This window comes from Saccharopolyspora mangrovi (genome assembly GCF_035320975.1).
Classification (GTDB): Bacteria; Actinomycetota; Actinomycetes; order Mycobacteriales; family Pseudonocardiaceae; genus Saccharopolyspora; species Saccharopolyspora mangrovi.
Map to the genome: position 1 here is coordinate 1 of NZ_JAWLNX010000025.1, position 41,604 is coordinate 41,604.

A 41,604-nucleotide genomic window follows, 5' to 3' on the forward strand; every position below is an offset into this window, starting at 1 on the left:
GAATCAACCCAGCAACGCAACGCCGCCCTGCCAGCCTGGATCCACTTCTACAATCACCACCGCCCCCACTCCGCCATCGGAGGCAAGCCACCAGCCACCCGACTGACCAACCTCCCCGGACATCACATCTAGCGCTCGCCGCGACCGGAGGTGCGCATGCTGCGTTGGATCGTGTTCGACTACGGCGAGGTCATCAGCCGCCGCATCACGGCGCTGCCCGACCTGGCGGCGCTGCTGGACACCGATCCCGCAGAGTTCGAGGCGGCCTACTGGCGCGAGCGCCGGGCCTACGACGCAGGCCTGTCCGACGCCGACTACTGGCGAGCCGTGGCCGCGCGCCTGGACCGCGAGGTCGACGACTCGCTGATCCACCGGCTGACCTGCATCGACGTCGACGGCTGGATGTCCACCGAGCCGGAGTCCCTGGCGCTGCTGGAGGACCTGCACCGCCGCGGAGTCCGGCTGGCGCTGCTGTCCAACGCGTCCACGACGTTCGCCCGCGCCGGGGAGAGCAAGCCGTGGGCGCGGTACTTCGAGCACCTGCTGTTCTCCGGTGACCTGCGGGTCGTCAAGCCCGAGCCGGAGATCTGGCGCACCCTGCTCGACACCCTCGGCGCGGAGGCCGGGGAGTGCCTGTTCTTCGACGACCGCGAGGAGAACGTCGCGGGCGCCCGCGAAGCAGGCCTCAACGCCGAGCTCTGGCGCTCAGCCACCCACGCCCGAACCCTCCTCGACGAACAACTGGCAGCCTGACCACCGACGCGCGAGGACCGGGACCAATGATCAACACCTAGGGCTTGATCTGCTTGCGGTCCTTGGCCCAGCCGATGGCGGCGGTGGCGACGAACAGGACTCCGCCGAGCACTGCGAGCCAGAACAGGCCCTTGATCAGCACTCCGGCGATGGAGAGCACGATCCAGAGCGCCAGCAGACCGCCGAGCACCTTCCACACCATCACGACCACCTCTTCACCGGGTATCTCCCGCACTCCCAGCCTGCCAGAGCGGACCGGCGAATTGGCAGGTCGAAAGCCCGAACCCGGGAAACATCAGGGTCGTCTCGGGGTCACCAGCGGGCGGTTCTCGCCAGAACGATCAGTTTCGGCAGAGAACCGCCTCACAGCCAAGCGCCGAGCCGCTGGACCGCTTCGGTGATGTCGCCGGGATCGCCGGCGAAGGAGAGGCGGAGGTAGTGGTGGCCGCGGTCCGGGTCGAAGTCGACGCCGGGGACGAGCGCGACGCCGGTGTCGTCGAGCATGCGGCGGCAGAACGACGCCGCGTCGTCGGTGTGATCGCTGATGTCCACCCACGCGTAGAAGGCGCCGTCGGCCGGGGCGACCTTGGTGATGCCCGCCGCCGCCAGGCCGTCGAGCAGCAGCGCCCGGTTCTCCCGGTAGCGCTCGACGTGGGCCTCGACCTCGTCGTAGGCCTCCGGGCTGAACGCCGCGACCGCGGCCTGCTGCGAGATCGCGGGCGGGCAGAGCGTGAAGTTGCCGGTCAGCGAGTCGACGGCGCGCAGCAGGCGCGGCGGCACCAGCATCCAGCCCAGCCGCCAGCCGGTCATCGACCAGAACTTGGAGAAGCTGTTGACCACGACGGCCTCGGCGGAGAACTCGCGCGCGGTGTGCAGCGGTTCTCCGTAGCTGAGCCCGTGGTAGATCTCGTCGCTGATCAGCTGCACCCCGTTGGCCTCGCACCAGCCCGCGAGCTCGGCGAGCTCGTCGCGGGAGAGCACCGTTCCGGTGGGGTTCGCCGGACTGGCCACGATCAGCCCGCGCACCGGCTCGTCGAGCGCTTCGAGCATCTCGACGGTCGGCTGGAAGCGGGTGGCGGCGTCGCAGGGCAGCTCCACGACCTCGCAGCCCAGCGCGGACAGGATGTTGCGGTAGGCCGGGTATCCGGGGCTGGCCAGCGCGACCCGGTCTCCGGCGTCGAAGGCGCTGAGGAACGCCAGCAGGAACGCGCCCGAGGCACCGGTGGTCACCACGACCTCGTCCACCGGGACCGAGCGGCCGTGGGCCCGCTCGTAGTGCCCGGCGATGGCTTCCCGCAGCTCCAGGACCCCCAGCTGCTCGGTGTAGCCCAGCGCGTTGCCCTCCAGCGCGCGAGCGGCGGCTTCGCGGACGGCCTTCGGCGCGGGCGTCGAGGGCTGTCCGGCGGCCAGCGACACGACGTCGCCGCGCTCCCGCTGCCGCTGGGCGGCGGCGGAGAGGACCTCCATGACCTGGAAGGGAGCTACATCGGCTCGCGCCGCGACGGCGAGCGCGGGGTGCTGACCACTCATGGCCTCAAGCCTGCCAGGGCGAACGCCCCGGGTCAGGAGCCGGGGACCGTGATGTCGCCGTCGACCGCGCGGCGGGCGATGTCAGTGCGCCAGTGGGCTCCGGGGAGGTGGACGCGCTCGACCCGCTTGTAGACCTCGTCGCGGGCGGCGGCGAGGTCGGCGCCCGTGCCCACGACCGAGAGGACCCGGCCACCGGCGGACAGCACCGCGCCGTCCTCCCGGCGGCGGGTGCCCGAGTGCAGCACTCCCTGCAGGTCGGAGCCCTGGATGACGTCGTCGACGCGCGGCCGGCCCGGGTAGCCCTCGGCTGCCAGCACGACCGTGACCGCCGAACCCCGCTCCCACTCCAGCTCCGGCTGGTCGGCGAGCTCACCGCGCGCCACGGCGTTGAACAGCTGCGCCAGCGGCGTGTGCAGCAGGGCCAGCACGGCCTGCGTCTCCGGGTCGCCGAAGCGGCAGTTGAACTCGATGACCTGCGGGCCGTTCGAGGTCAGCGCGAGCCCGGCGTAGAGCAGACCGGAGAACGGGGTGCCGCGGCGGTCGAGCTCGTCGACGGTGGGCTGCACGACCGTGCGGACCACGGTGTCGACCAGGTCGTCCGGGGCCCACGGCAGCGGCGCGTAGGCGCCCATGCCGCCGGTGTTCGGCCCGGCGTCGCCGTCACCGACGCGCTTGAAGTCCTGCACGGGCAGCAGCGGAACGACCGTGGTGCCGTCGACCAGGCAGAACAGCGAGGCCTCGGGGCCGTCGAGGAACGACTCCAGCAGCACCGGGTGACCGCCGTCGAGCAGCTTCATGGCGTGCGCGCGGGCGGCGTCGAAGTCGCTGGTGACCAGCACGCCCTTGCCCGCGGCCAGACCGTCGTCCTTGACCACCCAGGTCGGTCCGAAACCGGCCAGCGCGGCGTCCAGCTTGGCGGGGTTGTCCACGATCTCGCTGCGCGCGGTAGGCACGCCCGCGGAGACCATGACGTCCTTGGCGAAGGCCTTGGAACCCTCGATGCGGGCCGCCGCCTTGGACGGGCCGAAGCACGGGATGCCCGCGGCGCGCACGGCGTCGGAGGCCCCGGCGACCAGCGGCGTTTCCGGTCCGAAGACGACCAGGTCGGCCTTCCAGCGGGTGGCCAGCTCGGCCACTTCGTCGGGCTTGGCGACGTCGACGCCGTAGGACTCGGCGAGCGCTGCGGTACCGGCGTTGCCGGGCGCGCAGGCCAGTGCCGTCACGGACGGGTCACGGGACAGCGCCAACACGATCGCATGCTCCCGGCCGCCGCCGCCGATCACGAGGATTCGCACGAAACGCAGCGTAGAGCGTGCGGTGGGCCACTTGGCCGCTGCCCCCGGGAAGTGTTGCCGCCACTTGGCGCATCGCAGGTCGTGCGGCGTTCACCCGGAGGTCGGTTGCTCGTCGCACTGGTGTGCCCCTGGCGTCGGCTGGGCCGAGTTGGGTGAGGCCGCCACCATCGGAACAGGGAGAACGCATGACGATTCGGGGACGGTTGATCGCATTGTCCGTCGCGGGAGCTGCCGCACTCGGGGTGATCGCCTCGACCGGACCGGCCACCGCCGAGCCGGCCCCGGACACCCCGCAGATCGAGGTGTTCGGCCACCGCGGCGCCTCCGGCTACCGGCCGGAGCACACGCTCGCCTCCTACGAGTTGGCCGCCCGGATGGGCGCCGACTTCATCGAGCCGGACCTGGTGCCCACCAAGGACGGCGTGCTGGTCGCCCGGCACGAGCCGGAGATCGGCGGCACCACCGACGTCGCCGACCACCCGGAGTTCGCCGCCCGCAAGACCACCAAGGTCATCGACAGCACCGAGATGACCGGCTGGTTCACCGAGGACTTCACGCTCGCGGAGCTCAAGACGCTGCGCGCCAAGGAGCGCATCCCGGACATCCGCCGGAACAACACCGTCTACGACGGCCTCTACGAGGTGCCGACGTTCCAGGAGGTGCTGGACCTGCGGGAGCGGCTGTCCGAGGAGCTCGGCCGCGACATCGGCGTGGCGCCGGAGACCAAGCACCCCAGCTACTTCCGCGAGCTGGGTCTGCCGCTCGAGCCCGGCGTGGTCGAGGCGCTCGAGACCAGCAGCCTGAACAAGGAGGACTCGAAGGTCGTCGTGCAGTCCTTCGAGGTCGGCAACCTCAAGGAGCTGCGCGAACAGCTCCGGGTGCGGCTGGTGCAGCTGATCAGCAACAGCGGGGCGCCGCAGGACTTCATCGAAGCCGGTGACCCGCGCACCTACGCCGACCTGGTCAAGCCGGAGGGTCTGAAGGAGATCGCGACCTACGCGGACGTGATCGGCCCCGACACCAAGGTGATCCTCCCGGTCGACGACAGCAACCACCTCACCGAGCCGACCACCGTGGTCGCCGACGCGCACGCCGCCGGCCTGCAGGTCGTGCCTTACACGGTCCGCGCCGAGAACACCTTCCTGCCCGCGGACTTCCAGTCCTCGCAGGACCCGGCCCAGTGGGGCGACGTCCTCGGCCTCTTCCACGCCCTGTACGACCAGGGCGTCGACGGCATCTTCAGCGACATGCCGGACCTCGCCATCACCGCCCGAGACCAGCGCTGACCCACCCGTCCCACCCGCGTTGACCGGATTTCAAGTCGGGGACCTGATTTCAATGGAAATCGGAACCCCGAGTTCCATTGAATCGGGTTCCCCGCGGTGGGTGGTGGGTCGGGTGAGACCGTCCTCCCCTTTCGGGGGCGGCGGTTTCGTCGTTTCGGGTGATCGCCGGGGCGCGCACCTAAGGTGTCCATCGTGGACGGAGGTGCGAGTTGACCCAGCTGATTCTGGTCCTGATCGGGGCGTTGCTGGTCACGGCGCTGGCGCGGAGCCGGGAGATCGCGGCGCCGTTGCTGCTGGTGGCGGTCGGCATGGCGGTGTCGCTGGTGCCCGGGCTCGACGAGCTGCACATCGAGCCGGAGCTGCTGCTGACCGCGGTGCTCCCGCCCCTGCTGTACGCCGCCGCGCTGGAGAGCTCGTTCACCAACTTCCGGGCCAGGATCCGCCCGATCGTGCACCACGGGGTGCTGCAGGTGATCGTCACGTCGTTCGTGCTGGGCTGGGTCGCGTTCGTGCTGATCCCGGACCTGCCGCTGGCGTCGGCGATCGTGCTGGGCGCGGTGATCGCCCCGCCGGACGCGGTGACCGCGGCGGCGATCGGCCGCCAGCTGAAGCTGCCGCGCGGGGTGATGACGGTGCTCGGCGGCGAGAGCCTGATCAACGACGCCGCCGCGCTGACGATCTACCGGATGGCGATCACCGCGGCCGTGGGCACCACGCCGACGCTCGTCCAGGGCTTGTGGGTGTTCGCGCTGGCCGTGGTGGTCGGCGCCGTGCTGGGACTGGCCTTCGGGATGCTGGCGCAGCTGGCCCGCCAGCACATCCCGGACGTGCAGGTGGCGACGCTGCTGGGCGTGCTCGTGCCGTTCATCGCCTACCTGACCGCCGAGGAGCTGGGTGGTTCCGGCGTGCTGGCGGTGGTCACCGCCGGGCTGTACGTGGGCCACAACCTGCCCCGGGCGCGCGCCGCCGGGCGGCTGCAGGAGCACACCGTGTGGGGCTCGATCAACCTGCTGCTGGAGAGCCTGGTGTTCGCCTACATCGGCTTGCAGCTCAAGTCGGTGGTCACCGAGGTGCTGGAGTCCGGGCGCCCGGTGGGGAACATCGTGCTGGCCACGCTGCTGATCCTGCTGTCGTTGATGGCGTTCCGGGTGCTGTGGATGTTCGGCTCGAACTACCTGCCCGGCGTGTCGCACCTGATCAGGAGCGGGCGCCAACGCGGCGGCCGGTGGCGGCGGACGGCGGTGCTGTCCTGGGCCGGGATGCGCGGCGTGGTGACGCTGGCGGCGGCGGGCGCGATCCCGTTCACCACCGGCAGCGGTGATCCGCTGCCGGGCCGCGAGGTGATCCAGTTCGTCGCCGCCGTGGTCACGGTCGGCACGGTCCTGCTGCAGGGCACCACGTTGCCGCTGCTCATCCGCCGGTTGGGCGTCTCCGACCCGGAGGAGGCGCGCAGCGACGACCAGGCCGAGGCGGAGGCGCGGCGGATCGCCACGAACGCGGCGCTGGCCTACCTGGACGAGCTGACCCCGGCCGACGCGGGCTGCGAGAGCTCCGCGCTGAACCGGATGGTCTCCCGGATGCGGGGCCTGGTCGAGCACCAGGGCATGGCCGCGGCCGATCAGGTGGGGCGCACTCCGGCGGAGCGCGCCGACGCCTCGACCCGGACGTTCTCCGAGCTGCGGCGCAACATCATCGACGTGCAGCGCTCGGCGATCGCGGACGAACGCGACGCGGGCAACCTCGACGACGAGGTGCTGCGCCGCGTCCTCCGCGAACTCGACCTGCAGGAAGCGGCCGTGGAGAGCTCCTGGCGGAACCGCTGAGAGCGGATCAGGCCATCGTGTGTCGCACGATCGTCTGGTCCCGGCCGGGGCCGACGCCGATCGCCGACACGCGAGCGCCGGAGAGCTCCTCGATGCGCTCGATGTAGGCGCGGGCGTTGGCGGGCAGGTCCTCGAAGGTGCGGCAGTCGCTGAGGTCCTCCCACCAGCCCGGCATCTCCTCGTACACCGGAACCGCGTGGTGCACGCCGGTCTGGGTCATCGGCATCTCCTGGACCCGCTCGCCGTCGACGTCGTAGGCGACGCAGATCGGGATGGTCTCCAGGCCGGAGAGCACGTCGAGCTTGGTCAGGAAGTAGTCGGTGATGCCGTTGACGCGGGTCGCATAGCGGGCGATCACCGCGTCGAACCAGCCGGTGCGCCGCGAGCGGCCGGTGGTGACGCCGAACTCGCCGCCCTGCTTGCGCAGGTTCTCGCCGGCCTCGTCGGTCAGCTCGGTCGGGAACGGGCCCGCCCCGACGCGCGTGGTGTAGGCCTTGAGGATGCCGATCACCGCGCTGATCTTCGTCGGGCCGACGCCGGATCCGGCCGAGGCACCGCCGGAGGTCGGGTTCGACGAGGTCACGAACGGGTAGGTGCCGTGGTCGACGTCGAGCAGGGTGCCCTGCGAGCCCTCCAGCAGCACCGTCTCGCCGCGCTCCAGCGCCTGGTTGATCAGCAGCTTGGTGTCGGCGATGCGGTTGGCGAACTTCTCCGCCTGCCCGAGCACCGTGTCCACGACCTCTTCGGGGTCGATGGCCCGGCGGTTGTAGACCTTGACCAGGATCTGGTTCTTGATGTCGAGGGCGGCCTCGACCTTCTGGCGCAGGATCTTCTCGTCGAGCAGGTCCTGCATCCGCACGCCGACCCGGGCGATCTTGTCCTGGTAGCAGGGGCCGATGCCGCGGCCGGTGGTGCCGATCTGCTTCTTGCCCAGGTACCGCTCGGTGACGCGGTCGATGGCCACGTGGTACGGCATGATCAGGTGCGCGTCGGCGGACAGCAGCAGCCGCGAGGTGTCGACCCCGCGCTCCTCCAGCCCGGCGAGCTCCTCCAGCAGGACACCGGGGTCGACGACGACACCGTTGCCGATCACGTTCGTCACGCCGGGGGTGAGGATCCCCGACGGGATGAGGTGCAGCGCGAAGTCCTGCCCGTCCGGGAGCACGACGGTGTGTCCCGCGTTGTTGCCGCCCTGGTAACGCACGACCCACTGCGCCTGCTCGCCGAGCAGGTCGGTCGCCTTACCCTTGCCTTCGTCGCCCCACTGGGCGCCGATCAGCACGATCGCCGGCATGTGAAACTCCAACCTGGACTGGGTGGTCGCCAGCGTGACCGCACGCTTCGCCCGCTCCCACCACGGGGTATGCCGGTCGATCAGGGTAAACCAGGAGCGAAACGTGAGTACCACCGCATTGTCCTGCGGAAACGTTGGTGGCGCAGCGCGTCCGGACGGTGACGGTGTGCGATGGCACGAAGTGCCCGCCGCACCGGGTCGCAACGACGTCGATCCGCTGCTGGCAGATGCCACCGATCGTGTGGTGGTGCACGGCACGGACATGGACCTGGCGGCGGTCGTGCTGCGGCTGCTGCGCAAGGAGCGGCTGACCGAGCTGACCGTCGGCTACGTGCCGGTCGCCGACTCGCCGGTGGCGCGGTTGTGGGGGCTGGGCGTCGGCGACTTCGAGCGGGCGCTGACCGCCTCGCCCCGACCGGTGCCGCTGATCAGGGACGACTCGGGCGGGATCCTGCTGGGCGAGGGCGTGATCGAGCCGATCACCGGGCAGGCCTACTGCGACGACGAGCAGGTCCTCAACGGTCCCGCGCAGCGCCTGGTGGTGGCGCCGGACCCGGACGCCGAACCGCTCCCGGACCCGACGTCCGATCCGCTGAACCACACGATCGAGCCCCCGATGGACGGGCTGCGGGTCACCGTCACCCGGCGCGGGCTGCTGCGCCGCCGGGAGCGCGCGGCGCGGGGCCGGGCGTTCCAGGCGTCGTTCCGGTCGGCGACCGTGCGGCACGACGGCACCGATCACCCGCGGCCGATGCAGAAGTGGGTCTGGTACCGGCACACCGAGGACCTGAACCTGGCGCGCTGATTACGGGGTGTGTGGAATTCACATTTTCATCCCCCAATCAGTGGCGACTTCACGCCATGTCACCCTCCGGTCACTCCGCGGCATTGAATCGTCCACCCACGTGGGCAATCGTCATCCCTGAGCAGGCGATCAAGCCCATCGCGGAGGAAGCCATGACACGTTCGTTGCGCACCACCCTCGCCGCGCTGCCCCTGGCCGGTCTGATCGGGCTTGGGCTGGCCGTGCCGGCCGGCGCCGAGCCGCCGGGGATCCCGGACCCGGCGACCGCCCAGACCCAGCTCGGCGAGCTGACCGTCGCCCCCGAGGGCTCGATGGACGGCTACGACCGGGAGAAGTTCCCGCACTGGAACGAGGGCTCGGACGGCTGCAGCACCCGCGAGGCGGTGCTCAAGCGCGACGGTGACAACGTCGAGGTCGGATCCGACTGCTACCCGACCTCGGGCAGCTGGGCCAGCCCCTACGACGGCGAGACCTGGACCCAGCCGTCCGACCTGGACATCGACCACGTCGTGCCGCTGGCCGCCGCGTGGCGTTCCGGCGCCGCCGAGTGGACGCAGGAGCAGCGCCAGGCCTTCGCCAACGACCTGGAGGGCCCGCAGCTGATCGCGGTCACCGACAACGTCAACCAGGAGAAGGGCGACCAGACCCCGGACGTCTGGATGCCGCCCGCGACCGACTACCACTGCACCTACGCCTCGATGTGGGTCGGCACCAAGCACAACTACCAGCTGACCGTCACCGAGGCCGAGAAGGACGCGCTCAAGACCGCCCTGGACGGCTGCTGATCGTCTTCGAGAAGGCGGGCACCTCCGGCGCGGAGGTGCCCGCTCCTCGCTTCCGGGGAAGGCACACTGGCGGCCATGGCTGAGTTGCGCACGACGTTGACCGCACCCCCTGGCGGGGTGATGACCGACGAGGTCGGCGTGATCACCGGCGACCTGGAGCTGGCGACGGACTGCGAGGACGGCGCGGTGCGGGTGTGGATCCGCTACGACGGCGCCGAGGAGTGGTACCGCCTCTCAGCCGCCGACTGCCGGCTGCACGACGCCCGCGACCACGAACCCCTGCACGCCTCGCTCGCGGCAGTGCTGAACCGGCCCTAGTCGTCCGGGTGCAGCGGTGGGAGAGCTGCCATCGCCTCGTTCCGGGTGAGGCCGGAGGCCTGCAGCAGGTCGACGGCGATCGAGCGCACCTGCAGCACGACGACCTGCATCGAGAAGTCGCCCTCGCCCAGCAGTTCCACTGTGGACTTCTTGGCGACCGAGCGGGCGGATTCCCTGGCCTGCAAAGGATCCTTGCCGCTGGCGAGCTCGTCGCGCAGCAGCACCACGGTTCCCGCGAGCTCCTCCAGCATTCCCGGGAGCGGGCGCGGCACCGGCTCGCCGTCGCGCAGCGCGGCCAGCGCCCGCCTGGCCAGCACGCGGGTGTTGCGCAGCGCGCGATCGATGGGTGTGGCGGCGGTTTCGTAGCGTTCGAGGTCCCCGCGCCTGCGCCAGCGGATCGGCGCGAACCGCGCGATCTCGGCCCCCGCCTCCAGGGCGGCGCGGAACTCCTCGACGGACTTGTGGCTCTTGCGGGCCTTGGCGAGCACGTCGGCGGCCATCGACGCGTCCTGGCGCGCGACCGCGCTGGCGACTCCGCGCAGCGCGTCGGCCAGCGCACCCAGCACCACGCGGCCGTTGCGGTGCGCCACGGCGAGCGGGTTGGCCGGCAGCAGCGCGGCGACGGCGAAGCCGACCAGACCGCCGACCACGGCGTCGAGCATCCGCGTCAGACCACCGGACGTGGCGGGCGGCAGCAGGGTCGCGACCAGTACCGATGACGACGCGGCCTGCAGCACGATCACGCCGCCGCTGTCCAGCAGCACCGCCGTGGACATCGCCAGCGCCACGACCAGCGCGATCTGCCAGGGACCGGAGCCGATCACCGAGATCAGGACGTCGCCGACACCGATGCCGATGCTCACCCCGACGACGAGCTCCAGGGCCCGCCGCATCCGCTGTCCGAGCGAGACCCCGAGCGAGATCACCGCGGCGATCGGGGCGAAGAACGGCGCGGCGTGCCCGACGATGTCGTGCGCGAGGAACCACGCCACCCCCGCGGCCACCGCGCACTGCACGATCGGCACCCCGGTCCGCAACAACCGCCGGAGCCGCCGGCTCAACTCCTCACGCAAACGCCCCACGGCCCCATCCTCCGCCACCGAACATCGCCCCGACCAGCAACCCCGACAACCGCCGCAGTCACCCAACCCCGATCACCGCCGTGATCAGGTACCGGATCACGGCGGTGATCGGGAGGCAGGTGGTGGTCGGGACAGCTGGGTCCCGGTGATGCGATTTCAATGGAGATCAGAACCTGGAGTTCCACGGAACTCGGGATCCTGATTTCCATTGAAATCGCGTCGCCCCTGGTGGGAGCCCGAGTAGCACGCACCCGGCCACCTGCGGACGGAGTCCGGTGGTGGCCGGGTGCGTGTTCGTCAGGAAAGGCCGTTGGGTTCGAGGGAGGCCGGGTCGCTGTCCTCGAGGAGCTGGCGGCAGCGGTCGAACTCCTCGGTCTCACCGATGGCGCGGGCGGCCTTGGCCAGGGCCGCGATCGAGCGCAGGACACCGCGGTTGGGCTCGTGCCGCCACGGGACCGGGCCGAAGCCCTTCCAGCCCGAACGGCGCAGGGCGTCCAGGCCGCGGTGGTAACCGGTGCGCGCGTAGGCGTAGGCGGCGATGTTCTCGCCGCGCTGCAGGGCGTTGTCGGCGAGCGCGGCCCACGCGGCGCTGAACGCGGGGTGCTGCGCGGCGACCTCGGCGGGGTCGGTGCCGGCGTCCAGGGCGCCCTGCGCCTCCGGGCTCTCCGGCAGCAGCGTCTCCGGCGGCTCCAACAGATTCCTCGTCATGCCCCAATCCTCGCACTACCACCGGAACGACGACGGCCCGTCCACCCAGCGGGCGGACGGGCCGTTGCGATCGGGTCGAGGTCAGCCGGCGATCATGCGGCCGGCGGACTTGAGGACCTCGCAGCCCTGGGCGACACGAGCGGCCATCGCCTGCTCGGCCACCTTGAGGTAGCTGCGGGGGTCGTAGGTCTTCTTGTTGCCGACCTCGCCGTCGATCTTGAGCACACCGTCGTAGTTCTTCATCATGTGGTCCGCGATGGGCCGGGTGAAGGCGTACTGCGTGTCGGTGTCGATGTTCATCTTGATCACGCCGTAGGAGACCGCCTCGTGGATCTCCTCCAGCAGCGAACCGGAACCACCGTGGAAGACCAGGTCGAACGGCTTCGAGCCGGCGGCCAGGCCCAGCTTCTCCGACACGACGTCCTGACCCTGCTTGAGGATCTCCGGGCGCAGCTTGACGTTGCCCGGCTTGTAGACGCCGTGCACGTTGCCGAAGGTCGCGGCCAGCAGGTAGCGGCCCTTCTCGCCGGTGCCGAGGGCCTCGACGGTCTTGATGTAGTCGCCCGGAGCCGTGTAGAGCTTCTCGTTGATGTCGTTGGCGACGCCGTCCTCCTCGCCGCCGACCACGCCGACCTCGAGTTCCAGGACGATCTTGGCCTTGGCGGACAGCTCCAGGAGCTCCTGCGCGATCTGCAGGTTCTCCTCGAGGTCGATCGCCGAGCCGTCCCACATGTGCGACTGGAACAGCGGGTTCTCGCCGCGGTCGACGCGCTCCTGGCTGATCTGGATCAGCGGCTTGACGAAGCCGTCGAGCTTGTCCTTCGGGCAGTGGTCGGTGTGCAGCGCGATGTTCACCGGGTACTTGGCGGCGACGACGTGCGCGTACTCGGCGAGCGCGGTGGCACCCGTGACCATGTCCTTGACCTTGGTGCCGGAGGCGAACTCGGCGCCGCCGGTCGACACCTGGATGATGCCGTCACTCTCGGCCTCGGCGAACCCGCGCAGCGCCGCGTTGAGCGTCTCCGACGAGGTCACGTTGATCGCTGGATAGGCGAACTCACCGGTCTTCGCCCGGTCCAGCATCTCCGTGTAGACCTCGGGGGTCGCGATGGGCATCGGTCATCCTCCTCAGATGGAGTTCGGTCGTCAGTGACACGAGATCGCGCAGCATCCTAGGAACCCCTGCGCGTCCTTGACGGCGCATCGGGGCAGGTACCACTCTTTCGCGCGTCACAGTGCCCCAGCGGTGTTGTTTTGAAAAGTTGGTGCAAGGATTCAGAAAAGGATCCTGTGCACATACTCACACGCCAGGGCACCTGCCGCCTACAGCCAGGCTCCGGTGACGACTTCCCACTGCCGGATGGTGGTCGAGGCGATGACCCCGGCCTCGGTGTACGGGTCGGCGGCCAGCAGGTCCTGCAGCTCCGCCTCGTCGGCGGTCTCGTAGATCAGCTGCGCGCCCTTGCCGTCGGTGTAGGGCCCACCGGCCAGCAGCTTGCCCTGCTCGGCCAGGCCTCGCGAGTACTCGCGGTGGTCCGGCCGGACCGCCAGCCGCTTCTCCTCGTCCGGGCCGTAGACCAGCTCGACAACGAACCTCGCCATGTCTTCCTCCATCGCGGCGAATTCAACGATCGCGTCGACGCTATCCGACAACCCGCCCCGCGAACCCGCCCTCGCCCGGTAAGTTCTTCGATCATGGGCGGTGATTCGGAAGGCATCGAGCGCAGCGTCGAGAAGACCTTCGGCACGCTGCGCAAGTTGGACGGCGTCCACCGGGAGACCCAGCAACCGCTGTCCCTGGAGGACATCTACAAGCAGCAGCGGATGCGCATGGTCCGGCTGGCGATCCTGCTGGTCGACGACATCAGCAGCGCCGAGGACGTGGTCCAGGAGGCCTTCACCGGGCTGTACCGGAACTGGTCGGGGCTGCGCGACGCCAACGCCGCCGTCGGCTACCTGCGGACCGCCGTGGTCAACGGGTCCCGGTCGATGCTGCGCCGCCGCAAGACCGCCCGCGAGTACCAGCCGCCGCACCAGGCCAACGCGCGTTCCGCCGAGTCGCTGGCGATGCTCACCGCCGAGCACCAGGCCGTGGTGGACGCGTTGAGCAAGCTGCCGCGCCGCCAGCGCGAGGTGCTGGTGCTGCGCTACTACGGCAACCTGTCGGAGGCCGAGATCGCCGAGGCCACCGGAGTCTCCAAGGGCACGGTGAAGTCGACGGCCAGCCGGGCGCTGGAAGCGCTGCAGAAGCACATCGGCGGCTGAGGTTCCCCCGAACGGCCTATATTCGAACCAATCGGACACGTTCGGCCACGACCGGGCGTACGGCTCGCGGCGAGCTGCAAAACACCGATTTTGGTGTAGACCACTGCTCGTGTTTGGCGGAGGATCGTTGTTGTGAACACTGCCGAACTGATCCTCACCGGAGCGCAGGTCGTGACCCCGGGCGGAGTCGCACGACCGGGTTGGGTGCGGGTGTCCGCGGGCAAGATCGCCGCCGTGGGCGACGGAGCCGTTCCCGCCGGCCCGGCGATCGAGCTGTCCGGGCGCTGGCTGGTCCCCGGTTTCGTCGACGTCCACTGCCACGGCGGTGGCGGCGGTGCGTTCACCTCCCTGGAACCCGAGCAGACGCAGACCGCGGTGGCCCACCACCGCGCGCACGGCACCACGACGATGCTGGCCAGCCTCGTGTCCGCGCCGATCCCGGAGCTGGTCAAGCAGATCGCCACGCTGACCGAGCTGACCGCGGACGGGCTGCTCGCCGGGATTCACCTGGAAGGACCGTTCCTCTCGCACGCCCGCTGCGGCGCGCACGCGCCCGAGGTGCTGCGCGCACCGGAGGCCGACGACGTGCGGCAGCTGCTCGAGGCCGGTCGCGGCGCGGTCCGGATGGTCACCCTGGCCCCGGAGCTGCCCGGCTCGCGAGGAGCGGTCCGGCAGCTGGTCGACGGCGGCGCCATCGCGGCCGTCGGGCACACCGACGCGAACGCCGAGCAGGTGCTCGCGGCCGTGGACGCCGGGGCGACCGTGGCGACGCACCTGTTCAACGGCATGCGTCCGCTGCACCACCGCGAGCCCGGACCGGTCGGCGCGCTGCTGGACGACGAGCGGGTCAGCGTCGAGCTGATCTGCGACCTGGTGCACCTGCACCCGACCATCGCCCGGCTGACCGCCACCCACGCGGGCATCGACCGGACGATGCTGGTCACCGACGCCATCAGCGCCACCGGTGCCGGCGACGGCACCTACGAGCTGGGCGCGCTGCCGGTGACCGTGGTCGACGGCGAGCCCCGGCTGTCCGACGGGTCGCTGGCCGGCAGCACGCTGACGATGGACGCCGCGTTCCGCAACCTGGTCCGCAGCTGCGGCCTGCCGGTGCCGGCAGCGGTCGCGGCGACCGCCACCATCCCGGCCCGGCGGCTCGGCCTGACCGACGTCGGCGAGATCCGGCCCGGCGCGGACGCCGACCTGGTGGTGCTCGGCGACGACCTGGACCTGCAGGGCGTCATGCGGCGCGGTCAGTGGCTCACCGAGCCCGCCTGAACTGCGGTTTCACCGATTCGCACCGAATCCGGTCACCGGCTGGTTAAGGTCGGGGCATGACCGGCCGGAACACCGAGGACGCGCTGTCCGCCGCGCTGCGCGCGCGAGCGGCGGGCCGCTCCGGTCCGCAGCAGCGCACGAGGCGTCCGGGCCCGCGCGGGCTGCTGCTCTTCGTGATCGTCCTGGGCGTGTTGTCCGGACTGCTCGCGGCGGGCGTCACAGTCCTTTACCCCATCGGGTGATCGAGGGTGTGCGCTGCGTCGATGTCCGGTTGGTCGCCCGACGGCCGAGCAGCGCGGCGTCACGGTACCGTTGGCAAGCGTGACGACCGAATTCGCCGCCGCGGCACAGCCCGCGCTCGCTCTGCTTCCGGATTGGCTGAATCCGGAGAACATCGTCTCTGGTCTGGGCCCGTTCGCGCTGATCGGCGTCTGCCTGATCATCTTCGCCGAATGCGGCCTGCTCATCGGTTTCTTCCTGCCGGGTGACTCGCTGCTGTTCGTAACCGGCCTGTTCGTCGCCACCGGTTCGATCGACACGCCGATCTGGCTGGTCTGCGTGCTGCTGGCGTTGTGCGCCTTCGTCGGCAACGTGACCGGCTACTGGATCGGGCGCAAGGTCGGCCCGGCGATGTTCAACAAGCCGGACTCCAAGCTGTTCAAGCGCGAGCACGTGGACAAGACGCACGCGTTCTTCGAGAAGTACGGCGCCCGCGCGATCATCCTGGCCCGCTTCGTGCCGATCGTCCGCACGTTCATCACGGCCGTGGCCGGCATCGGGCAGATGGACCAGAAGAAGTTCTTCAGCTACTCGGCCATCGGCGGTGTGGCCTGGATCCTGAGCATGACGCTGCTCGGGTTCTTCCTGGGCAACATCCCGTGGATCCGCAACAACATCGAGTCGATGGCCATCGTCATCGTCGTGATCTCGATCATCCCGATCATCATCGAGTACATCAAGGGACGCCGCGAGAAGGCCCGCGAAGCGGCCTGACGCAGTCCTCGGAGAGGAGCCGGCACCCAACTCGGGTGCCGGCTCTTCTCATGCGCGGGGGTGGTTCCGACCGAGAGATCGGGCATCGACTGGCCGGGATCTCACCAGGCCCGGCTGAGGTCGGCGTGCTGCTGGACCCAGGTGTGCATGACGACGCCCGCGGCGACGCCCGCGTTGATCGAGCGGGTGGAGCCGAACTGGGCGATGGAGACCACCAGGTCGGCCTCGCGGCGGGACTCCTCGTGCAGGCCGGGGCCCTCCTGGCCGAACAGCAGGACGCAGCGGCGCGGCAGCTCCGCGCGCTCCACCGGCACCGCGCCCGGCGTGTTGTCCACCGCCACGATCGCCAGGTCCTCGGCGCGCGCCCACTCGGTCAGCGACGCGACGTCCGGGTGGTGGTGGACGTGCTGGTACCGGTCGGTGACCATCGCGCCGCGCCGGTTCCAGCGGCGGCGGCCCACGATGTGCACCGCCCGCGCCAGGAACGCGTTGGCCGTGCGCACCACGGTGCCGATGTTGTGGTCGTGCTGGAAGTTCTCGATGGCCACGTGGAAGTCGTGCCGCCGCCGGTCGAGGTCGGCGATGATCGCCTCCCGCCGCCAGTAGCGGTAGTGGTCGACGACGTTGCGCCGGTCGCCGTGCTCCAGCAGCTCCGGGTCGTAGCGCTCGTCATCCGGCCGCGGCCCCTCCCAGGGGCCGACGCCGACGCTGGTGCCCCACTCGGTGGGCCCGACGTCCTCGCTCACGCCAGTCCGAGGTCGGCCAGCCCCAGCAGCGTGCGGTAGGGCAGTCCCGCCTCCTCGATGGCCTCGCGCGCGCCGGTGTCCCGGTCGACCACGGTCGCCACGCCGACCACCTCGGCACCCACCTCGCGCAGCGCCTCGACGGCGGTGAGCACGCTGCCGCCGGTGGTCGAGGTGTCCTCCACGGCCAGCACCCGCTTGCCGACGACGTCCGGGCCCTCGATCTGGCGCTGCATGCCGTGGGCCTTGGTGGACTTGCGCACCACGAAGCTGTCCAGCGCGGGACCGTCGGCGTGCATCATGGCGGCCGCGACCGGGTCGGCGCCCAGGGTCAGCCCGCCCACGGCGGTGAAGTTCCAGTCAGCGGTGATCTGCCGCAGCAGACTCCCGATCAGCGGGGCCGCCTGGTGCTGCAGGGTCGCCCGGCGCAGGTCCACGTAGTAGTCGGCCTCCTTGCCCGAGGACAACGTCACCTTGCCGTGCACCACCGCGAGCTCCTTGACCAGCCGGGCCAGTTCGGAGCGCTGCTTCTCGTTCACCACGAGGACTGAGGATAGTTCTCAGGTCCGGCCGGGAACGGTGCGGGTGACCACCATGCGCTGCAGCTTCTTCGGGATCAGCCGGCCGACGGCGACCAGCGCCTTGTACTGGGCGCCCGGGATGGACACGGCCTTGCCGACGCGCAGGTCCGCCAGCGACTCGTGCACGACCTGGTCGGCCTGCAGCCAGAACGCGCGCGGCAGCCTGCTCATCTCCAGGCCCGCGCGCTCGTGGAACTCGGTCTGGGTGAAGCCGGGGCACAGCGCCATGACCCGCACACCGGTGCCCGCCAACGACGTCGCCAGCCCCTCGGAGAAGGCGATCACGTAGGCCTTGGTGGCCGCGTAGGTGGAGCCGGAGACGGTGAAGAAGCCCGCCACGCTGCCGACGTTGATCACGTCGCCGCGCCCGCGCTCGCGCATCACGCGCACGGCCGCGTGGGTGAGCTCCAGCACCGCCGCGACGTTGACGTCCAGCTGGCGCTGCAGCACGTCGGCGGACAGGTCCCAGAAGGCACCGCCGGTGCCGAACCCGGCGTTGTTGACCAGCACGTCGACCGGCTTGGCGGGGTCGCCGACGCGCTCGGCGACCACGGCGCGCTGCGAAGCGTCGGACAGGTCGGCGGTCAGGACCTCGACCCGCACGCTGTGCCTGGTCTGCAACCGGTCGGCGAGCTCTTCGAGCCGCTCGGTGTCGCGCGCGACCAGGACCATGTCGTGGCCTTCAGCGGCCAGCCGACGGGCGTAGGCGCGGCCGATCCCCGCAGTGGCTCCGGTGACGAGTGCGGTAGGCATATCCCGAACCTACCCGTCTCGTAATGAAGGCGGTGTTCTGGCCGCTCTGCTCGGCGGGACCTACTGGATGTGCTCGGAGTGCTCTTCGGCTTCGGCTTCGGCCGGGGTGCTGTTGGGGTCGCTGTCGAACGGGTCGACCAGGTCGGCGAGGTCCCCGAGGTCGCGCAGCAGGCGCTCCAGACGCGCCGGGTCGGCGTCGGCCGGGTGCATCGCGGCCAGCACCCAGTCGTTCTCCAGCCACACCACGGTGACGTCCTGGCCGATCTCCTCGGTGGCGTCCACCAGGTCCTCGGTCACCAGCGGGCGGGCTGCGGCGACCTCGGTGACGAAGGCGTAGCGCGAGCCGACCGGGCCCAGCAGGTCCAGGCCGGAGTCTTGCGGCACCGGCACGTCCGGCAACCACAGCTCGATGGTGGCCGGGGCGGTGCGGCGGCAGCGGATGCCGACCAGGACGGCGACGTTCTTGTTCCCGGCCTCCAGGTCCAGCACGTAGACCTGGCGGCGGCCGTCGGCGGTGAACGTCGAGCCCGCCACCACGTCGGTCGCGGTCGTCGCGCCGTACTGGGCGAGCACGCCGCGCTCCCACCGGCTCGGCAGGACGCGGTCGACCTCGGCGAACTGCCAACCGCGCAGCGCCGCCCAGCGACGCCGCTCCCGGTTGTTGGAGGTGCGCTGCGATCGGTCGGAGATCAGCAGCGCGACGCCGGCGACGATCGCGACGACGGCGACGAGGAACCAGAGCCACGCAGGTATGCCCACACCGGGCAGGGTAGTCCGAACATCGCAGATCTCGAAGATCACCTGGGCATCAAAGTTCGAACCGCTCGTTCGGTTGACCTTGACGTGCGAAAACCCGATCCAGGCACGTGTCCGGCCCTCAGCTGGCGCGGTTGTCGCACAGGGCGCGCCACTCGGCCGTGTCGGGAGCGGGGCCGCGCAGGGCTGAACCTTCCGAGCGCAGGCCCTCCAGGACCAGGCCGAGGTAGCGGGCGCGGAGTTCGGCGCGGCGCGACTCGCTGGTCGGCAGCGCCGGGTTGAGGTGCTTGAACAGCAGCAGGACGTCGGTCCAGTCGATGTCGGCGCGCAGCTCACCGGCGAGCTTGGCGTCCTCCACCAGCGCCTCGATCACCTCGGCGACCTGCTGCTGCAGGTTGCGGAACTCGGCCGAGAACGCGTGCTGCTCCGCCAGCTGCGGAAGCACCGTGCCGATGCCCGAGCCCTCGCGCAGGCAGCGGTGCATGAACCGGCTCAGCGCCCGCCACGGATCGGACTCCTCGGCGCGCGCCGCCTCCGCCTCGGCGATGACCAAGCGGAACGCCGCGATGCGCACCTGCTCGACGAGCTCGGTCTTGCTCGGGTACCGCCGGTAGATGCTGGCCACCCCGACCCCGGCGCGCTTGGCGACCTCCGACATCGGGGCGGCCATGCCGAGCTCGGCGAAGACCTCCCGGGCCGCGCGGATGACGGCGTCGTCGTGCCGTGCGGTCGCTGCTGTGGGCATGGACACAGCGTACGCCCGCGCGGAATGGTTCGTTCCGCTAAGAGGTTGTCGTTGCCGGATCTCCATCGGCACCGACCAGAGGAAGCGCATGACCACCGAACTGGTACGACCCCGCGTCCAGCGCGAGCGCGGGCTGTCGCGTTCCGGCTCGTTCTGGTTCATCGGCGGGATCTACGCCCTGTTCCTGATGGCCTCGACCGCCCCGTCCCCGATGTACTCGCTCTACCAGCAGCGGTGGGGCTTCACCAACACCGTGCTGACCGAGGTGTTCGCCTCCTACTCGGTGGCGATCCTGGTGGCCCTCCTGCTGTGCGGGTCGCTGTCGGACCACATCGGACGTCGGCCGGTGCTGGTCGGCGCGCTGGTGCTGGAGATCGCCGCCGTGCTGGTGCTGGCGCTGGCCTCCGGCGTCGGTTGGCTGTTCGCCGGCCGCGTGCTTCAAGGTCTGGCCACCGGTGCGGCGACGAGCGCGATCAGCGGTGCGCTGCTGGACTTCCAGCGGCCCGGGTCGAGCCAGGGTTCGCTGGTCAACGGGGTCGCCGCGGCCCTGGGCATGGCGGGCGGTTCGCTGCTGGCGGGCGCCCTGGTGCAGTTCCTGCCCGGCCCGACGGTGACCACCTACCTGCTGCTCGCGGCGGGTTTCGCGGCCGCGATCCCGGTCGTGCTGGCGATGCCCGAGCCGGTGGCGCAGATCAGCCCGCTGCGCGAGGCGCTGCGTCCCCGGCGACCGGTGGTGCCTGCCGGGCAGGGCGGCCGGTTCGCGCTGATGTCGACGATGGTGCTGGCCTCGTGGACCGTCGGCGGGATGTTCATGTCGCTGGCCCCGTCGGTGGTCAAGGGCATGGTGCACAGCTACCCGAACTTGATCAGCGGCCTGCCGGTGGCGGTGCTGGCCGGGCTCGGCGGGCTCACCCAGCTGCTGCTGGCCTCCTGGGCCGCGGCCCGGGCGGTGCGCGTCGGCGCGGTGCTGATGATCCTCGCGCTGGCCGGGGTCGCGGCAGCGGAGGTCTCGGCCGACGCCGCGGCGTTCTTCGCGGCCGCGGCGTTGCTCGGCATCGGGTGGGGCCTGATGTTCATGGGCGCCTTCCGGATGCTCACCGGCCTGGCCGCCCCGCACCAGCGCGCGGGCACGGCCGCGATGATCTACGTCGTCGCCTACCTCTCGGCCACCGTCCCGAGCGTCACGCTCGGCTACATCAGCACGCTCACCGACCTCAGCACGGCCACCCTCGTCTTCACGGCGGCCGCCGCCCTCTTCGCCGCGATCGCCTCCCTGTCCACCTACCGCCGCTGAGCCCCGGACGCGGGCAGGATTCGAATTTCGCGCGAAGTTCGACTCGGATCTTTCCGGCTCGAACTTCGCGCGAAATTCGAACTGCTCACCCGGCCGTGGTCACTCGGAGGCGACGACGGTGAGGGCTTCGTTGTCGTCGGTGACGTCGATGAGGACCTTGTCGCCTTCGCGGATGTCGCCGGCGAGGAGCTTGCGGGCGAGCTGGTCGCCGATGGCCGTCTGCACCAGGCGGCGCAGCGGCCGGGCACCGTAGACCGGGTCGAAACCGTTGAGCGCCAACCAGTCCCGGGCCGACGGCTGCACGTCGAGGGTGAGCCGCCGCTGCGCGAGCCGCTTGGCCAGCCGGTCCACCTGGATGTCCACGATGGACGTGAGCTCCTCGGTGTTGAGCTGGTGGAACACCACGACGTCGTCGAGCCGGTTGAGGAACTCGGGCTTGAAGTGCCCGCGCACCACCGACATCACGGCCTCGTCCCGGTCCCGCTCGCTGAGGTTCGGGTCGGCGATGGCCTGCGAGCCCAGGTTCGACGTCAGCACCAGGATGGTGTTGCGGAAGTCGACCGTGCGGCCCTGCCCGTCGGTGAGCCGCCCGTCGTCGAGCACCTGCAGCAGCACGTCGAAGACGTCGGAGTGGGCCTTCTCGACCTCGTCGAACAGCACCACCGAGTAGGGCCTGCGGCGCACCGACTCGGTGAGCTGACCGCCCTGTTCGTGGCCGACGTAGCCGGGCGGGGCGCCGACCAGGCGTGCCACCGAGTGCTTCTCGGAGTACTCGCTCATGTCGATGCGGATCATCGACCGCTCGTCGTCGAACAGGAACCCGGCCAGCGCCTTGGCCAGCTCGGTCTTGCCGACACCGGTCGGGCCCAAGAACAGGAACGACCCGGTGGGGCGGTCGGGGTCCGCCACGCCCGCGCGGGTGCGCCGGACGGCGTCGGAGACCGCGCGCACCGCCTCGTCCTGACCGACGACGTGCGCGGCGAGGGCGTCCTCCATGCGCAGCAGCTTGGCGGTCTCGCCCTCCATCAGGCGGCCCGCCGGGATGCCGGTCCAGGCGCTGACCACGTCGGCGACGTCGTCGGCGGTGACCTCCTCCTGCAGCATCGCCTTGCGCTCGGACTGCGCGTGGGTCGCCGTTTCGAGCTCCTTCTCCAGCGCGGGTATCCGTCCGTAGCGGAGCTCAGCGGCCTTGCCGAGGTCGCCGTCGCGCTCGGCGCGCTCGGACTCGCCGCGCAGCTGCTCCAGCTGGGTCTTGAGGTCGCGGACCTTGTCGATGGACTCCTTCTCCTGCTGCCAGCGCGCGGTGAGCTCGGAGAGCTTCTCGCGCCGGTCGGCGAGTTCGGCGCGCAGCGCGGCGAGCCGCTCGACCGAGGCCGGGTCGGATTCCTTGGCCAGCGCCATCTCCTCGATCTCCAGGCGGCGCACGGCGCGCTCGACCTCGTCGATCTCCACCGGCCGCGAGTCGATCTCCATGCGCAGCCGGGACGCGGCCTCGTCGACCAGGTCGATGGCCTTGTCCGGCAGGAACCGGGCGGTGATGTAGCGGTCGGACAGGGTCGCGGCGGCGACCAGGGCGCCGTCGGTGATCCGGACGCCGTGGTGGACCTCGTAGCGCTCCTTGAGCCCGCGCAGGATCGCCACCGCGTCCTCCGGGCTGGGTTCGCCGACGAGGACCTGCTGGAAGCGGCGTTCCAGGGCGGCGTCGGTCTCGATGTGCTCGCGGTACTCGTCGAGCGTGGTGGCGCCGACCATGCGCAGCTCTCCGCGCGCCAGCATCGGCTTGATCATGTTGCCCGCGTCCATCGCGCCCTCGCCGGAGGCCCCGGCGCCGACGATGGTGTGCAGCTCGTCGATGAAGGTGATCACCTGGCCGGCCGATTCGGTGATCTCCTTGAGCACGGCCTTGAGCCGCTCCTCGAACTCGCCCCGGTACTTGGCCCCGGCCACCATCGAGCCGAGGTCGAGCGCGACGACGCGCTTGCCGCGCAGCGATTCGGGCACGTCACCGGCGACGATGCGCTGGGCGAGGCCTTCGACGATGGCGGTCTTGCCGACGCCGGGTTCGCCGATGAGCACCGGGTTGTTCTTGGTCCGCCGGGACAGCACCTGCACGACGCGGCGGATCTCGGCGTCGCGGCCGATCACCGGGTCGAGCTCGCCCGCACGGGCGCGTTCGGTGAGGTCCTGGCCGTACTTCTGCAGCGCCTGGTAGGTGCCTTCGGGATCGGGGCTGGTCACCCGCGCCGAGCCGCGCACATCGGCGAAGGCCTCGCGCAGCGCGTCGGGGGTGGCGCCGTGCTTGCGCAGCAGGTCGGCGACGCGGCCGCCCTCGGCGGCCAGCCCGACCAGCAGGTGCTCGGTGGAGACGTACTCGTCCCCCATCTCGGTGGCGAGCCGCTGCGCGCGGGTGAGCACCTTGACGCCCTCACCGGACAGCTGCGGCGCGCCGACCGTGCTGCCGGTGGCTGCGGGCAGCGAGTTCATCAGGGATTCGAGTTCGCGGCGCACGTCGGCGACCTCGGCCCCGACCGCGGACAGCAGCGGCGCGGTCAGGCCGTCCCCCTGCGCGAGCAGGGCCCCGAGCAGGTGCGCGGGACCGACGTCCGGGTTGCCCGCCATCGTGGCGGCCTGGACCGCGGAGGAGATCGCCTGCTGGGTCTTGGTCGTCGGGTTGAACGCGTCCATTCCTCACCTCGTGCCGGTTCGTGCCTGGTCATCCCGCCGATCGGCGCCAGAGTCCACACGTCCAACATAACAAAAGTTGAGCGTGCTGCGCTCAAGGCAGCGTCACGACGATTTTTCCGTTTTCACAATGAGTAAATTTGAGGTCTGACCATTCGGGCGAACTTTCTGCAGATTGTTACGCACAGTGCTTGTGTTCAGGGGTTATGCCCGCTTTGCTCATGCGACATGAGACACACCTTGGAGACCGCCCCGCCGGACGGTGAACTCGTCCTCGCGACGGACGCCGGCCCACTCGCCGGTATCGAGGACACCATCAACAACGTCTTCACGCCGATCTCGGAGGCCTTCTCCGGGTTCGTGTTCGGTGAGATCACCGTCTTCGGCGTGACCTTCCCGTGGATCGTGGCCTGGCTGGTGATCGCCGCGACGGTGTTCACCCTGGTCTTCGGCTTCGTGCAGGTCCGCAACTTCAAGCTCGCGGTCGATCTGGTGCGCGGCAAGTACACCAGCTCCGACGAACCGGGCGAGATCAACCACTTCCAAGCACTGGCCTCGGCGCTGTCGGGGACCGTCGGCCTGGGCAACATCGCCGGTGTCGGTGTCGCGGTCACCGTCGGCGGCGCGGGCGCCACCTTCTGGATGATCCTCTGCGGCCTGCTCGGCATGGCCACCAAGTTCGTCGAGTGCACCCTCGGCGTGAAGTACCGCGAGATCGACGCGAACGGCAACGTGCACGGCGGCCCGATGCACTACCTGCGCAAGGGCCTCGCCGAGCGGATCCCGAACGCCTTCGGCCGCAGCCTCGGCAAGGTGCTCGCCGTGCTGGCCGCGATCATGATCCTGCTGTTCGGCGTCGGCGGCGGCAACATGTTCCAGGCCAACCAGACCTTCGCCCAGGTCCGCGACGTGACCGGCGGCGAGGAGGGCCTGCTCGGCTCCGACGGCGCCGCGCTGATCTTCGGCATCGTCCTGGCGATCGTCGTCGGCTCGGTGGTGGTCGGCGGGATCAAGTCCATCGGCGCGGTGACCAGCAAGCTCGTTCCGGCGATGGCGATCATCTACGTCCTGGCCTCGCTGACGGTCATCGGCGTCAACATCACCGCTGTGCCGGACGCGGTCGTCACGATCGTCCAGGGCGCGTTCACCCCGGAGGCCGGTTTCGGCGGTCTCATCGGCGTGCTGATCGTCGGCTTCCAGCGCGCGGCGTTCTCCAACGAGGCCGGCTTGGGCTCGGCCCCGATCGCGCACTCCGCCGTCCGGACCCAGCACCCCGCGACCGAGGGCCTCGTGGCGCTGCTGGAGCCGTTCATCGACACCGTCATCATCTGCACGATGACCGCGCTGACCATCGTCATCGCGCAGCCGCAGCTGTGGATCGAGGGGCAGAAGGCGGTGCTGGCCGGCGGTGAGGAGCCGGACGGCGTCACGGTGACCTCCGAGGCCTTCGCCAGCGTCCTGCCCTGGTTCCCGTACGTGCTGACCGTGGCGGTCGTGCTCTTCGCCGTCTCCACGATCATCACCTGGGGCTACTACGGCCAGCGGGCGTGGCTGTTCCTGTTCGGCAACAACTCGGTGAGCCGCAACATCTACAACGTGGTGTTCTGCCTGTTCGTGATCGTCGGTTCGGTGCTGAGCCTGAGCAGCGTCATGGACTTCACCGACGCGGTGCTGTTCCTGCTGGCCCTGTTCAACATCATCGGGCTCTACATCATGATCCCGGTGGTCAAGAAGGAGCTGGCCGACTACAAGGCCAAGATCCGCTCCGGCGAGGTCCACAAGATCGACAAGAAGACCAGCGTCTGATCCCAGGACCGAGGCCCGACCCGGATTACCGCCGTAATCAGGTCACCGATTACGGCGGTAATCGGGCCACGGATTACGGCGGTAATCGGGTCACCGGGACCACCTCCGTGATCCACGGCCCCGGATTACCGCCGTATTCCGGTCACGGATTACGGCGGTAATCCGGGTTGAGACGTGAAGAAGCCGTGCGCACCCCCGACGTGCGCACGGCTTCTCCTTCTGCGGAGCGGTCGAGCCAGCCACAGCAGACCGCTCCTGGCCTGCTACCCCTCTTCGTGCACCGCCTGGACGTCGATCTGCACGCGCAGGGTGGTGCCGACGGCGGCGATGCCGGAGGCCAGCGACTGGCTGAAGCGGACCGCGAAGTCGTCGCGGCGCAGCTGCGTGACCGCCGAGGCCGAGGCGCGGGTGCCGCCCCACTGGTCGGGGCCGACGCCGTCGAAGCGGGTGTCGAGCAGGACCGGCTTGCTCACCCCGAGCATGGTCAGCTCGCCCTCGATGTCCCACTTGTCGCCGCCGCGCGGGCGCAACCCGGTGGAGCGGAAGCTGATCTCCGGGTACTGGGCGACGTTGAGGAAGTCCTCGGCGCGCAGGTGCTCGTCGCGCATCTTGTTGCCGGTGTCGATGGTATCGGCCTTGATCCGGGCCTCGACCAGCGACTTCTCGATCGGGGTGCCGATGCGCACCTCGCCGGAGAACTCGTTGAACCGGCCGTGGATGCTGCTCAGGCCCAGGTGCTTGGCGGTGACCTGGATGGAGGAGTGCACCGGGTCGATCCGCCACAGCCCCGGGGCGGGCAGGTCAGCGCCGCCGATGCGGCGGACCTCCACGTCGCCGAGCGTGGCGGTGGCGCCCTCGTGCACCGGGGTCGTGCGCGCGACGGGCTCGTGGCCGATCGCGGTGACGATCGCGGTGTAGGCGCCCGCCGCGAGCCCGGTGATCAGCACCGATCCCTGCGCATCGCCCTGAGCTCGTGCGACCTGCGTGCCGCTCCCGTCGATGACGGTGAGCACCGCCTCCGGCACCGGCCACCCGTCGCTGCCGCGCACCGACGCGGTCACCGCTCCGGGACCCCGGGCGGCACCGGTCTGGCCGTTGTCCGCCGCGGCCTGCGGTTGGCCGAGATCCATCTGAAAACACTCCTTTGAAGCAGAGCTCGATCATGATCTTGCTCGGTGGGCGGGCCCGACGTCCAGCCGTTCCCGCCCGCCGCAGCACGACCGTGATCTGCGAGTGGTCTGGTGCGACCGGTCAGCCTTCGGGGTAGCCCAGGTCGACGTCGTGCGACGACTCCTGGCCCGTCAGCCGCAGCGAGCTGGCCACCGGGGGGTACCCGCTGGCGATGACCGTGTACTCGCCGTCGGGCAGGTCGGTGAAGTGGTAGTTGCCGTCGATGTCGGTGGTGCCCGCGGCGACCACCGCGCCCGAACCGTCGAGCAACGTCACCCGCGCGTCCGGCACCGGCACCCCGAGGTTGGCCGAGCGGATCACGCCGTGCAGCTGCGCGCCGGTCTGCAGCGCGACGTCGAGCCGCACCCGCTCCCCGTCGGTGACCACGATCGGGTGCGCCACCGGGCGGTAGCCGTCGGCCGTGACGGTCAGCGCGTAGGAACCGCCGACGAGGTCGGCGAAGCCGTAGTCGCCGTCGGCGTCGGTGGCGCTGGTGGCCACCACCTCGCCGCGCACGTCGGTGAGCACCACCATCGCGCCGGGGACGCCGACCCCGCCGACGTGCACCAGGCCGCTGAGCTCACCGGCGCCGAGCAGCTGCACGTCGTGCCGGACCGGGCGGTCGGAGACGACCACCATCGAGGCGGTCGGCTGGTAGCTGCCGCCGGAGGCGATCAGCACGTAGGTGCCGTCGTTGTCGACGTCGAAGTGGAACTGGCCGTCGTTGTCGGTGCGGGCCCGCTCCACCTGGCGCCCGTTGGCGTCGGTGAGGGTGAGCACCACGCCGGAGACCGGGGTCCCGATCGAGTCGTGGACGACGCCGTGCACGGAGCGGCGCTGCGGCTCGTGGCCGTCGATGAACCGGCCGGTCAGCGCCGCGCCGTTGGAGGCGAACGACGGGATCGACGGCTCGGTCCACGGGCTGGCCTGCTCGGAGTTCACGCGCGTGCCGTTGTTCCTGCCGTTGTCCGTGCCCTCTTCGTGTGCGGCCACTGAAGCCGTCTCCATTTCCTCGTTGCTTTCGATCGTGGTCCGCAACGGCTTCTCGCGGATGAACAGCACCGCGAGGCAGGTGACCACGGAGATGCACGCCGAGATGAGGAAGATGTCGCCGATGGCATCGCCGTAGGCCGCGCGGACGATGGTCTGGATCGGCCCGGGCAGGTGTCCCACGTCCAGCGATCCGGTACCGCCGCCGGAGGCCGCGGCCTGGGCCGCGCCGGGGATCTTCGCCAGGCCTTCCATGATGTAGTCCTGCACGCGGGTGGCCAGCACCGCGCCTAGCACCGACACGCCAGCCGAACCTCCCAGGGTGCGGAAGAAGGTGACGACGGAGGTCGTCGAGCCCATGTCCTTGGCGCTGGTGGCGTTCTGCACCGCCAGCACCAGGTTTTGCATGAGCATGCCCACTCCGGTGCCCATCAGGAAGAGGTAGACACCCATCAGCACGAGGTTCGTTTCGTGATCGACGGTGCTCAGTAGCCCCATCGCAATGATCATCACGATCGAGCCGACGATCAGGAACGGTTTGGTCTTGCCGGTGACCCGGGAGATGACCTGACCGCTGACCGTGGAGGAGATGAACAGCCCGCCGACCATCGGCAGCGTCATCAGGCCCGCGATGGTGGGGCTGAAGCTGCGCGCGATCTGGAAGTACTGGCCCAGGAACACCGCGCCGCCGAACATCGCGGTGCCGACCGCGACGGTGCCGAGCGTGGCCATCGTGACGGTGGGGTTGCGGAACATCCGCAGCGGCACGATCGGTTCGCTGTGCTTGGACTCGATGATCACGGCGATGATCAGCGCGAGCAGCCCGCCGCCGACGAAGTAGCCGGTCTCCGGGGAGAGCCAGTCGAAGTTCTTGCCGGCCAGCGAGACCCAGATCAGCAGCAGCGAGACACCGCCGACCAGGAACAGCGCGCCGAACCAGTCGATCTTGACCTCGCGCTTGATCACCGGCAGCTTGAGCACCCGGCCGAGCACGATGAAGGCGATGACGGCGATCGGCACGGTGACCCAGAAGCACCAGCGCCAGCCCAGCCACGGGGTGTCGACGATGACGCCGCCGACCAGCGGACCGCTGACGGTGGCCACCGCGAAGGTGGCGCCGATGTAGCCGCTGTAGCGACCGCGGTCGCGCGGCGGGACCATCGCGGCGATCACGACCTGGATCAGCGCCTGCAGACCGCCCATGCCGATGCCCTGCAGGGCGCGGAAACCGATCAGGGTCTCCATCGACTGCGCGAACCCGCCGGCCACCGAGCCGACGGTGAAGATGGTGATGGCGATCTGGTACAGCAGCTTCTTGCTGAACAGGTCGGAGAGCTTGCCCCACAGCGGCGTGGAGGCGGTGGAGGTCAGCAGCATCGCCGTGACGACCCAGGTGTACTGGCCCTGGGTGCCGTTCAGGTCGGCGATGATCCTCGGCAGCGCGTTCGACACGATGGTCGAGCTGAGGATGGCGACCAACAGCGCCAACATCAGGCCGGACATGGCCTCCAGGATCTGGCGGTGCGACATCGCCGATTCCTGGGTCGACTCGTGCGGCGCGCTCGGTTGAGCCGACACCCTCGGCGCCGTCTCCGTCGAGCTGGTCATCGAGTTCCTTCCCTCATCCCGGAGTCCGAGAGATCTCCGTTTTCGATCGTGTGGCGGCGGATGTCCGACATCGCGTCGCCCAGCAACCGGGCAAGTTCGCGGACCCTGGAGTCGTCCCAGTCGACCAGCGCTTCGCTGATCCACTCCTGCTTCTTGCGCTCGAGGTCGGTGACGACCTGCTCGCCGTCGGCGGTGGCCCGCAGCAGCGAGACCCGCTTGTCGGCGGGGTCGGGGCGGCGCGTGATCAGCCCGGCCTGTTCGAGCTGGTTCACCTGCCGGCTCACCACGGACGCATCGACGATGCGGTGGTGAGCGAGGTCGGAGACCCGGCATTCGCCGCGGTGCACGAGCTCGGTGAGCAGTCCCGCCGCCGCGTAGGGCACCTGGTCGGAGAGCTGCAACCCCCGTTGCATCACGACCTGTTTGAGGCCCATCAAGGCGCGGAGTGGGCGGAGCAGCTCACCGCAGGTCTCTGGTGTCGGTCCCATGTGAGCCCATCCTTTTAGTTGCTGAAGACAACAATAGGACCACTTGGTTGCAGCACGCAACTTAAATGAGGGTGACTCGCACCACCGACCGATTTGGCCGTTATGCCTGATGGGAGACGATTCAGCTGCTCTCGTTCAGCTTGCCCAGCAGCCTCGCGAGATCCGCGAGGTCCTGGGTGCTCCAGCTGGCGAACTGGCCGTGGAGGTGCTTGCGGCGCTCGGCGCGCACCCGGTCCAGGCGCTCCTGCCCCAGCTCAGAGAGCTGGATGCGGCGGGCGCGACCGTCGTCCGGGTCGGGCGCGCGCTCCAGCAGGTTCAGGTCGACGAGGGTGGCGATCTGCCGGGAGACGGTCGACTTGTCCAGGCCGGTGCGACCGGCCAGGTCCATGCCCCGCAGCGGGCCTTCGTGGGCGACCATCAGCAGCAGCGTGTAGGAAGCCGGGTCGAGGTCCGGGTGCACGAGCGCGGCGACGTGCGTGGAGAGGTTCCGCGCGTTGCGGAACATCATCACCAGTTCGCGCTCGACCTCCTCCGCGGCTTCCCGGCGCGCGGGGTCCTCAACGATCTCGTCGTCCTGCTCGCTCACTTCTCTCCCCGCGCCTTGCGACCGTTTCGCCCCACTCTAGGGAGCACGGCCGCGACGCGGAGCACCAGCCCGCGAACCCGTCAGGTCAGCTCCCGGCCGACACCTCGTGCCACGGGCGGGGCATTCCCTTGGCGCTGAAGTAGTCGCCGCCCTTGCGCTTGACGTCGTCGGTGCCCCAGGTGCGCTCCCGCAGGACGGGCATCATCCGGGGGATGTGCTTGCGGCAGTGGATGTAGGCCTCCTCGACCTGCACCACCACCCACCGCTCGGGCGTGCGGCCGCGGTCGAACTCCGAGGGCAGCGCGGGGTAGATGCCGCGCAGGTCGGCGTCCTCGACGATGCGGGCCTTGCCGTTGACGTGCAGGCCGATCAGGTCGGTGACGAAGTCCACCATCAGGATCCCGACGTGCGGGTTCTCGCTGATGTTGCCGAGGCTGGCCATCACGCCGTTGCCCCGGTACTCGGGGTAGCAGATGTGCTGGTCGTCGAGGACCTCGATGAAGCCGGGAGGTCCGGCCCGGAGGCTGGAGTCGCACTCGCCGCGGGCGTCGGAGGTGGCCACGAAGGCCATCTCCATGCGACCGACGAACTCCTTCATCTCCTCGTTGAGCCGGTCCAGCACCTGGTCGTCGTAGAAGCGGCGGGCCCGCTTCTCGGTACCGTAGGCGCACTGCAGGAGGTGCTCACCGGCTGATCCGGGCAGAGTCGGGGTTTCCTGCCGGAACGGGTCGGTGAGCTGCGGCTCCGCGAGCGGGCCGGGGATCGGGACAGGGGTCGTTCGGTTGTCGGATAACTCGAGGTCCAGCATGACCGCGGGGGCCACGCCGACCGGGTTGATGTGATCGGGGGTCACAGCGGGCCACAGTGTCACGTCGCCCCCTTCGGTAACAGGTTGCCTCCTAGCTTTCCCCCGACCGACTGATGGATTATCTACGTGAAGTAGTTAAAAAGCACTCAAAAGTGCCATCAAGGCAGACGTTCTTCCGATCAGGGGTTAGGGTCGCCCCTGATGTCGGGGGACGTTTGCAGGTAGCGGTTGCGCCCACCCCAGGTGCTTGCCGCCAACGTGGAGAAGACTGCGCCCGAAACGATGACGAACGCCGTACTGAGCCCCGGTCCGCCCCCGAACAACGAGCCGTCCAACTCCGGTGTGAGCAAGATGGTTCGACTCATCCGCGAGAGCTTCGCGGTCGTCGAACCGCACTCCGACGAGGTGGCGAAGTTCTTCTACGGCACCTTGTTCAGCATCGCGCCGCAAACCCGCGAGCTGTTCGCCGCCAACATGGAGGTGCAGCGCAGCCGCCTGCTTCGGGCGCTCGTGCACGTCATCCAGATGGTCGACAAGCCCGACGAGCTGCTGCCGTTCCTGCAGCAGCTGGGCCGCGACCACCGCAAGTTCGGTGTCGTCACGCAGCACTACGAGGCGGTCGGCACAGCACTGCTGGCAGCCATCAAGCGCTACGCCGGTGACGCCTGGACCGACCAGGTCGAACGCGCCTGGGCGGAGGCCTACACGGTCATGGCCTCGGCGATGACCGAAGCGGCCGCCGCCGACGACGGTCCCGCCTGGTACACCGGCCAGGTCCTGCACCACGAGCGGCTGAGCTGGGATCTCGCCGTGATCCGCGTGCAGACCGACCACCCGGTTCCCTACCTGCCCGGTCAGTACGTCAGCGTCGAGGTCCCGCAGCGGCCCCGCCTCTGGCGCTACCTGTCACCGGCCAACGCGCCCAGCGACGACGGTGTGATGGAGTTCCACGTCCGCTCCGTCGAGGGCGGCTGGGTCAGCCGCGCGCTGGTCGGGCACGCCCGGCCCGGCGACCAGTGGCGGATCGGCTCGCCGATGGGCCGGCTGACCGTGGACCGGGAGAACTCGCCGGACATCCTCATGGTGGCCGGCGGCACGGGCGTCACGCCGCTGCGGGCGATCATCGACGACCTCGCCCAGTACGGCGAGAACCCGCGCGTCCAGCTCTTCTACGGCGGACGCACCCGCGAGGACCTCTACGACCTGGACAACCTCCGCCGGATCGCGATGCAGAACCCGTGGCTGACGGTCACCGGCGTCCTGGAGAACGACCCGGACGTCGACGGGGTCGAGCACGGCACCATCGCCGACGTCGTCTCCCGCTACGGCGCCTGGGAGGACTGGGACGTCCTGGTCTCGGGCTCCCCGGCCATGATCCGAGCCACGGTCTCGAAGATGCTGGTCGCAGGCACCACCCTCGACCACATCCGCTACGACCCTTTCACGTTGGACTGATCCCGCTCGTCCTGCGTAGCGGTGCGGGTGGGGGAACCTGACCGGCTCCGTGGACTCCGCGCGCCACTCCTTGAGCATGTCGATACGCGGCGTCGCGGCGTGCTCGCCACGAAGCCGCTCAGAACCCCCGGCGGTGCCAGCTGCGAGGGTGGTGAAAGAGAAAGCGCCTTCGGTGCTTGCCTGACGAGAAGAGGGCACCTCCCCGGGTGGGGAGGTGCCCTCTTCGCGCTGAGGTCAGCGCTTGCGGTTGGGCTTCCAGACGACCAGCGCGGTTTCCTGCCGGACCGGGACGAGGTCCCGGCGGTAGGAGGCGTGGATCTGGGCCGCCGCCGACTCCGCTGCGGCGTAGGCCGCCGCGAGTTCCTCGGTGAGTTCGGCGACCTTCGACTGCAGCGCGTCGACCTGGTTCTCCAGGTCGATGATCCGCTTGATCCCCGCCAGGTTGACGCCCTCCTCCTGGGAGAGCCGCTGGACCTCGCGCAGCAGCGCGATGTCGCGCAGCGAGTAGCGCCTGCCGCCGGCCGCGGTGCGTCCAGGTGAGACCAGTCCGAGCCGGTCGTAGCTGCGCAGCGTCTGCGCGTGCAGACCGGACAGCTGCGCCGCCACCGAGATCACGAACATCGGGGTGTCCTCGTTGGACCCGGGTGGGAACGCGAATCCCATCTCCGGTCCGATCCCCGCGGGACCCGTCATGCGGCCGGCCATGCTTACCTCCCGAGCAACTCGTTCAGCTCGCTGCGCGGGTCGTGGTCGGCAGTGGCCTCGGCGTACGCCTGCAACGCCCCGGTCGCCTCGTCGTCGAGCTTCGACGGCACCGCGACCTGCAGCGTCACCAGGAGATCCCCGTTGCCACCGGCCTTCTTGCCCACGCCCTTGCCGCGCACCCGGAAGGTCCGCCCGCTGTTGGTCCCCGCCGGAACCTTCAGCGAGACCTTCCCGTCCAGGGTCGGCACCGTCAACGTAGTGCCCAGCGCGAGCTCCGGGAAGGTGACCGGGACGGAGATCGTCAGGTCATCACCGGATCGCCCGAACACCTTGTGCCCGTTGACGTGCACGACGACGTAGAGATCACCCGCCGTGGCGCCCTGCCGCCCGGGTTCGCCCTGCCCGGCCAGCCGGATCCGCTGCCCGTCGTCCACCCCTGGCGGGATGCGCACGGTCAGCGTCCGGCTCCGGTTGCTGACACCCTCACCGGCGCAGTCGTCGCACGGGCTGTCGATGATCTGGCCACGTCCTCGGCAGTCCGGGCACGGCTCGCTGAACGCGAACGCGCCCTGGTTGCGGGTGACCAGACCGGCTCCGCCGCAGGTCGAGCAGGTGCGCGGCCGGGTCCCGGGCTTGGCGCCCGAACCCCGGCAGGTCTGGCAGGTCGCCGGGCTCGACAGCCGCAGCGGCACCGTGGCACCGCGCACCGCCTCGTAGAAGTCGATGCGCACCTCGGTCTCGACGTCGGCACCGCGCCGCGGCCGGTTGGCCGTGCTCGCGCCCGTGCCCGCGCCGCCGGGACGCCGGTTGCCGAACAACCCGCCGAACAGGTCGCCCAGGCCACCGGCCCCCTGCTGACCGCCGAAGAGATCGCCGAGGTCGAAGCCGCCACCGGCGCCTCCGGGCCCGCCGAAGCCACCCGGAGCGCCGAAACCACCGCCCGCGCCGCCGAACCCACCGGACCCGAAGAGCCGGCGGGCTTCGTCGTACTGCTTGCGCTTGTCGGGGTCGGACAGCACTCCGTAGGCCTCGGAGACCGCCTTGAACTTGGCCTCGGCCGTGGCGTTGCCGGGGTTGGCGTCGGGGTGGTTCTCCCGCGCCAGCTTCCGGTACGCCTTCTTGATGTCCTCGGACGAAGCATCGGAGGAGACGCCCAGCTCAGCGTAGAAATCCTTGTCGAGCCATTCCCTGGCACTCACCGGACGCTCCTCCTTCCGCTCCTGATCACTCTTGTTCGGTGGACTCGGTGGGCTCGGCCGCGTTCTCGCCCGCCTCGTAGTCGGTCACCGCGACCATCGCCGGCCGCAGCACCCGCTCGCCGAACTGGTAGCCCCGGCGCAGCACGGTGGTGACCGTGGGGCCGGAGACCTCCGAGGACGTGGCGTGCTGGACGGCCTCGTGCACCGACGGGTCGAACTCGTCGCCCTCGGCCCCGAAGGACTCCAGGCCTGCCGAGTTCAGCGCGCCGACGAGCTTGTCGGCCACCGCCTTGAACGCGCCGTTGAGGTCGCCGTGCGCCTCGGCCCGCTCCAGGTCGTCGAGCACGGTCAGCAGGTCGCCCGCGACCGACGCCTTGGCGGCGGCGATCACCGACTCGCGGTCGCGTTCCACGCGCTTGCGGTAGTTCGCGTACTCCGCGGTGACCCGCTTGAGGTCGGCGGTGAGCTCGTCGACCTGCTTCTGCAGGCCGGTGGGCTCGCCGCCCTCCTGGGAGCCACCTTCGGCGGGCTGCTCGGCCGGCTCCTCGGCCTGGCCGAACTCCTCCTCGAGGGTGCCGGACATGCTTTCGGCCACCTGAGCCTCGTCTCCGTTCGGAGCAGGGGTCCGGCGCTCGCCGGTCTCCGGGTCGATTCGACGCCGATCCCGGACGACCACCGGCTCCTGCTGCTCGCCTTCGTTGCGCGACATTTCGGGCCTGTCCGAAGTCACTTCTTCTTCTCGTCCTCGTCGTCGACGATCTCGGCGTCCACCACGTCGTCGTCCTTGGCCGAGGAGCTGGCACCGGCACCGGCCTCGCCCGCGGCGTCACCGGCGGCGTCGCCCGCGGCGGCGGCACCGGCGTCGGCGTAGAGGGCCTGGCCCAGCGCCTGCGACTCGGTGGCCAGCTTCTCCACAGCGCTGGAGATGGCGTCGACGTCCTCGCCCTTCAGGGCCTCGTTGACCTCGTCGATCGCGCCCTTGACCTTGGTCTTGGTCTCCTCGGGCAGCTTCTCGTCGTTCTCCTTGAGGACCTTCTCGGTCTGGTAGACGAGCGTCTCGGCCTGGTTGCGGGCCTCGGCCTCCTCGCGACGCTTCTTGTCCTCCTCGGCGTGGGCCTCGGCGTCGGAGACCATCCGCTCGATGTCCTCCTTCGGCAGCGCGGAGCCGCCGGTGATGGTCATCGACTGCTCCTTGCCGGTGCCGAGGTCCTTGGCGGAGACGTGCACGATGCCGTTGGCGTCGATGTCGAAGGTGACCTCGATCTGCGGGACACCGCGCGGCGCCGGCGGCAGGCCGGTCAGCTCGAACATGCCGAGCTTCTTGTTGTGCGCGGCGATCTCGCGCTCACCCTGGAAGACCTGGATCTGCACCGACGGCTGGTTGTCGTCGGCGGTGGTGAAGGTCTCGGAGCGCTTGGTCGGGATCGTGGTGTTGCGCTCGATCAGCTTGGTCATGATGCCGCCCTTGGTCTCGATGCCCAGGGACAGCGGGGTGACGTCGAGCAGCAGGACGTCCTTGACCTCACCGCGCAGCACACCGGCCTGCAGGCTGGCGCCGACGGCGACGACCTCGTCCGGGTTCACGCCCTTGTTCGCGTCGCGGCCACCGGTCAGGTCCTTGACCAGCTCGGAGACGGCCGGCATGCGGGTGGAGCCACCGACGAGCACGACGTGGTCGATCTCGGAGAGCTTGATGCCCGCGTCGCGGATAACGGCCTCGAACGGCTTGCGGCAGCGCTCGAGCAGGTCGGAGGTGATCCGCTGGAACTCAGCGCGGGACAGCGTCTCGTCCAGGAACAGCGGGTTCTTGTCCGAGTCGACCGTGATGTAGGGCAGGTTGATGCTGGCGGTCGAGGAGGAGGACAGCTCGATCTTGGCCTTCTCAGCGGCTTCCTTGATCCGCTGCATGGCCATGCGGTCCTTGGTCAGGTCGATGCCGTTGGACGACTTGAACTTCTCGACCAGCCACTCGACGATGCGCTCGTCCCAGTCGTCACCACCGAGGTGGTTGTCACCGGAGGTGGCGCGGACCTCGACGACGCCCTCGCCGATCTCCAGCAGCGAGACGTCGAAGGTGCCGCCACCGAGGTCGAAGACCAGGATCGTCTGCTCGGACTCGCCCTTGTCGAGACCGTAGGCCAGCGCGGCGGCGGTCGGCTCGTTGACGATGCGCAGCACGTTGAGGCCGGCGATCTGGCCGGCTTCCTTGGTGGCCTGCCGCTGGGCGTCCTCGAAGTAGGCGGGGACGGTGATGACCGCGTCGGTCACGTCCTCGCCGAGGTAGGACTCGGCGTCGCGCTTGAGCTTCATCAGCACGCGCGCGGAGATCTCCTGCGGCGTGTAGTCCTTGTCGTCGATGCCGACGTTCCAGTCGGTGCCCATGTGGCGCTTGACCGACCGGATGGTGCGGTCAACGTTGGTGACCGCCTGGTTCTTCGCAGGCTGACCGGTGAGGATCTCGCCGTTCTTCGCGAAGGCCACGATGGACGGCGTGGTCCGCGAGCCCTCGGAGTTGGCGATAACCGTCGGTTCACCGCCCTCCAGGACGGAAACGACGGAGTTGGTCGTCCCCAGGTCGATGCCGACCGCTCGCGCCATTGGTGATTCCTCCAGTACTAGTCCAGTCCGCCCAAGCGCCCGCTGCGGGCTCTTGAGCCTTGCTCGCTCAAGTTTTACCCACGACCCCTGCGCACCGTCAAACGGGGTTGAGCAAGGCGCACTCAAGCTTTCTGCCACTCCAACGCCTGACCAGCCACTTCAGTTCCCCAACGCCCCACCAGGTGACCCACCCGACACGCCGGAGTGTCACCCGCCCGCCCCGGGGTGCCCGGATTACCGGCGTAATCAGGACCCCGAATACCGGCGTAATCGGTGCCCTGATTACGCCGGTATTCCGTTCTGCGGCGGCACCCGGTCGTCCGGGGGTGAGGTCACTTCGGGGAGGGGATGCCGAGGTAGTCGTAGGGGTGCATGAGGAAGCGGAGGACGGGTTCGAGGCCCTCGACGGTGGGGGGTTCGTCGGCGATGAGGGCCTGCAGGAGGAGGCCGTCGATGCCCGCGATGAAGGCGCTGATGACCGGGTCACCGCCGCCCTCGCCGTTGTTGATGTTGCCCCGGATGAGCTCGATCCAGCGCCGCGCGGCGGGCCGCAGGGCGGGACGGCGGGCCGCGAGCAGGTAGAGCTCGTACTCGCCGATGGTGCGCTCGCGCTGCTCGCTGATCATGCGCACGAGCAGTTCGGCGATGGCGCGCGGCCACTGGGCGTTGTCGACGACCTGCTCGCGGACCGCGGTGATCTGCTCGACCAGCGCGTCGCACCCGTCGACCAGGCTGGCGACCAGCAGGTCGTCGATGCCGTCGAAGTAGTACGCGATCGATGCGGGCGGGACGCCGGCCTCGCGCGCGATGTTGCGGTGACTGACGGCGCCGACGCCGTCGCGGGCCACGACCCGCAGCGCCGCGTCGACGATCGCCCGGCGGCGGCGTTCGCCCTTGAGCCGCCGCCCGTCGGTCACCTCGGTCAATGCGCGCCTCCCAGCTCCAGTGCCACGACCCCGCCGATGATGAGCGCGATCCCGCCGATCTGCACCGCGGTGATCGACTCGCCCAGGAACACCGCACCGATGATGGCCACCAGCGCGACCCCGGCCCCGGCCCAGATCGCGTAGACCACGCCGACGGGCAGCCCGAGCTTGAGCACAGCGCTCATGGCGGTGAACGCGACCGCGTATCCAATTACGACCACCACCGAGGGGACGAGCTTGCTGAAGCCCTCGGAGAGCTTCAGCGACACCGTCCCGACCACTTCGCTGCAGATCGCCAACACCAGCAGCAGGTAAGCCACGAGCCCTCCTCGAATCATCATGGGCGATCGCCCAACTTCTTGAACGCACGCCTCCCCAGGTCAGGAAGGCGAAAAGGATCAGTCGCGTCGCTTGCGAGGCCCCTCGGCCATCGCCGCGGCGATGGCCGCCCAGATGACGATCGGGATCGCGGGCCAGAAGAACTTCAGCTCAGCCGAGGCGACCGAAGCCACACCCCAGATCGCGATCATGATGACCGCGCCGACCGCCCAGTCGCGCCACTCCTTGACCACCTTGGCCTTGTTCCTCGCGCGCGACGAGCTCGGGTGAGGGCTTGGGCTCCGGGAGATCGCTGGTCAGCGGCTCCAGCTCGCCGAGCGTCGTCGCGCCGTAGGCGCCCTGCAGCCGCTCGTCGTACTCGGTGACGCTGAGACGCCCCTCGTCCAGCGCGGTGCGCAGCCGTTGCGCGACGCGCTCGCGGTCGGCGTCGGAGGCCCGCATGCCTCCCTGCTTCGGATCGACCATCTGCTCCACCCCCAGGTGCGGATTGACCGAACGCGACGCTCACCCGATCAACTACGTGTCGAAAATCGCACATCTTCACGCCAGTTTGCCTTGATCGACACCGACGCGGCGGTGGAACCGCACCACGTGCCCAGCTCGCCCCAGGCGTTCAACAGCGACAACTACAGAAACACCCGCTGCCGCGGACGGTCGCCCCACGGGCCCCACGACAGTCAAGGTAGCAGAAAACTGAACAAACGCCCAAGTAGTTTTTCGACCTGGGGTCTCGCAGAATCACCGACTGTTCCCGAATTCACGCCCCGGCCCCCGTGGTTACCAGCGGGTAACAGGGCGTACGCTCCCCAAACGGACAACCCCCGAAACAGGAGGCCGCGAGCATGGGTGCTGTACAGATCACGCTTGGCGCGATCTCGGTCGCGCTCGGCGTCGTCGCGTGGAGCATGTTCGCCATGACCATCGCCCGATTCGTGCGGATCATCCGCCTCGGGCAACCCGACGGCACCCGGAACGGTCCGGCTCTGGCGCGTCTGGCCACGCTGGTCAAGGAGTTCGCCGCGCACACCCGGATGAACAAGTTCCGCAACGTCGGAGTGTGGCACTGGCTGGTCATGTGGGGCTTCCTGCTCGGCTCCCTTGCCCTGTTCGAGGCCTACGGCGAGGTCTTCGTCCCGACTTGGGGCTGGCCGATCCTCGACCACCTGGCGATCTACCACTTCCTGATGGAGGTCCTGGGCGTCGGCACGGTCGTCGGCATCCTGGTGCTGATCGTGATCCGCCAGGTCAACCACCCGCGGCGGGCCGGCCGCGTGTCCCGCTTCCAGGGCTCCAACTTCGCCTGGGCCTACTTCATCGAGGCCGTGGTGCTCATCGAGGGCATAGGCATCCTCGGTGTCCGCGCCGCCAAGGCCGCCCTGGGCGTGCACGAGATGCCGCTGTGGGCCGAGTTCGTCTCCGGCCCGGTCGGCATGCTGCTGCCCGCCAGCGAGAACCTGGTCTCGGTGTTCGCCTTCATCAAGCTGATGAGCGCCACCGTCTGGCTGATCGTGGTCGCCCGCACCATGACGATGGGTGTGGCCTGGCACCGCTTCAGCGCGTTCTTCAACATCTACTTCAAGCGCGAGGACGACGGTGACGTCGCGCTGGGCGCGGTCAAGCCGATGATGTCGGGCGGCAAGCCGCTGGACTTCGAGGAGGCCGACCCGGACACCGACGTGTTCGGCGCCGGCAAGGTCGAGGACTTCTCCTGGAAGGGCTGGCTGGACTTCACGACCTGCACCGAGTGCGGTCGCTGCCAGTCGCAGTGCCCGGCGTGGAACACCGGCAAGCCGCTGTCGCCGAAGATGCTGATCACCCAGCTGCGTGACCACGCCTACGCCAAGGCCCCGTACCTGCTGGCCGGTGGCAGCAAGGACATGGCCGGCGACGAGGTCGGCATCACCGGTGACGGCGCCGAGGAGAAGCTGGCCAAGATCAACGCGCTGGCGCTGGCCGAGGCCGAGCGCCCGCTGGTCGGCGGCCCGGAGGAGATGGGCGTCATCGACCCCGAGGTCCTGTGGGCCTGCACCTCCTGCGGTGCCTGCGTCGAGCAGTGCCCGGTCGACATCGAGCACGTCGACCACATCGTCGACATGCGCCGCTACCAGGTCATGATCGAGTCGAACTTCCCGACCGAGCTGGGCGGGATGTTCAAGAACCTGGAGAACAAGGGCAACCCGTGGGGCCAGAACGCCAAGGACCGCCTCGCGTGGACCGAGGACCTGGACTTCGAGGTGCCGGTCTTCGACGGCGAGCTCGCCGCCGACGACGAGTACCTGTTCTGGGTCGGCTGCGCCGGTGCCTTCGAGGACCGCGCGAAGAAGACCACCCAGGCCGTGGCCGAGCTGCTGCACATGGCGGGCGTGAAGTACAAGGTGCTGGGCCCGGAGGAGACCTGCACCGGTGACCCGGCCCGCCGCGCGGGCAACGAGTTCATCTTCCAGATGATGGCCCAGCAGAACGTCGAGGTCCTCAACGGCGTCTTCGAGGGCCGCGAGCCGGGCAAGCGCAAGATCGTCGCGACCTGCGCGCACTGCTTCAACAGCCTCGCCAACGAGTACTCCGAGCTCGGCGGGAACTACGAGGTCGTGCACCACACCCAGCTGCTGAACAAGCTGGTGCGGGAGAAGCGCCTGACCCCGGTCGCCCCGGTCGCCGAGGACGTGACCTACCACGACCCCTGCTACCTGGGACGGCACAACAAGGTCTACACGCCGCCGCGCGACCTGGTCGGCGCCGCGGGCGCGACCTTCCGCGAGATGCCGCGCCACGAGGAGCGCTCCATGTGCTGCGGTGCCGGTGGTGCCCGCATGTGGATGGAGGAGCGCATCGGCAAGCGGATCAACCTCGAGCGCGTCGACGAGGCCCTGGGCACCGCCCCCTCGAAGATCGCCACCGGTTGCCCGTTCTGCAAGGTGATGCTCTCCGACGGCGTCACGACCCGGAAGAGCGAGCAGGTCGCCAACGAGTCCGTCGAGGTCGTCGACGTCGCCCAGCTGCTGCTCAACGCCGTCAAGCGCGGCGACGAGCAGAAGGACGGCGCAGCCGAGGCGGAACCCGCCAGCAGCTGACGGTTCTGACCTGAGAAGGGGGGGGGGCCCCCGGGGGGGGGGGCCCCACACGGAGGGGGGGAGGGGGGGGGGGTGAGAAAACACCC

41 protein-coding genes are annotated in these 41,604 nt (G+C 69.8%); 15 read left to right on the top strand and 26 right to left on the bottom strand.

The window, feature by feature from the left end; genetic code table 11:
* Both R4I43_RS27215 and R4I43_RS27220 read left to right on the top strand, forming a co-directional pair.
* Positions 1–132 (top strand): integrase core domain-containing protein (locus R4I43_RS27215; protein WP_324268627.1); only part of this gene is annotated, 132 nt, incomplete at its 5' end.
* Positions 133–156: 24 nt separating this feature from the next.
* A complete protein-coding gene (locus R4I43_RS27220) occupies positions 157–753 on the top strand; it encodes an HAD family hydrolase (RefSeq protein ID WP_324268543.1) in 597 nt (198 codons plus the stop codon).
* 37 nt (positions 754–790) lie between these two features.
* Here R4I43_RS27220 and R4I43_RS27225 read toward each other — a convergent pair whose 3' ends face one another.
* The 3 genes from R4I43_RS27225 to purD form a co-directional block, all read right to left on the bottom strand.
* The gene (locus R4I43_RS27225; protein WP_324268544.1) at positions 791–955 is read right to left on the bottom strand and encodes a hypothetical protein; all 165 of its coding nucleotides are present in this window, start codon (positions 953–955) and stop codon (positions 791–793) included.
* A 161-nt stretch (positions 956–1,116) separates the two neighbouring features.
* Positions 1,117–2,283 (bottom strand): pyridoxal phosphate-dependent aminotransferase, encoded by a 1,167-nt coding sequence (locus R4I43_RS27230; RefSeq protein WP_324268545.1) that lies wholly within the window; start codon positions 2,281–2,283, stop codon positions 1,117–1,119.
* A gap of 32 nt (positions 2,284–2,315) precedes the next feature.
* On the bottom strand, positions 2,316–3,578 hold the full coding sequence (purD, locus tag R4I43_RS27235; protein ID WP_324268546.1) for a phosphoribosylamine--glycine ligase: 1,263 nt from the start codon (positions 3,576–3,578) through the stop codon (positions 2,316–2,318).
* Between the two features lie 185 nt (positions 3,579–3,763).
* Between purD and R4I43_RS27240 the strand changes: the two genes are divergently transcribed.
* Complete coding sequence (locus tag R4I43_RS27240; protein ID WP_324268547.1) at positions 3,764–4,864, top strand: glycerophosphodiester phosphodiesterase; 1,101 nt, start codon at positions 3,764–3,766, stop codon at positions 4,862–4,864.
* 209 nt (positions 4,865–5,073) lie between these two features.
* A complete protein-coding gene (locus R4I43_RS27245) occupies positions 5,074–6,687 on the top strand; it encodes a Na+/H+ antiporter (RefSeq protein ID WP_324268548.1) in 1,614 nt (537 codons plus the stop codon).
* A gap of 7 nt (positions 6,688–6,694) precedes the next feature.
* Here R4I43_RS27245 and R4I43_RS27250 read toward each other — a convergent pair whose 3' ends face one another.
* Positions 6,695–7,981, bottom strand: a complete 1,287-nt coding sequence (locus tag R4I43_RS27250) for an adenylosuccinate synthase (RefSeq protein WP_324268549.1) — start codon at positions 7,979–7,981, stop codon at positions 6,695–6,697.
* Between the two features lie 166 nt (positions 7,982–8,147).
* On the opposite strand from R4I43_RS27250, the gene R4I43_RS27255 reads away from it, so the two are divergent.
* The 3 genes from R4I43_RS27255 to R4I43_RS27265 all read left to right on the top strand — a co-directional run bounded on the left by R4I43_RS27255 (position 8,148) and on the right by R4I43_RS27265 (position 9,889).
* Positions 8,148–8,786, top strand: coding sequence for a hypothetical protein (locus R4I43_RS27255; RefSeq protein ID WP_324268550.1), 639 nt, complete (start codon positions 8,148–8,150; stop codon positions 8,784–8,786).
* 152 nt (positions 8,787–8,938) lie between these two features.
* The gene (locus R4I43_RS27260) at positions 8,939–9,571 is read left to right on the top strand and encodes an HNH endonuclease family protein (RefSeq protein ID WP_324268551.1); all 633 of its coding nucleotides are present in this window, start codon (positions 8,939–8,941) and stop codon (positions 9,569–9,571) included.
* Between the two features lie 75 nt (positions 9,572–9,646).
* The gene (locus R4I43_RS27265; protein ID WP_324268552.1) at positions 9,647–9,889 is read left to right on the top strand and encodes a hypothetical protein; all 243 of its coding nucleotides are present in this window, start codon (positions 9,647–9,649) and stop codon (positions 9,887–9,889) included.
* Here the strand turns inward: R4I43_RS27265 and R4I43_RS27270 are convergent.
* The 4 genes from R4I43_RS27270 to R4I43_RS27285 all read right to left on the bottom strand — a co-directional run bounded on the left by R4I43_RS27270 (position 9,886) and on the right by R4I43_RS27285 (position 13,281).
* Positions 9,886–10,971 carry an FUSC family protein gene (locus R4I43_RS27270; protein WP_324268553.1) on the bottom strand — a complete coding sequence of 362 codons (1,086 nt, stop codon included), beginning with the start codon at positions 10,969–10,971 and terminating at the stop codon, positions 9,886–9,888. The two genes, R4I43_RS27265 and R4I43_RS27270, sit on opposite strands and share 4 nt — an antisense overlap.
* Positions 10,972–11,268: 297 nt before the next feature.
* Positions 11,269–11,679, bottom strand: coding sequence for a DUF3151 domain-containing protein (locus R4I43_RS27275; protein WP_324268554.1), 411 nt, complete (start codon positions 11,677–11,679; stop codon positions 11,269–11,271).
* Between the two features lie 81 nt (positions 11,680–11,760).
* A complete protein-coding gene (fbaA, locus tag R4I43_RS27280; protein WP_324268555.1) occupies positions 11,761–12,795 on the bottom strand; it encodes a class II fructose-bisphosphate aldolase in 1,035 nt (344 codons plus the stop codon).
* A gap of 207 nt (positions 12,796–13,002) precedes the next feature.
* Positions 13,003–13,281, bottom strand: a complete 279-nt coding sequence (locus R4I43_RS27285; protein ID WP_324268556.1) for a YciI family protein — start codon at positions 13,279–13,281, stop codon at positions 13,003–13,005.
* Positions 13,282–13,374: 93 nt separating this feature from the next.
* Here R4I43_RS27285 and R4I43_RS27290 point away from each other — a divergent pair, with 93 nt between their 5' ends.
* The 4 genes from R4I43_RS27290 (at position 13,375) to R4I43_RS27305 (ending at position 16,215) form a co-directional block, all read left to right on the top strand.
* Entirely contained in the window at positions 13,375–13,944 is a 570-nt protein-coding gene (locus tag R4I43_RS27290) for a SigE family RNA polymerase sigma factor (protein ID WP_324268557.1), read from the top strand.
* Between the two features lie 123 nt (positions 13,945–14,067).
* Complete coding sequence (gene nagA, locus R4I43_RS27295) at positions 14,068–15,222, top strand: N-acetylglucosamine-6-phosphate deacetylase (protein ID WP_324268628.1); 1,155 nt, start codon at positions 14,068–14,070, stop codon at positions 15,220–15,222.
* Between the two features lie 56 nt (positions 15,223–15,278).
* Positions 15,279–15,464, top strand: coding sequence for a hypothetical protein (locus R4I43_RS27300; protein ID WP_324268558.1), 186 nt, complete (start codon positions 15,279–15,281; stop codon positions 15,462–15,464).
* A 79-nt stretch (positions 15,465–15,543) separates the two neighbouring features.
* Positions 15,544–16,215, top strand: coding sequence for a DedA family protein (locus tag R4I43_RS27305; RefSeq protein WP_324268559.1), 672 nt, complete (start codon positions 15,544–15,546; stop codon positions 16,213–16,215).
* Positions 16,216–16,316: 101 nt separating this feature from the next.
* On the opposite strand, the gene R4I43_RS27310 is transcribed toward R4I43_RS27305, so the two are convergent.
* From R4I43_RS27310 to R4I43_RS27330, 5 genes are all read right to left on the bottom strand, one after another.
* On the bottom strand, positions 16,317–16,961 hold the full coding sequence (locus R4I43_RS27310) for a TrmH family RNA methyltransferase (protein ID WP_324268560.1): 645 nt from the start codon (positions 16,959–16,961) through the stop codon (positions 16,317–16,319).
* Complete coding sequence (gene pyrE, locus R4I43_RS27315) at positions 16,958–17,500, bottom strand: orotate phosphoribosyltransferase (protein ID WP_324268561.1); 543 nt, start codon at positions 17,498–17,500, stop codon at positions 16,958–16,960. The genes R4I43_RS27310 and pyrE overlap by 4 nt, the downstream gene beginning before the upstream one ends.
* A gap of 18 nt (positions 17,501–17,518) precedes the next feature.
* Positions 17,519–18,292, bottom strand: a complete 774-nt coding sequence (locus R4I43_RS27320; protein WP_324268562.1) for an SDR family NAD(P)-dependent oxidoreductase — start codon at positions 18,290–18,292, stop codon at positions 17,519–17,521.
* Positions 18,293–18,352: 60 nt separating this feature from the next.
* A complete protein-coding gene (locus R4I43_RS27325; RefSeq protein ID WP_324268563.1) occupies positions 18,353–19,051 on the bottom strand; it encodes a type III secretion system chaperone family protein in 699 nt (232 codons plus the stop codon).
* 118 nt (positions 19,052–19,169) lie between these two features.
* Positions 19,170–19,793 (bottom strand): TetR/AcrR family transcriptional regulator, encoded by a 624-nt coding sequence (locus R4I43_RS27330; RefSeq protein WP_324268564.1) that lies wholly within the window; start codon positions 19,791–19,793, stop codon positions 19,170–19,172.
* An 88-nt stretch (positions 19,794–19,881) separates the two neighbouring features.
* On the opposite strand from R4I43_RS27330, the gene R4I43_RS27335 reads away from it, so the two are divergent.
* Positions 19,882–21,087: an MFS transporter gene (locus R4I43_RS27335; RefSeq protein ID WP_324268565.1), complete on the top strand. Its 1,206-nt coding sequence runs from the start codon at positions 19,882–19,884 to the stop codon at positions 21,085–21,087.
* 99 nt (positions 21,088–21,186) lie between these two features.
* Here the strand turns inward: R4I43_RS27335 and clpB are convergent, their stop codons facing one another.
* Positions 21,187–23,772, bottom strand: coding sequence for an ATP-dependent chaperone ClpB (gene clpB / locus R4I43_RS27340; RefSeq protein WP_324268566.1), 2,586 nt, complete (start codon positions 23,770–23,772; stop codon positions 21,187–21,189).
* 225 nt (positions 23,773–23,997) lie between these two features.
* On the opposite strand from clpB, the gene R4I43_RS27345 reads away from it, so the two are divergent.
* A complete protein-coding gene (locus R4I43_RS27345) occupies positions 23,998–25,575 on the top strand; it encodes an alanine/glycine:cation symporter family protein (protein ID WP_324268567.1) in 1,578 nt (525 codons plus the stop codon).
* A gap of 263 nt (positions 25,576–25,838) precedes the next feature.
* Here R4I43_RS27345 and R4I43_RS27350 read toward each other — a convergent pair whose 3' ends face one another.
* The 5 genes from R4I43_RS27350 to R4I43_RS27370 all read right to left on the bottom strand — a co-directional run bounded on the left by R4I43_RS27350 (position 25,839) and on the right by R4I43_RS27370 (position 31,270).
* Positions 25,839–26,705, bottom strand: a complete 867-nt coding sequence (locus R4I43_RS27350; RefSeq protein ID WP_324268568.1) for a YceI family protein — start codon at positions 26,703–26,705, stop codon at positions 25,839–25,841.
* A 121-nt stretch (positions 26,706–26,826) separates the two neighbouring features.
* A complete protein-coding gene (locus tag R4I43_RS27355; RefSeq protein ID WP_407691322.1) occupies positions 26,827–29,343 on the bottom strand; it encodes an MFS transporter in 2,517 nt (838 codons plus the stop codon).
* The gene (locus R4I43_RS27360) at positions 29,340–29,831 is read right to left on the bottom strand and encodes a MarR family winged helix-turn-helix transcriptional regulator (protein WP_324268569.1); all 492 of its coding nucleotides are present in this window, start codon (positions 29,829–29,831) and stop codon (positions 29,340–29,342) included. The genes R4I43_RS27355 and R4I43_RS27360 overlap by 4 nt, the downstream gene beginning before the upstream one ends.
* Before the next feature lie 121 nt (positions 29,832–29,952).
* Complete coding sequence (locus tag R4I43_RS27365; RefSeq protein WP_324268570.1) at positions 29,953–30,417, bottom strand: MarR family winged helix-turn-helix transcriptional regulator; 465 nt, start codon at positions 30,415–30,417, stop codon at positions 29,953–29,955.
* 85 nt (positions 30,418–30,502) lie between these two features.
* Complete coding sequence (locus tag R4I43_RS27370; protein WP_324268571.1) at positions 30,503–31,270, bottom strand: pyridoxamine 5'-phosphate oxidase family protein; 768 nt, start codon at positions 31,268–31,270, stop codon at positions 30,503–30,505.
* A gap of 306 nt (positions 31,271–31,576) precedes the next feature.
* Here R4I43_RS27370 and R4I43_RS27375 point away from each other — a divergent pair, with 306 nt between their 5' ends.
* Entirely contained in the window at positions 31,577–32,680 is a 1,104-nt protein-coding gene (locus R4I43_RS27375) for an FAD-binding oxidoreductase (RefSeq protein ID WP_324268630.1), read from the top strand.
* A 234-nt stretch (positions 32,681–32,914) separates the two neighbouring features.
* Here the strand turns inward: R4I43_RS27375 and R4I43_RS27380 are convergent, their stop codons facing one another.
* From R4I43_RS27380 to R4I43_RS27410, 7 genes are all read right to left on the bottom strand, one after another.
* Complete coding sequence (locus R4I43_RS27380) at positions 32,915–33,343, bottom strand: heat shock protein transcriptional repressor HspR (RefSeq protein ID WP_324268631.1); 429 nt, start codon at positions 33,341–33,343, stop codon at positions 32,915–32,917.
* Between the two features lie 44 nt (positions 33,344–33,387).
* The gene (gene dnaJ, locus R4I43_RS27385) at positions 33,388–34,584 is read right to left on the bottom strand and encodes a molecular chaperone DnaJ (RefSeq protein ID WP_324268572.1); all 1,197 of its coding nucleotides are present in this window, start codon (positions 34,582–34,584) and stop codon (positions 33,388–33,390) included.
* 25 nt (positions 34,585–34,609) lie between these two features.
* A complete protein-coding gene (gene grpE / locus R4I43_RS27390; protein ID WP_324268573.1) occupies positions 34,610–35,293 on the bottom strand; it encodes a nucleotide exchange factor GrpE in 684 nt (227 codons plus the stop codon).
* Positions 35,294–35,310: 17 nt separating this feature from the next.
* Entirely contained in the window at positions 35,311–37,182 is a 1,872-nt protein-coding gene (gene dnaK, locus R4I43_RS27395) for a molecular chaperone DnaK (protein WP_324268574.1), read from the bottom strand.
* A gap of 332 nt (positions 37,183–37,514) precedes the next feature.
* Positions 37,515–38,099, bottom strand: coding sequence for a TetR/AcrR family transcriptional regulator (locus R4I43_RS27400; RefSeq protein ID WP_324268632.1), 585 nt, complete (start codon positions 38,097–38,099; stop codon positions 37,515–37,517).
* Positions 38,100–38,104: 5 nt separating this feature from the next.
* Positions 38,105–38,428, bottom strand: coding sequence for a DMT family transporter (locus R4I43_RS27405; protein WP_324268575.1), 324 nt, complete (start codon positions 38,426–38,428; stop codon positions 38,105–38,107).
* 169 nt (positions 38,429–38,597) lie between these two features.
* Positions 38,598–38,912 carry a DUF1707 SHOCT-like domain-containing protein gene (locus R4I43_RS27410; protein WP_324268576.1) on the bottom strand — a complete coding sequence of 105 codons (315 nt, stop codon included), beginning with the start codon at positions 38,910–38,912 and terminating at the stop codon, positions 38,598–38,600.
* Positions 38,913–39,289: 377 nt separating this feature from the next.
* Between R4I43_RS27410 and R4I43_RS27415 the strand changes: the two genes are divergently transcribed.
* Positions 39,290–41,518: a (Fe-S)-binding protein gene (locus R4I43_RS27415; protein ID WP_324268577.1), complete on the top strand. Its 2,229-nt coding sequence runs from the start codon at positions 39,290–39,292 to the stop codon at positions 41,516–41,518.
* Positions 41,519–41,604 lie beyond the last annotated feature (86 nt).

Coding starts and splice junctions, on each gene's coding strand:
- R4I43_RS27350 (WP_324268568.1), bottom strand. CDS start 26,705: ATGGATCTCGGCCAACCGCAGGCCGCGGCGGACAACGGCCAGACCGGT.
- R4I43_RS27320 (WP_324268562.1), bottom strand. CDS start 18,292: ATGCCTACCGCACTCGTCACCGGAGCCACTGCGGGGATCGGCCGCGCC.
- fbaA (WP_324268555.1), bottom strand. CDS start 12,795: ATGCCCATCGCGACCCCCGAGGTCTACACGGAGATGCTGGACCGGGCG.
- R4I43_RS27290 (WP_324268557.1), top strand. CDS start 13,375: ATGGGCGGTGATTCGGAAGGCATCGAGCGCAGCGTCGAGAAGACCTTC.
- dnaK (WP_324268574.1), bottom strand. CDS start 37,182: ATGGCGCGAGCGGTCGGCATCGACCTGGGGACGACCAACTCCGTCGTT.
- R4I43_RS27260 (WP_324268551.1), top strand. CDS start 8,939: ATGACACGTTCGTTGCGCACCACCCTCGCCGCGCTGCCCCTGGCCGGT.
- R4I43_RS27355 (WP_407691322.1), bottom strand. CDS start 29,343: ATGACCAGCTCGACGGAGACGGCGCCGAGGGTGTCGGCTCAACCGAGC.
- R4I43_RS27230 (WP_324268545.1), bottom strand. CDS start 2,283: ATGAGTGGTCAGCACCCCGCGCTCGCCGTCGCGGCGCGAGCCGATGTA.
- R4I43_RS27375 (WP_324268630.1), top strand. CDS start 31,577: ATGGTTCGACTCATCCGCGAGAGCTTCGCGGTCGTCGAACCGCACTCC.
- R4I43_RS27410 (WP_324268576.1), bottom strand. CDS start 38,912: ATGGTCGATCCGAAGCAGGGAGGCATGCGGGCCTCCGACGCCGACCGC.
- R4I43_RS27335 (WP_324268565.1), top strand. CDS start 19,882: ATGACCACCGAACTGGTACGACCCCGCGTCCAGCGCGAGCGCGGGCTG.
- R4I43_RS27240 (WP_324268547.1), top strand. CDS start 3,764: ATGACGATTCGGGGACGGTTGATCGCATTGTCCGTCGCGGGAGCTGCC.
- R4I43_RS27415 (WP_324268577.1), top strand. CDS start 39,290: ATGGGTGCTGTACAGATCACGCTTGGCGCGATCTCGGTCGCGCTCGGC.
- R4I43_RS27275 (WP_324268554.1), bottom strand. CDS start 11,679: ATGACGAGGAATCTGTTGGAGCCGCCGGAGACGCTGCTGCCGGAGAGC.
- R4I43_RS27220 (WP_324268543.1), top strand. CDS start 157: ATGCTGCGTTGGATCGTGTTCGACTACGGCGAGGTCATCAGCCGCCGC.
- R4I43_RS27300 (WP_324268558.1), top strand. CDS start 15,279: ATGACCGGCCGGAACACCGAGGACGCGCTGTCCGCCGCGCTGCGCGCG.
- R4I43_RS27380 (WP_324268631.1), bottom strand. CDS start 33,343: ATGGGATTCGCGTTCCCACCCGGGTCCAACGAGGACACCCCGATGTTC.
- grpE (WP_324268573.1), bottom strand. CDS start 35,293: ATGTCGCGCAACGAAGGCGAGCAGCAGGAGCCGGTGGTCGTCCGGGAT.
- R4I43_RS27265 (WP_324268552.1), top strand. CDS start 9,647: ATGGCTGAGTTGCGCACGACGTTGACCGCACCCCCTGGCGGGGTGATG.
- R4I43_RS27225 (WP_324268544.1), bottom strand. CDS start 955: ATGGTGTGGAAGGTGCTCGGCGGTCTGCTGGCGCTCTGGATCGTGCTC.
- clpB (WP_324268566.1), bottom strand. CDS start 23,772: ATGGACGCGTTCAACCCGACGACCAAGACCCAGCAGGCGATCTCCTCC.
- R4I43_RS27250 (WP_324268549.1), bottom strand. CDS start 7,981: ATGCCGGCGATCGTGCTGATCGGCGCCCAGTGGGGCGACGAAGGCAAG.
- R4I43_RS27360 (WP_324268569.1), bottom strand. CDS start 29,831: ATGGGACCGACACCAGAGACCTGCGGTGAGCTGCTCCGCCCACTCCGC.
- R4I43_RS27330 (WP_324268564.1), bottom strand. CDS start 19,793: ATGCCCACAGCAGCGACCGCACGGCACGACGACGCCGTCATCCGCGCG.
- R4I43_RS27345 (WP_324268567.1), top strand. CDS start 23,998: ATGAGACACACCTTGGAGACCGCCCCGCCGGACGGTGAACTCGTCCTC.
- R4I43_RS27285 (WP_324268556.1), bottom strand. CDS start 13,281: ATGGCGAGGTTCGTTGTCGAGCTGGTCTACGGCCCGGACGAGGAGAAG.